At 63.8% G+C, this 57,304-nt stretch carries 48 protein-coding genes (1 of these 48 cut by a window edge); 22 read left to right on the forward strand and 26 right to left on the reverse strand.

Translation table 11 applies throughout. The features are described from left to right. Positions 1 to 172: 172 nt before the first annotated feature. Positions 173 to 976, reverse strand: coding sequence for a helix-turn-helix transcriptional regulator (locus tag N6L27_RS17805; protein ID WP_271908696.1), 804 nt, complete (start codon positions 974 to 976; stop codon positions 173 to 175). 224 nt (positions 977 to 1,200) lie between these two features. On the opposite strand from N6L27_RS17805, the gene N6L27_RS17810 reads away from it, so the two are divergent. The 7 genes from N6L27_RS17810 to N6L27_RS17840 all read left to right on the forward strand — a co-directional run bounded on the left by N6L27_RS17810 (position 1,201) and on the right by N6L27_RS17840 (position 9,741). Continuing rightward, positions 1,201 to 2,763, forward strand: a complete 1,563-nt coding sequence (locus N6L27_RS17810) for an ABC transporter substrate-binding protein (protein ID WP_271908697.1) — start codon at positions 1,201 to 1,203, stop codon at positions 2,761 to 2,763. Positions 2,764 to 2,874: 111 nt separating this feature from the next. Next, entirely contained in the window at positions 2,875 to 3,813 is a 939-nt protein-coding gene (locus N6L27_RS17815) for an ABC transporter permease (RefSeq protein ID WP_271908698.1), read from the forward strand. A gap of 13 nt (positions 3,814 to 3,826) precedes the next feature. Then, positions 3,827 to 4,684, forward strand: a complete 858-nt coding sequence (locus N6L27_RS17820; protein ID WP_271908699.1) for an ABC transporter permease — start codon at positions 3,827 to 3,829, stop codon at positions 4,682 to 4,684. Beyond that, positions 4,681 to 5,661, forward strand: coding sequence for an ABC transporter ATP-binding protein (locus tag N6L27_RS17825; protein WP_271908700.1), 981 nt, complete (start codon positions 4,681 to 4,683; stop codon positions 5,659 to 5,661). Before N6L27_RS17820 ends, N6L27_RS17825 begins: the two co-directional genes overlap by 4 nt. Further along, positions 5,658 to 6,581, forward strand: a complete 924-nt coding sequence (locus N6L27_RS17830; protein ID WP_271908701.1) for an ABC transporter ATP-binding protein — start codon at positions 5,658 to 5,660, stop codon at positions 6,579 to 6,581. Before N6L27_RS17825 ends, N6L27_RS17830 begins: the two co-directional genes overlap by 4 nt. Before the next feature lie 38 nt (positions 6,582 to 6,619). After that, positions 6,620 to 8,245 (forward strand): amidohydrolase, encoded by a 1,626-nt coding sequence (locus tag N6L27_RS17835; protein ID WP_271908702.1) that lies wholly within the window; start codon positions 6,620 to 6,622, stop codon positions 8,243 to 8,245. Beyond that, on the forward strand, positions 8,245 to 9,741 hold the full coding sequence (locus N6L27_RS17840; protein ID WP_271908704.1) for a M81 family metallopeptidase: 1,497 nt from the start codon (positions 8,245 to 8,247) through the stop codon (positions 9,739 to 9,741). The genes N6L27_RS17835 and N6L27_RS17840 overlap by 1 nt, the downstream gene beginning before the upstream one ends. A gap of 56 nt (positions 9,742 to 9,797) precedes the next feature. On the opposite strand, the gene N6L27_RS17845 is transcribed toward N6L27_RS17840, so the two are convergent. The 4 genes from N6L27_RS17845 to N6L27_RS17860 form a co-directional block, all read right to left on the reverse strand. After that, the gene (locus N6L27_RS17845) at positions 9,798 to 10,301 is read right to left on the reverse strand and encodes a universal stress protein (RefSeq protein WP_019294596.1); all 504 of its coding nucleotides are present in this window, start codon (positions 10,299 to 10,301) and stop codon (positions 9,798 to 9,800) included. 17 nt (positions 10,302 to 10,318) lie between these two features. Next, a complete protein-coding gene (locus tag N6L27_RS17850) occupies positions 10,319 to 11,659 on the reverse strand; it encodes a TRAP transporter large permease (protein ID WP_271908708.1) in 1,341 nt (446 codons plus the stop codon). A gap of 17 nt (positions 11,660 to 11,676) precedes the next feature. Beyond that, positions 11,677 to 12,213 carry a TRAP transporter small permease gene (locus tag N6L27_RS17855; RefSeq protein WP_271908710.1) on the reverse strand — a complete coding sequence of 179 codons (537 nt, stop codon included), beginning with the start codon at positions 12,211 to 12,213 and terminating at the stop codon, positions 11,677 to 11,679. A 72-nt stretch (positions 12,214 to 12,285) separates the two neighbouring features. Further along, the gene (locus N6L27_RS17860) at positions 12,286 to 13,299 is read right to left on the reverse strand and encodes a TRAP transporter substrate-binding protein (RefSeq protein WP_271908711.1); all 1,014 of its coding nucleotides are present in this window, start codon (positions 13,297 to 13,299) and stop codon (positions 12,286 to 12,288) included. Positions 13,300 to 13,467: 168 nt separating this feature from the next. On the opposite strand from N6L27_RS17860, the gene N6L27_RS17865 reads away from it, so the two are divergent. After that, positions 13,468 to 14,433 (forward strand): LysR family transcriptional regulator, encoded by a 966-nt coding sequence (locus N6L27_RS17865; protein WP_271908712.1) that lies wholly within the window; start codon positions 13,468 to 13,470, stop codon positions 14,431 to 14,433. Here N6L27_RS17865 and N6L27_RS17870 read toward each other — a convergent pair. Beyond that, a complete protein-coding gene (locus tag N6L27_RS17870) occupies positions 14,426 to 14,875 on the reverse strand; it encodes an Lrp/AsnC family transcriptional regulator (RefSeq protein ID WP_271908714.1) in 450 nt (149 codons plus the stop codon). The genes N6L27_RS17865 and N6L27_RS17870 overlap by 8 nt on opposite strands. 375 nt (positions 14,876 to 15,250) lie before the next feature. On the opposite strand from N6L27_RS17870, the gene N6L27_RS17875 reads away from it, so the two are divergent. After that, positions 15,251 to 17,494, forward strand: coding sequence for a methyl-accepting chemotaxis protein (locus N6L27_RS17875; protein WP_271908715.1), 2,244 nt, complete (start codon positions 15,251 to 15,253; stop codon positions 17,492 to 17,494). Positions 17,495 to 17,591: 97 nt separating this feature from the next. Here the strand turns inward: N6L27_RS17875 and N6L27_RS17880 are convergent, their stop codons facing one another. The 6 genes from N6L27_RS17880 to N6L27_RS17905 form a co-directional block, all read right to left on the reverse strand. Beyond that, the gene (locus N6L27_RS17880; protein ID WP_271908716.1) at positions 17,592 to 18,281 is read right to left on the reverse strand and encodes an ABC transporter ATP-binding protein; all 690 of its coding nucleotides are present in this window, start codon (positions 18,279 to 18,281) and stop codon (positions 17,592 to 17,594) included. Next, positions 18,278 to 19,033, reverse strand: a complete 756-nt coding sequence (locus N6L27_RS17885; protein ID WP_271908717.1) for an ABC transporter ATP-binding protein — start codon at positions 19,031 to 19,033, stop codon at positions 18,278 to 18,280. The genes N6L27_RS17880 and N6L27_RS17885 overlap by 4 nt, the downstream gene beginning before the upstream one ends. Continuing rightward, complete coding sequence (locus N6L27_RS17890; protein ID WP_442915796.1) at positions 19,026 to 20,015, reverse strand: branched-chain amino acid ABC transporter permease; 990 nt, start codon at positions 20,013 to 20,015, stop codon at positions 19,026 to 19,028. Before N6L27_RS17890 ends, N6L27_RS17885 begins: the two co-directional genes overlap by 8 nt. Further along, positions 20,012 to 20,932 carry a branched-chain amino acid ABC transporter permease gene (locus N6L27_RS17895; protein WP_271908718.1) on the reverse strand — a complete coding sequence of 307 codons (921 nt, stop codon included), beginning with the start codon at positions 20,930 to 20,932 and terminating at the stop codon, positions 20,012 to 20,014. Before N6L27_RS17895 ends, N6L27_RS17890 begins: the two co-directional genes overlap by 4 nt. A gap of 68 nt (positions 20,933 to 21,000) precedes the next feature. Beyond that, entirely contained in the window at positions 21,001 to 22,137 is a 1,137-nt protein-coding gene (locus tag N6L27_RS17900; protein ID WP_271908719.1) for an ABC transporter substrate-binding protein, read from the reverse strand. A gap of 327 nt (positions 22,138 to 22,464) precedes the next feature. After that, positions 22,465 to 23,352 carry a LysR family transcriptional regulator gene (locus N6L27_RS17905; RefSeq protein ID WP_271908720.1) on the reverse strand — a complete coding sequence of 296 codons (888 nt, stop codon included), beginning with the start codon at positions 23,350 to 23,352 and terminating at the stop codon, positions 22,465 to 22,467. 141 nt (positions 23,353 to 23,493) lie between these two features. On the opposite strand from N6L27_RS17905, the gene N6L27_RS17910 reads away from it, so the two are divergent. From N6L27_RS17910 to N6L27_RS17930, 5 genes are all read left to right on the forward strand, one after another. Next, positions 23,494 to 24,114: a glutathione S-transferase family protein gene (locus N6L27_RS17910; RefSeq protein ID WP_271908721.1), complete on the forward strand. Its 621-nt coding sequence runs from the start codon at positions 23,494 to 23,496 to the stop codon at positions 24,112 to 24,114. 59 nt (positions 24,115 to 24,173) lie between these two features. Continuing rightward, positions 24,174 to 25,160, forward strand: a complete 987-nt coding sequence (locus tag N6L27_RS17915; RefSeq protein ID WP_271908722.1) for a pyridoxamine 5'-phosphate oxidase family protein — start codon at positions 24,174 to 24,176, stop codon at positions 25,158 to 25,160. A 138-nt stretch (positions 25,161 to 25,298) separates the two neighbouring features. Next, positions 25,299 to 27,704 carry a GcvT family protein gene (locus tag N6L27_RS17920; RefSeq protein ID WP_271908723.1) on the forward strand — a complete coding sequence of 802 codons (2,406 nt, stop codon included), beginning with the start codon at positions 25,299 to 25,301 and terminating at the stop codon, positions 27,702 to 27,704. A gap of 4 nt (positions 27,705 to 27,708) precedes the next feature. Then, on the forward strand, positions 27,709 to 29,265 hold the full coding sequence (locus N6L27_RS17925) for a trimethylamine methyltransferase family protein (RefSeq protein WP_271908724.1): 1,557 nt from the start codon (positions 27,709 to 27,711) through the stop codon (positions 29,263 to 29,265). Between the two features lies 1 nt (position 29,266). Then, complete coding sequence (locus tag N6L27_RS17930; RefSeq protein ID WP_271908725.1) at positions 29,267 to 29,938, forward strand: TetR/AcrR family transcriptional regulator; 672 nt, start codon at positions 29,267 to 29,269, stop codon at positions 29,936 to 29,938. A gap of 48 nt (positions 29,939 to 29,986) precedes the next feature. On the opposite strand, the gene speB is transcribed toward N6L27_RS17930, so the two are convergent. After that, positions 29,987 to 30,952, reverse strand: coding sequence for an agmatinase (gene speB, locus N6L27_RS17935; protein ID WP_271908726.1), 966 nt, complete (start codon positions 30,950 to 30,952; stop codon positions 29,987 to 29,989). Positions 30,953 to 31,044: 92 nt separating this feature from the next. Here speB and N6L27_RS17940 point away from each other — a divergent pair, with 92 nt between their 5' ends. From N6L27_RS17940 to N6L27_RS17955, 4 genes are all read left to right on the forward strand, one after another. Continuing rightward, a complete protein-coding gene (locus N6L27_RS17940; RefSeq protein WP_271908727.1) occupies positions 31,045 to 31,992 on the forward strand; it encodes a LysR family transcriptional regulator in 948 nt (315 codons plus the stop codon). 122 nt (positions 31,993 to 32,114) lie between these two features. Continuing rightward, a complete protein-coding gene (locus tag N6L27_RS17945) occupies positions 32,115 to 33,641 on the forward strand; it encodes a DUF4153 domain-containing protein (RefSeq protein WP_271908728.1) in 1,527 nt (508 codons plus the stop codon). A 13-nt stretch (positions 33,642 to 33,654) separates the two neighbouring features. Beyond that, complete coding sequence (locus N6L27_RS17950; protein WP_271908729.1) at positions 33,655 to 34,350, forward strand: response regulator transcription factor; 696 nt, start codon at positions 33,655 to 33,657, stop codon at positions 34,348 to 34,350. Beyond that, positions 34,335 to 35,882 (forward strand): sensor histidine kinase, encoded by a 1,548-nt coding sequence (locus N6L27_RS17955; RefSeq protein ID WP_271908730.1) that lies wholly within the window; start codon positions 34,335 to 34,337, stop codon positions 35,880 to 35,882. Before N6L27_RS17950 ends, N6L27_RS17955 begins: the two co-directional genes overlap by 16 nt. A 54-nt stretch (positions 35,883 to 35,936) precedes the next feature. On the opposite strand, the gene N6L27_RS17960 is transcribed toward N6L27_RS17955, so the two are convergent. From N6L27_RS17960 to N6L27_RS17980, 5 genes are all read right to left on the reverse strand, one after another. After that, the gene (locus N6L27_RS17960; RefSeq protein WP_271908731.1) at positions 35,937 to 37,337 is read right to left on the reverse strand and encodes a TRAP transporter large permease; all 1,401 of its coding nucleotides are present in this window, start codon (positions 37,335 to 37,337) and stop codon (positions 35,937 to 35,939) included. Positions 37,338 to 37,349: 12 nt separating this feature from the next. Continuing rightward, positions 37,350 to 37,982, reverse strand: a complete 633-nt coding sequence (locus N6L27_RS17965) for a TRAP transporter small permease (protein WP_260018885.1) — start codon at positions 37,980 to 37,982, stop codon at positions 37,350 to 37,352. Positions 37,983 to 38,055: 73 nt separating this feature from the next. After that, positions 38,056 to 39,066 carry a C4-dicarboxylate TRAP transporter substrate-binding protein gene (locus N6L27_RS17970; protein WP_271908732.1) on the reverse strand — a complete coding sequence of 337 codons (1,011 nt, stop codon included), beginning with the start codon at positions 39,064 to 39,066 and terminating at the stop codon, positions 38,056 to 38,058. Between the two features lie 125 nt (positions 39,067 to 39,191). Beyond that, on the reverse strand, positions 39,192 to 40,529 hold the full coding sequence (locus tag N6L27_RS17975) for a sigma-54-dependent transcriptional regulator (protein ID WP_271908733.1): 1,338 nt from the start codon (positions 40,527 to 40,529) through the stop codon (positions 39,192 to 39,194). Further along, positions 40,526 to 42,253 (reverse strand): sensor histidine kinase, encoded by a 1,728-nt coding sequence (locus tag N6L27_RS17980; protein ID WP_271908734.1) that lies wholly within the window; start codon positions 42,251 to 42,253, stop codon positions 40,526 to 40,528. The genes N6L27_RS17975 and N6L27_RS17980 overlap by 4 nt, the downstream gene beginning before the upstream one ends. Positions 42,254 to 42,553: 300 nt before the next feature. Here N6L27_RS17980 and N6L27_RS17985 point away from each other — a divergent pair, with 300 nt between their 5' ends. The 3 genes from N6L27_RS17985 to N6L27_RS17995 all read left to right on the forward strand — a co-directional run bounded on the left by N6L27_RS17985 (position 42,554) and on the right by N6L27_RS17995 (position 46,185). Beyond that, entirely contained in the window at positions 42,554 to 44,062 is a 1,509-nt protein-coding gene (locus N6L27_RS17985) for an FMN-binding glutamate synthase family protein (RefSeq protein ID WP_271908735.1), read from the forward strand. 31 nt (positions 44,063 to 44,093) lie between these two features. Further along, positions 44,094 to 45,755, forward strand: a complete 1,662-nt coding sequence (locus N6L27_RS17990) for an acetolactate synthase large subunit (RefSeq protein WP_271908736.1) — start codon at positions 44,094 to 44,096, stop codon at positions 45,753 to 45,755. 85 nt (positions 45,756 to 45,840) lie between these two features. Continuing rightward, a complete protein-coding gene (locus N6L27_RS17995) occupies positions 45,841 to 46,185 on the forward strand; it encodes a RidA family protein (RefSeq protein WP_019297425.1) in 345 nt (114 codons plus the stop codon). Between the two features lie 71 nt (positions 46,186 to 46,256). On the opposite strand, the gene N6L27_RS18000 is transcribed toward N6L27_RS17995, so the two are convergent. From N6L27_RS18000 to N6L27_RS18015, 4 genes are all read right to left on the reverse strand, one after another. Beyond that, the gene (locus N6L27_RS18000; protein WP_271908737.1) at positions 46,257 to 47,948 is read right to left on the reverse strand and encodes a BCCT family transporter; all 1,692 of its coding nucleotides are present in this window, start codon (positions 47,946 to 47,948) and stop codon (positions 46,257 to 46,259) included. 230 nt (positions 47,949 to 48,178) lie between these two features. Next, entirely contained in the window at positions 48,179 to 49,600 is a 1,422-nt protein-coding gene (locus N6L27_RS18005) for a carnitine 3-dehydrogenase (protein WP_271908738.1), read from the reverse strand. A gap of 88 nt (positions 49,601 to 49,688) precedes the next feature. Then, the gene (locus tag N6L27_RS18010) at positions 49,689 to 50,606 is read right to left on the reverse strand and encodes a 3-keto-5-aminohexanoate cleavage protein (RefSeq protein WP_019294380.1); all 918 of its coding nucleotides are present in this window, start codon (positions 50,604 to 50,606) and stop codon (positions 49,689 to 49,691) included. An 18-nt stretch (positions 50,607 to 50,624) separates the two neighbouring features. Beyond that, on the reverse strand, positions 50,625 to 52,571 hold the full coding sequence (locus N6L27_RS18015) for an acetoacetate--CoA ligase (protein ID WP_271908739.1): 1,947 nt from the start codon (positions 52,569 to 52,571) through the stop codon (positions 50,625 to 50,627). Between the two features lie 117 nt (positions 52,572 to 52,688). Between N6L27_RS18015 and N6L27_RS18020 the strand changes: the two genes are divergently transcribed. Beyond that, the gene (locus N6L27_RS18020) at positions 52,689 to 53,675 is read left to right on the forward strand and encodes a GlxA family transcriptional regulator (protein WP_271908740.1); all 987 of its coding nucleotides are present in this window, start codon (positions 52,689 to 52,691) and stop codon (positions 53,673 to 53,675) included. 25 nt (positions 53,676 to 53,700) lie between these two features. Here N6L27_RS18020 and N6L27_RS18025 read toward each other — a convergent pair whose 3' ends face one another. The 4 genes from N6L27_RS18025 to N6L27_RS18040 form a co-directional block, all read right to left on the reverse strand. Continuing rightward, positions 53,701 to 54,597 carry a complex I NDUFA9 subunit family protein gene (locus N6L27_RS18025; protein ID WP_271908741.1) on the reverse strand — a complete coding sequence of 299 codons (897 nt, stop codon included), beginning with the start codon at positions 54,595 to 54,597 and terminating at the stop codon, positions 53,701 to 53,703. Positions 54,598 to 54,678: 81 nt separating this feature from the next. Beyond that, the gene (locus N6L27_RS18030) at positions 54,679 to 54,885 is read right to left on the reverse strand and encodes a dodecin (RefSeq protein WP_271908742.1); all 207 of its coding nucleotides are present in this window, start codon (positions 54,883 to 54,885) and stop codon (positions 54,679 to 54,681) included. A gap of 181 nt (positions 54,886 to 55,066) precedes the next feature. After that, on the reverse strand, positions 55,067 to 56,530 hold the full coding sequence (locus tag N6L27_RS18035) for an aldehyde dehydrogenase (RefSeq protein WP_271908743.1): 1,464 nt from the start codon (positions 56,528 to 56,530) through the stop codon (positions 55,067 to 55,069). A gap of 11 nt (positions 56,531 to 56,541) precedes the next feature. After that, on the reverse strand, positions 56,542 to 57,304 hold the 3' portion of the coding sequence (locus N6L27_RS18040; protein WP_271908745.1) for an LLM class flavin-dependent oxidoreductase. The gene runs 275 nt beyond the window's last position; only the last 763 of its 1,038 coding nucleotides appear in the window; the start codon falls outside the window, past its right edge — the gene reads right to left on this strand; it ends in the stop codon at positions 56,542 to 56,544.

The following is a 57,304-nucleotide window of genomic DNA, read 5'->3' on the forward strand; positions in this document are numbered from 1 at the left end:
CCTGGAAACCCTGCGCGCCCTGCGCGAGTTCAACAGCCACATCGCCGCCGTCGCCACCCCGGTGCTCTACCGCAGCGGACAGCTCCTGGAGACAAGGCTCATCGAGGAAATGCCCGAAGACGAGGACGGGGCCACGCTGCAGGAGGCCGGCCGCTAGCCGCCCGACCTTCGTTTAAAGAAGAATGCTGCCGGGCATATCCGGAAAATCCTCAGCCGCGGAGGCCTCAAGGTAATTCCGCACTGTTGGGTCGATCCGCGGGCTGCGCACCGGATAGACACCGCAGGCGGCAATTGCCTCGCGTGCTGAGACCCGGTCATCCAGGCGTTTCCAGATCGCCCGGGCTGCATAGGGCCGCGGGAAAGGGCGCCAAGCTAAACCCATTGTCATGCCGCGCAGGTATTTCAGCTGCTGCCGGTGCGCCGAGAACAGGATGGTCTGCGCCACGCTGCCTTCATGGGCGCGCTCGTGCTCAGTGATGAACAGCCGGTTGCCGCGCTGAGTCACCAGCCCGTCGTAGCGGGAGATCTGCCGGATGCTCTGCTCGGGATCAGTCGCTACCTCCAAATTCCTGGTCACGATGAACCCGTCCTTCTCTACCAGGCGGGTCAGAGCACAAAGAATGCCTTCTCCCCAGGAAGGGGTCCTGAAAAATGCATGATAGAAACCCAGATAGCGCTTAAGATTGCGCTGCTGTCCCCGGAAAGGTTCCAGAAAGCTGTCGCTGGCACCGGGCGGCGTCGTTCGGGCAGCATCGCTGAGCTGGGCCTCGAACTCCGGCCGAGGGGCAAACAGCCGCGCTTCGGGAATATCGAAATACCGGGCAATCCGGCGGAGGTTGTGGGCCGCAGGCAGGCTGGTGCCGTTGAGGTAACGGTTGAACTGCTGACGATTGATTCCGACCTCCCGGCAGATTTGCGCAATGCTGCCATGTTCGGCACAGAGCGAGCGCAGGTTTTCGGAAAAATTTTCCGGCATGGCCAATTTCCTTTCGCGAACTGACGCGGAAGAAGTGCATGTCGCGCCAGTTCGCGCATGTTTACACAATTCCGTTAAAGGTGAAACAGGCGTTTTCTGAGGGCAAGCCGTTTGAGCCAGGGGAACCCAAGAGCTGCAGGACGCGCCGCCGGTGTCAGAGCCGGTGCGGCGCCTGCAAACCGGAGGAGTTCAGGCGGAACTGATCTGATCCAAGGGAGGACACCATGAAGATCGAATGGACCAAGACGGCACTGGGACGCCGCGGATTTCTGAAAGGCGCCACCGCGCTGGGAGCAGCAGCAGCCCTGCCCGCAGGCCTTGCCGGCCGCGCCATGGCGGCAGAGGGCAGCACCCTGCGCGTACGCTCCTACGGCGACATGCAAAGCATCGACCCGGCGTTTTCCAAGGGCGTGATCGACGAGGAAATCCATGCCTCGATCTACAACAAGCTGATCCAGTACAAACCGGGCCGCGAATGGGACTGGCAAATGGACGCCGCCGCGATGATCGAGCAAGGCGACGAAACCCACATCAAATTCGCGCTGCGCGACGACATCGGATTCACAAACGGTTTTGGCGCGATGACCGCCGAGGACGTGAAATTCAGCTTTGAGCGGATCGTGGACGAGGCCACCGACAGCCCCAACAAGCCCGACATGGGGCCGCTGAGCCACGTCGAGGTTACTGGTGAACGGGAAGGCACCATCGTGCTGAAGGAACCCTTTGCGCCGCTGTGGTCGATCGCGCTGCCCTATATCACCGGCAACATCGTGTCGAAAAAAGCCTGGGAGGCCGCAGGCGGCAAGGCAACCACCGATCCGCTGGCGGAATCCGGCCCCTACCTGCGCGACAGCTGGTCGCCCAAGGAAAAGACCGTGCTCAAGCGCAACCCGGACTGGAAGGGCGAAGCGCCGGCATGGGATACCATTGAGATCCTGCCGATTGATGATGAAAACACCGCCGAGATCGCCTTTGAAGCCGGTGAACTGGACTTTACCCGTGTCTCGCTTGGCTCGGTTCAGCGCTACCGCGACGGCGTGCCGAACGGCGGCACGCTGCTGGAGTATCCGTCGCTCTATTACACATGGCTCGGCATGAACCTTGACCACCCCAAGCTGCAGAATCCGAAGCTGCGCCAGGCAATCCAGCACGCAATCGACGTGCCTTCGGTTCTGGAAGCCGCCTATTTCGGCGCCGCGGAGCCCTCGACCGGCATCATCGCGCCGGGCCTGGCGGGCCACCGTCCGCAGTCTCTGGTGCCGCCGCAGGCGGATTTTTCCAAGGCCGCGGAACTCTTGGCGGAATCCGGTGAGACCAATGTCACGCTGAAGCTCGACACGCTGAACAAAACCACCTTCACCACCGCGGCGCAGGTGATCCAGGCAACCCTGGCGCAGATCGGCATCACGGTTGAGGTCAACGTGCTGGAATCCGGGGCCTTCTGGGCCAGCGCCGACAACGAGGACCTGCAGCTGGTGCTGAACCGCTACTCGATGACCCCGGACCCGTACTACGCGACCTCATGGTTCACCACCGAACAGGTCGGCCACTGGAACTGGGAGCAGTTCAGCAACGCCGAGTTCGACAAGATTCACGCCGAAGCCTCGCAGCTGACCGATCTGACCAAACGGGCCGAGATGTACCAGCGGGCGCAGGATCTGATGGAGGAAAGCGGCGCCTACCGGTTCCTGACCCATGAGGCAACGCCGGTGATCCACTCTGCGGGCGTGGTGCCGGCACTGCGGCCCGACGGGCTGGCGCTGCTGCGCTACTTCGGCAAGGCCTGACACTCCCCTCAGGCTCGGTCCTCCCCCCGGGCCTGACCTGGCACGGCTGCAAAATGCGGCGCGGCCGTGCCGTTTTCACCCGCACAGCGAAAACAAGGGAGCCATGCGGCCATGTTACTTTATGCAACCCGGCGGTTCGGGCTGGCACTGCTGATCCTGATCGTGGCGGTCACCGTCATGTTCCTGATGATCCGCGCCGTCCCCGGCGATCCGGTCCAGATCATGCTGGGCCCGCGCGCCACGCCAGAGCTGCAGGCGCGGCTGACGGCGGAACTGGCGCTGGATCAGCCGATCTGGAAACAGCTTCTCATCTTCTATGGGAACCTGATGCAGGGAGATCTGGGGATCGACGTGTTCTCGGGCCGGTCTGTGACAGAGATCGTGTTCCAGCAGCTGCCGCATACCCTGTGGCTCATTCTGGGCTCAATCGCCTGGTCTGCAACGCTGGGCATTGCGCTTGGCGCCTATGCCGCAGCACATCCCAATACGCTGATTGACCGGGTCACCGCAGCGATTTCTGTAAGCTTCGTCGCGGCCCCGGCCTTTGTGGTCGCCCTGCTGTCGCTGCTGATCTTTGCGGTGAACCTGCAATGGTTCCCGGCCATCGGCGCGGGCGAGGGCTTCTGGGGCCGTCTCAACCATTTGGTTTTGCCCGCCTTTGCCATCGGCCTCAGCTGGGTCGGCTATATCGCCCGGCTGGTGCGCGCTTCGATGCTCGAAGTCATGGGTGAAAGCCACATCCGCACCGCCCGCGCCTTTGGCCTTCATGAACGCCGGGTGGTGATGGTCTATGCGCTGCGCATCGCCATCCTGCCGGTGGTCACTGTGATCGGCGTCGGCATGGGGTTCCTGTTGTCCTCCGCCGTCTTTGCGGAAATCGTCTTTGCCCGACCCGGTCTGGGCAAGCTGGTGATCGACAGCATCACCACCCGCAACTACCCGATTGTGATGGGATCGGTGCTGATCTCAACCGGTCTCTTTGTGGTGTCCACCGCATTGGCCGACCTGATCAACGCCTGGCTCGACCCCCGCGCCCGGACCGCGAACTGAGGAGGACGCAGATATGGCTAAATCCCGTTCCGAACTGGGCCAGATCATCCACGGCGTCGCCCGCGACCCGCTGGGGCTGATGGGGCTGGTCATCGTCGGCACCATCGTGTTCTGCGCCATCTTCGCCTATTGGATCGTGCCCTTCGATCCGGTTGGCATGAACATCAAGTCGCGCCTGCAGGGGCCGTCATGGACCCATCTTCTGGGCACCGACCAGCTGGGCCGCGATACGTTTTCCCGCGTGATTGCGGGCGGCCAGGTGGCGCTGCAGGTCGCGTTGCCGGCTGTCTTCGGCGCCATGGCCATAGGCCTGACGCTGGGCATGATCGCTGGCTACGGGCCGAAATGGCTCGATAACCTGCTGATGCTGTTCTTTGACACTATCCGCTCGTTCCCCACCGTGATGTTCGCGCTGGCCGTGGTGGCCCTGGTGGGGCCCAGCCTGCAGACCGTGGTGTTTGTGGTGATGGCAACCTCGATCCCGACTTACGGCCGGGTGGCGCGAACCCAGACGCTGACCTTGCGCAATTCCGAATTCATCCTGGCCGAACGCTCCATGGGCGCCAGCATGACCCGCATCCTGGGCGTGCATATGCTGCCCAATATCGTCGGCGTGCTGGCGGTGCTGGCGGCGATGGATATTCCCACCGTGATCGCGCTGGAGGCCGGGCTGTCCTTCCTCGGCCTCGGGGTGAAACCGCCGACACCCAGCTGGGGCGCGCTTTTGAAAGACGGCTACTCGCTGATCCGCCAGACTCCCTGGCTGGTGGTGGGCGGCGGGTTGCCGATCATCCTGGCAACGCTTGGCTTCACCTTCCTGGGCGAATCCCTGCGCGATGTGGTTGACCCGAAACTGAGGAAACAGCGATGACTGATAGGCTTCTGGAAATCGACCGCCTCAGCGTTGACTACGAAACCGCCCGCGGTGATCTGAAGGCCCTGCGCGATATCTCCTTTGACGTCCGCAAGGGAGAGATTGTCGGCATCGTCGGCGAGTCGGGCTGCGGTAAGTCCACTCTGATCTCCTCGATCCTGCGGCTGACAGCGCCGAACACACGTTTCCGCCAGGGCAAGGTGCGGTTCAAGGGCCAGGACCTGCTGCAACTGCCGGAGCGCAAGATGCGTGATCTGCGCGGCGCAGACATCTCCATCGTGTTCCAGGACCCGATGCAGACCCATAACCCGGTCCTGTCTATCGGCCAGCAGATGCTGGATATTCAGCACCGCTCCAAGGCGTCCAAGGCTGACAAACGGGCCCGCGCAGCACAGATGCTGGGTGCGGTCGGCATTCCGGATCCGGAGGCCCGGCTGGACCAGTTCCCGCACGAATTCTCTGGCGGCATGCGCCAGCGCATCGCCATCGCCATGGCGCTGATGTCGGAGCCGGATCTGCTGATCGCGGATGAGCCGACCACAGCGCTGGATGCCACGCTGGAGGTGCAGATAATTGAACGATTGCAGGAGCTTCAGCAGGAGTTTGACTGCGCCATCCTGTTCATCTCGCACCACTTGGGGGTGATTGCAGAGCTCTGCGACCGGGTGGTGGTGATGTATGCCGGCGCCGTTGTCGAAAGCGGCGAGGTGCGCGAGATCTTCCATGATCCGAAACACCCCTACACCCGCCGCCTGATCGACTGCGACCCCGGCCACATCAAGGAGCGCGCCCGGGTGCTTCCGACAATCCCGGGCGAGGTGCCGGACCTGGCCAACCTGCCCGGCGGCTGCATCTTCCGCGACCGCTGCGATCAGGCCACTGCGCGCTGCATGTCACAGGTGCCGCCGCTCGCCAAGCTGAAGGAGGGCCACCACGCCGCCTGCTGGCTGAACCACAAGGAGGCCGCAGAATGAGCCTGCTGGATGTCAAAAACCTGAAAACCAGCTATGGCCCGGTCAATGTGCTGGCCGGTGTCAGCTTCACCGTGGAGCCGGGCGAAACTTATGCGCTGGTGGGCGAGAGCGGCTCTGGCAAGACCACGGTAATCCGCGCGATTGCCGGGCTGGCGCCGGCACAGGACGGTTCGGTTAAGTTTGATGGCCGGGAGATCCGGGGCGCCTCAGAACGGGAACTGCGCCCCTTGCGCAAGGACATTGCGATGATGTTCCAGGACCCGGTCGGCTCGCTGTCGCCACGCCTGACGATCCGCAGCCTGATCACCGAACCCTACCGCATCCAGGGCATGAAGGACCGGGATCTGGACGCCGAGGCCAGGCGCCTTCTGGAAATGGTGAACCTGCCTGCGCATTTCGCCGACCGCTATCCTTACCAGCTGTCAGGCGGGCAGGCGCGGCGGGTGGGCGTCGCCCGGGCGCTGGCACTGGAGCCCAAGCTGATCCTGGCGGATGAACCCACTGCGGGGCTGGACGTCTCGGTGCAGGGGGAGCTTCTGAACCTGATGAACGACCTGCGCGAACGGCTGGGGCTGGCGATGGTGATCATCACCCACAACCTGAACGTCGTGCGCCACGTGGCCGACCGGATGGGAATCATGTACCTGGGCCGGCTGGTCGAGGAAGGCACCACCGAGGCGATTTTCAAGGAGCCGCGCCATCCCTATACCCGCTGCCTGCTTTCGGCGAACCCGGAGCCCGACCCCGATGCCCGGCTGGAGCGCATCGCCCTGAAAGGCGAACCGCCCAGCCTGCTGCGCCGCCCCAAGGGCTGCGAGTTCCGCGAGCGCTGTCCCTTCGCCCAGGAATTCTGCAGTCAAACCCCGCAATGGGAGGTCGAAAACGGCCACGGGTTGCGCTGCCTTGCGCCCTTGAGCTGACGGCCCTTCGCCCGAAACCCCTCAACACCTGAAAGACCATGACCAGCACATTGTATTTCAACGGCGCTGTCCTGACGATGGACGCGGCCAATTCCTGCGCCCAGGCGGTGCTGACCGAAGGCGAGATCATCCGCGCTGTTGGTGCCGAGGCGAACCTGCGCGCGCAGATGCCTGCGGACACTGTTGAGGTGGACTTGCAGGGCCAGACCCTGATCCCCGCCTTTATTGACCCGCACGGGCATTTCCCCGATCCCGGCTTCATCCGGCTGTTCCGGGTCAATCTGGCTTCTGCCCCCAGCGGCGACTGCCCGGATATCCCAACCGCGCTGGACCGGCTGCGGGCCAAGGCGGCTGAAACCCCAGCGGGCGAATGGGTGATGGGGGTGCTGTTCGACAACACCGCCATCGCCGAGGGCCGGATGCCCACACGCATCGAGCTGGACAGCGTTTCCACCGAGCACCCGATCTGGGTGATCCATGCCTCCGGCCACAACGGCGCGGCAAACTCGCTGGCGCTGGCGCGCCACGGTGTGAACCGCGATACGCCGGATCCTCTGGGCGGGCGGTTCGGGCGCGACCCGGAGACTGGCGCGCTGACCGGGCTGATCGAGGGCCTGTCGGCAATGGGAGAGATGGGCGATACCGATTTCCTGATCGACCGCGACCGTTTCTGGGCCGGATTCAACAGCTGCCGCGACGAATACCTGGCGCATGGCGTCACTTTCGCCCAGAACGCCTGGGCCACGCGGCAGATGCTGGAACATTTCGCCTCACTGCCAGCGGATCAAGACCCGGGGTATGACCTGATGCTGCTTCCGATCGGCGAGCTGGAACCGGCGCTATCCAACGGCCCCGGTGCGCTGGACTGGCCCGGTAACCCGCATTTCACCCTTGGCCCGCGCAAGCTGTTCACCGACGGCGCGTTCCAGCTGCAGACCGCCTTCCTCAGCGCGCCTTACCATAAACCTGTGGATCCAGAGCATCCCTGCGGGATGGCCTATGCGGATGCCGCCGAACACCGCCGCGAGGTGAAGAAACTGCATGATCTGGGCTTCCAGATCCACTGCCACTGCAACGGCGACGCCGGTGCGCAGATGTTCATTGATGCAGTGGCCGCCGCAATGGAGGTCAACCCGCGCGCCGATCACCGCCACACCATCATCCACGGGCAAGCCCTGCGCGACGACCAATTGCAGCAGGTGGCAAAGCTTGGCATCACCGTCAGTTTCTTTCCGGCGCATGTGCATTTCTGGGGCGACCGCCATTACGACACCTTCCTGGGGCCGGAGCGGGCGGAACGGGTTTCCCCCTGCGCCTCGGCTGAGCGTTACGGCGTGCGCTACACCATCCACAACGACGCTTCCGTCACGCCGACGCGGCCCATTCACCTGGCCCATTGCGCGGTGAACCGGCTGACTGCCAGCGGTCGGCGCCTGGGTGAGGCGCAGCGGATCAGTGCCTTGTCGGCTCTGCGCGCCCAGACCATCGACGCCGCATGGCAAGTCTTTCAAGAGAACATCCGCGGCTCTATCGAGCCGGGCAAGCTGGCGGATTTCGCAATGCTGAACCGCAATCCGCTGGACGACCCGGACCAGATTGAGACCACCAAAGTCACCCGCACCATCCGCCGCGGGCAAACCGTCTGGGCGCAGGAACGTACCTAATGCAAAACAAACCGCGGATCGCCATTGCGGGCTTTCAGCATGAGACCAACTGTTTTGGCACCACCAAAGCCGGGCTGGCAGAGTTCGAAATGGCGGATTCCTGGCCCGCCATGCTGCACGGGGACGCGGTGGCCGCCGAGACCCGCGGCATGAATCTGCCCATCGCAGGCTTTGCCAGCGCGGCACAGGAGGCGGGGATAGAACTGGTCCCGATCCTGTGGTGCTCAGCGGAACCTTCGGCGCACGTTACCGATGAGGCCTTTGAGGCCGTCTGTACGAAAATTCTGGAAGGTCTGCGCAACGCCGGACCGCTCAGTGGCATATTCCTGGAACTGCACGGCGCCATGGTGACCGAAAGCCACCCGGACGGCGAGGGAGAACTGCTGCGGCGGGTGCGCGCCTGGGCCGGACCGGACCTGCCGATCCTGGTCAGCCTCGACCTGCACGCCAATATCTCAGCAGCCTCGGTGGAACTGGCGGATTTCATCGCGATCTACCGCACCTATCCGCATCTCGACATGGCGGAAACCGGCGCCCGCTGCGTGCCGGTGCTGCAGCACCTGCTGGCGGGCGACAGGCTGCACAAGGCATTCCGGCAAATGGACTGCCTGATTCCGCTGCATGCGCAATACACCAGCTCCACGCCTGCGCGGGAGCTTTATGCAGCGCTGCCGCCTCTGAAGCAGGCAGGGGTGCTGGCGGACATCGCGCTGGGGTTCACCGCAGCGGATTTCCCGGATACGCGGCCCTCTTGCGTGGCCTATGCCCGGACGTCTGGCGCCGCGGCACAAGCCGCAGACCATATCGCCAGGCTGTTTGCCGAACAGGAACCGCACTTCAGCCACCCGATGCTGACGCCACAGCAAGCCGCAGAGATTGCCTGCCAGCCGCGCGCAAGCAAACCGGTTGTGCTGGCGGATGTGCAGGACAATCCGGGCGCAGGCGGCACCTCTGACACAACCGGCCTGCTAGCTGCGCTGGCGCAGTCAGGCGCACAGGGCGTACTGATGGGGCTGCTCCATGACCCCGCAACCGCCGCCGCGGCGCATGAGGCAGGGCAGGGGGGGGTCTTCCGCGCGGCCCTCGGCGGCCGTTCAGGTGCAGCAAGCGACCAGCCTTTTGAAGCGGAGTTTCAGGTTCTGGAACTTGGCGATGGCCGCTGCCGATATAGCGGTGAAATGTATGGCGGCGGAGTAGCGGAGCTGGGTCCCGCAGCGGCGCTGCGGCTGCATGGGACAGGCGCAGAAATCACCCTGGTTGTCACCAGCATCCGCAACCAATGCCTGGATCTGGCGCATTTCACTCATATCGGGCTGGATCCCGCGTCCTTTCAAACAATCTGCGTGAAAAGCACCGCCCATTTCCGCGCCGATTTCGAGCCCATCGCCAGCGCAGTTTATCCGGTTGCGGCCTCCGGCGTGTTTCCCTGCGATCTGGGTGCGTTCCCATACAAGAACCTGCACCCGGACGTCAGAACCATCCCTGCAAAAGGCTGATACCTGCTGCAGGGATGGCCTATGCAGGCGGCCAGGGGAAACCGCCTGCGGGAGGATCAGTCCTCGTCCTCGCCGTTCTGGTAGGGCACCACCAGCGTCGGGATCTGCGAGCGGCGCAGCACCCGTTTGGCCACAGTGCCCAGGAACGTGTGGGAGAACCCGTGGTCATGGGCGCCCAGCACGATCAGATCGCATCCCAATTCGACCGAACGGCGCAGGATTACCTCCGCCGGGTGGCCGTCGGTCACCTCAACTGAGGTGACCTGATCGCGGATCTTGGCCTCGTCGCCTTCAAAAGACGCCCAGAACCGCGCCTGCCGCTCGGCCAGCATCTGCTTGACCATCTCATGCCGCCGTTTGGCTGCTGATTTCCGGGTCTCATCGTTCAGCACGAACATCTCAAACGTGATGCGCGCATCCTCTGAAATCGGTTCATTCACATGCAGCACGTGAATTTCCGCCCCTGTCGCATGGGCCAGACTGGCCGCATGGCGCAAGGCCAAGGTGGAGTTATGCGACAGGTCGGTGGCAAACAGGATGTTTGTGATCATCGGTTTCATGCCGGTCTCCTTTCAGATCAGTAGCCGAACAGCCGCGGCAGCCACAGCGAGATTTCAGGGAAGAAGGCGATGATGAAGATCGCAATCGTGTTCACAGCCGCAAAAGGCAGGGCGCGCAGCGAGATTGTCTCAATCGAGATGTTTGAGATACCCGAGGCGATGAACAGGTTTTCCCCCAGTGGCGGCGTCTGGAAGCCGATGCCCAGGGTACAGACCATCACCACGCCGAAGTGGATCGGGTCGATGCCCACTGAGTAGGCGACCGGCAGCATCACGGGCACCAGGATCAGGATGGTTGCCAGCGTCTCCATGAACATACCGACAAACAGCAGGAAGAAGATGATCAGTGCCCAGATCACATAGAGGTTTTGGGTAAAGCTCAGCATGCTGTCCGCAATCATCGCCGGGATCTGGTTTTCCACCAGCAGGCGGCCAAACACAGTTGCGGTGAACAGGATCAGCAGCACACGCCCCGTCAGCCAGGTGGTGGCCTCCAGCGACTGGAACAGCGACGACCATGTCAGTTCGCGGTAGATAAAGACACCGATCACAAGAGTATAGAAAATCGCCACGATGGCCGCTTCGGTCGGGGTGAAGAAGCCGGTGTAGATGCCGCCCAGGATCACCAGCGGCGCCATCAGCGACCAGAAGCCCCGGTACATCTCGCAGCCGACATTGCGGATCGACCACCCGTCGGCAGAGCCCTTATAGCCGCGCTTCTTCGACATGAAGAAATTCAGGATCAAGAGGCTGGTGGCAATCAGGAAGGCTGGCACGAACCCTGCGATGAACAGCTTGGAAATCGAAACAGACTGGAAGGTTCCGAATTTCTCCACCGCTTCCGGCGGAGGCGCCATGCCAAGCGCGGCAATGCCGAAGATCACCATCGGGATCGACGGCGGGATGATGATGCCAAGACCGCCGGAGGACGCCGTGACGGCAGAGGCATAGCCCTTTTCATAGCCCCGGCTGATCATCGCCGGGATCATCAGCATGCCCACAGCCGCCGTGGTGGCCGGGCCGGAGCCGGAGATCGCGCCAAAGAACAGGCAGGCCATCACGGTGGCCGCTGAAATGCCTCCGGTGAACGGGCCAGCCAGGCTCTCGGCCACATTGATCAGGCGCTTGGAGATCCCCGCGGCCTCCATCAGCGCGCCGGCCAGGATAAAGGCTGGCAGCGCCATCAGCGGGAAAGAGCCGACAGAGGTAAAGGCGATCTGCACGAATTTGATCGGGTTTTCGTCCAGATAGAGGAACGACAGCAGCGACGACACCCCCAGCGCGACGGTGATCGGAGCGCCCAGAAGCAGCAGAAGAAGAAAGGATCCAAACAGGATCGTGACGATTTCGGTTTCCATAGCCCTGTCCCTCCCGGTTACGTGCGCTTGTCCGCGGCAGCAGCGGCCTTGATTTCATCAAGGTCGATCTGGTCGGGATCGTGGATATCTTCGCCGCGGATCAGCTTGCGGTAATTCACCTGCAGAATGCGGATCGTCATCAGGGCAAAGGCGATGGGCAGAACCATGTAGATATACTTCATCTCTATGCCCAAGGTCTGCGACTTCCAGAACTTGTTCATCTTGTTGAAAACGAAATCGGTGGCCAGCCACAGGAAATAGCAGTTGAAGAACAGCCAGAAGAGGTCGGCAAAGGCTTCAATATACTTGATCCAGCCCGCAGGCAGGAACTTGAACTGGAAGGTGACCCGGTTATGCGCCCCCTTCAGCGCGGCATAAGAGGCGCCAAAGTAGACGAACCAGACAAACATATAGACCGATAGCTCTTCGATCCACGAAAACGAATGGCCGAACACCTCGCGCGAGACGATCTGCACAAACAGCAGAATGACAAAGCCGGACAGCAATATTCGGCAGATATAGCTCTCTATGTTGTCCAGGAATTTCCAGAACATGATGGTCTCCTCCCCTGTGCAAAGCAGCGCCGTAGCGCTGCCTTGTTGTTTTTATACCTTCAAGCCAGAGGTTTACTGGACCGGATCACGGCCGATGGTGGTCAGCACGGTGTTCAGCTTCTCGACACCGCCGATGGAGTCATAGAACTGCGGCCAGACCGCTTCGGTCGCCAGCTTGATGAATTCGGATTCATCGTTTGCCGGATCGTCGATCTGCATGCCTTTGGCGACCAGCTCATCCTTGATCTGGGCTTCAATGTCGCGCAGGTACTGGGCCGATTTCAGGGTGGCCTCTTTGCCCGCCTCGATCAGGATCTGCTGGTCTTCTTCGGACAGGTCCTGGAACACCGCCTCAGACACGATCAGCGGCTCGATCGAGAAAATGTAGCGCAGGTTGGTCACATACTCCTGCACTTCGTAGAACTTCATCGAGTTGATGGTGGTGTAGGGGTTGTCCTGACCGTCAACAACCTTGGTCTGCAGGCCGGTGAAGGTCTCGGACCAGGCCATCGGAGTCGGGTTGATGCCCCAGGCCTTGTAGGTTTCGATCATGATTTCGTTCTTGGGCACGCGGATAACCAGGTCCTGCAAATCAGCCACGGTGGTGACCGGCTTCTTGGAGTTGGTCAGGCGGCGGAAGCCGGTATAAGTCCAGGCCAGGATGCGCACGCCGGCGTCGCGGATGGTGTTTTCGGTCAGTTCCTGGCCGATCGGTCCCTGGGTCAGCGTTTCCGCATCTTCCAGCGACAGGATCACATAAGGCAGGGTGAACACGCCGACGGTCGGCGAGAACGGCGTGACGTTGTTGATCGCCAGCAGTGACATATCCAGGGTGCCGATTGCGGCCTCATTGACGGTGTCCTGCTCCGACCCCAGCTGGCCGTTCAGGAACATGGTGCCGGTGTGCTTGCCGCCGGATTTTTCTTCCAGTGCCTCGATGAAGAACTTGCCGGTGCCTTCCTGTGAGCTGCCAGCGCCGTCGCCCACGGCGATCTTGAAATTCTTGGCGGAAACAGCGCCGGTGGTCAGCAGTGCAGCGGCGGAAACGGCTGCTGTCAGGGTGCAGACCTTCTTGAGAAATGACATAACTTCCTCCCGTATTGTCATTCTGGGGCCCAAGGTCCGGGGTGGCGCGCCCTCCACAGCGCATCTGCCAGCCTGTTCCAGCCTTGGTCCACGAGAAGCTACATTGCGTTGCAGGTTTCTTGAATGTAAACTTTTGAACGCAAAGTTTCACAATTATCGAACTTCTTGATGGCCCGGAAATCAAACCTCAAACATGTCGCTGATGCTGACCTGAAATTACTGCGGGTGTTCAAGGCCGTCGCCGAAAGCGGCGGCCTGGCCGCGGCGGAAACCGAGCTGAACATCGGCAAGTCGACCATATCAAAATATCTCGCCGATCTGGAACTGCGGCTGGACCTGAAACTGTGCCACCGCGGCCCGGCCGGGTTTTCGCTGACCGACGACGGCAGCAAGGTGCTGAAATCCGCCGAGGGCTTGCTGCTCTCCGTTTCCGGCTTCCGGGCTGAAGTGAATGAAATCAAGCAGCAGCTGGCCGGCACCCTGCGCATTGCCTTGTTCGATCAATGCGCCTCGAACCCGGAGGCATTTGTTGCCGGTGCGATCCGTGCCTTCAACAAGGCGGCCCCCGCGGTTGAAATCGACCTGTCGCTGGAACCGCCCAACGTGATCGAAACCAACGTGATCGGCGGGAAGACCGACGTGGGTATTCTGGCGCTCCACCGGCCTTCGCCCAGCCTGAACTATGCACCCCTTTATGGCGAAGACATGTTTCTCTACTGCGGTATGGGCCATCCGTTCATGGACTGCGATCACACCCGCCTCCGCCTGGAAGATGTTCGCGCAGCCAACTACGCTGGTATCCGGGTGAACTCCCCCAACCTGCACGTTGGCCAGACACTGGGATTCCGCCGCGCCGCAAAGGTGCAGAACGAGCAGGCACTGGCCATCCTCGTCATGTCAGGCAGCTATCTCGGTTTTCTGCCCGACCACCTGGCCGATAAATTTGTCCGCGACAGGATGATGCGCAAAGTTCTCCCGGAACAAATCTTCTACCGGAGCCAGTTTGCCGCCGTAACCCGCAAGCGTCCGGCAATGAACCGCATCACCAGGCTGTTTCTCGACCAATTGACCGCAGCGCATTCCGCTCAGCACCCCGAAAGTTTGGCACAGACCGGCGCTGACCGCGTCAGATGATATCCAGCGAGACTTTGACCCGGTCCATCACCACGGAGGACGTGAAGCGGCTGACATTGGATTCATCAAAGAAGTATTCCTGGGTGAAGGCTTCGTATTCCTTGATGTCTTTGACGATGACCATCAGGATGAAATCCGCTTCGCCAGTCGTGTAATAGCATTGCTGCACCTGCGGAGCTCTGCGCATCTTGCGCTTGAAGGCATCCAGATGCATCCGGCTTTCACGCTCCAGAACCACTTGCACGATCACTGTCATTTCGCGGCCCATTTTGGCCGGCGAAAGTACCGCGATTTCCCTTTCGACCACTCCGGTATCACGCAGTTTCTTCAGGCGCTTTTGCACCGCAGGCGCTGACAGGCCGACTTCCTGGCTGATCGCCTCCGCGGTCAACTGTGCATTCGCCTGGATCAGCCGCAGTATTTCGTGGTCTTTGTTGTCCATAGCTGATTTTTGGGCTGGCTTGGCTGAAATGACAACTTGAAAACCTGCTGCAGGCCTTGCCGGAGACAACAGCAGCAGAAGGATTGCGAATAAACAACTGCGAAATGTGAATGTGTCCCGGGCTGACAATTTGCGTCACCGCAACAGCGGGCAACTGGCACAAGCAACCATTCCAGCCTTTTCAAACAAGGGTTTCTGGCAATATTTCCGCTGAAATGGTGCAAAGTTCAAATTTGCGGCATCAATTCCGCAAAGATTCCGGAAAACAACATTTACGGTTCTCTTGCGGTACACGTTTTGTCAGGACTTTCCGGATTATGACTCCTCAATGCCCCGGTGCGACCGGGCGCCGCAGACTGCAGGAGACCCTGGCCAATGCCCCGACTAACGAAACTGCCTCTGAAGCTGAAACTGCCGCTGATCATGGTGGCCCTGACGGGTGTGTTCCTCGTTACTGTGTCAGTGCTGGTTTATTCCATGGCTGAACGCAGCATCCGGGAAAACGCCTTTGCCGCCCAGAAGATCGAGGCCAAGTCAGGCGCTCAGGCGCTGGGTTTCCTGATCAAGGCAGCACGGTCTGATGTCTCCAGCCTGGCAGGCCAGCCCGCAGTGTTCCGTGCCATCAGTAATTTTGAGCGGGTGATCGGCATGGTCGAGGAAGACGACCCCATTGCCTATCTCAAGCAGACTTATGCGACCGGGAATCCAAATGCCGCAGACCAGCGCGAAGAGCTGACGGATGCGGGCGACGGCTCCTATTACAACCAGTCGCATGTCACTTATCACCCCACCTTCCTGCAAAGCCTGCGCCTCAACGGCTACCAGGATCTCTATCTGATCACGCCTGCGGGTCAGGTGGTATATTCAGTCAAGAAGCGGGACGATTTCCTGACCGCTGTCCAGGAAGCTCCGGACAGCGGCCTCTCGCAAGTGTTTCAGACCGCGCTCGAGGCTGAAGCAGGCACAGTCGCGGTGGCGGATTTCGCATCCTACGGCCACAGCCCGGATGCCGCAGCCTTCATGGCCGCGCCAGTGTTTGCCAAGAACGGTAAAATCGCCGGGGTGATCGCAATCCAGCTCGGCACCGATGGCGTCGTCAAGGCACTGACCAGCAACCTGTCCGGCGGCACCCATCAGAATATCTACGTGGTCAGCAGCGATGGCGTGGCACGCAGCCCGTCCTCGGTGGCGGGCCTTTTCCCGGTGCTGCAGCAGTTGCCCGCAACGCCGCAGATCCAGGCCGCAAGATCACGCGAGGCAAACCAGTTCGACGGCGTGCCGTCCTCGCTGGGAGAACGCGCCATTGCCCAGGTGATGCCGCTGGACCTGCCCGGCTTCGACTGGTCTCTGGTGCTGGAAACCGATGAGCACACCGCCTTTGCCGTGGTCGAACGCATCCGCCTGATCGCCGCGGGCATGATCGGCGCGGCACTGCTGGCGGCGATCGGCGTGTCCTGGCTGGCGGCGCGCAGCGTCACCCTCCCGATCCATGCCTTGCGCGAAGCCACCAACGCACTGGCCGACGCCGACTACAATTCGGAAATCCAGGGCCTTGCCCGCGGTGACGAGCTTGGCGATCTGGCCCGCAGCCTCGACACCTTCCGCGGCAAGCTGAAGGACGCGGATGAGGCTGCTGCCCGAGAAGTGGAAGCCGCCCGTCACACCGCGGCGGTGGTGGAGAGCATGAGCGCCGCGCTATCAGAATTGCAGCGCGGCAACCTGGCCTGCGACATCCGGGCACCGTTTGACGGCCATTACGAAACCCTGCGGGAAAACTTCAACCGCAGTCTCGAACGGCTGCGCGGGTCCATGGCGGAGGTGGTCGGCGCCGCCGGGAACGTTGGCCGCTTCTCCGAAGAGCAGCGCGGTGCGGCGACCGAAATGGCGCACCGTACCGAAAGCCAGGCCGCAACGCTGGAAGAAACCGCAGGCTCCATCCGTGAGCTGACCGGCGGCATCCGCGACACGGCAGAGCGCGCGGGCCGCATGGACGACACCATGCGCGGCGCCCGCAGCGAGGCAGAACAAAGCACTGATGTGGTGACATCAGCAGTGGCAGCGATGGATCAGATCCAGGAGGCCTCCGCAGAGATTTCCAAGATTATCAACATGATCGACGACATTGCCTTCCAGACCAACCTCCTGGCGCTGAACGCCGGCGTCGAGGCGGCGCGCGCGGGCCCTGCCGGTGCAGGCTTTGCCGTGGTCGCCTCTGAGGTGCGCGCCCTGGCGCAGCGGGCCTCTAACGCCGCCGGGCAGATCAAGGGCCTGACCTCCGCCAGCGAGGAGCATGTCGCCAATGGCGTTGCCATGGTAGGCCGCGCCGGTGACGCGCTGACCCGGATTATCGAACAGGTTTCAGCGGTGTCGGGGCTGGTCACCGAGATCGCCGACGGGGTCCGGGCGCAATCGCGCGGGCTGGAGAAGATTGATGGCGCGATGCATCAGCTGGACAACATGACCCAGCAGAACGCCGCCATGTCCGAAGAGGCTGCCGCCGCCAGCCAGCTGCTGCAGCATGAATCGCAAAGCCTGACAGACATCGTCGGCCGCTTTGACCTGGGTGGAGACAGCGCAGATCAAGGTTTTGCGGCAGACCCGCACCGGTTTAGAGCTTGAACCCGAACCGGCAGGCTGGAGCTAGACTTCAGCCTGCCGGCAACCCCTTTGCTCCCGGCCATTTTAATTTAACATAAGTCTCATTACAGGGTTCTATCTATACACCGAGGAACCGGTCCGCGACATCCGCAGGCAGCTCGGCTATCCGGCCTTCCCAGGCGTTGCCGCCCTTGTTGAGGATCACCGCCCGGTCCGCCACGGCGGACAGCTCCTTCAAGGATTTGTCCACCACCAGTATCGACAGCCCTGCCTCGCGCTTCAGCCGGGCGATCGCAGCCCAGATCTCCTGCCGCACCACCGGCGCCAGCCCCTCCGTCGCCTCGTCCAGGATCAGAAGGCGCGGGTTGGTCATCAGGGCGCGGCCAATGGTCAGCATCTGCTGCTCGCCACCCGAAAGCGAACCGGCGGTCTGTGTGCGGCGCTCCTCCAGCCGCGGAAAAAGTTCTGCAACCCTGGCCATATCCCAGGGGCCAGGGCGGGCCGCGGCGATCAGGTTTTCCTCTACCGTCAGCGGTGCAAAGCAGCGCCGCCCCTCAGGCACCAGACCGACCCCCAGCCGCGCAATCCTGTGCGATGGCAGCTGGCGCAGGTCGTGGCCGTCGAACGTCAGCTCCCCCTTAGCAGCCGCCAGCATCCCGCAGACCGTCTTGATGGTGGTGGATTTGCCCATGCCGTTGCGGCCCATCAGCGCCACCACCTCGCCCTCGCCAATCTCCAGGCTGACGCCGAACAGCGCTTGCGCCGGTCCGTACGACGCTTCAACCCCTTGCAGTGACAACAGGCTCATGCGGCGTCCTCCTCTCCCAGATAGGCGCGTCGCACCTCAGCGTTGGCGCGGATCTCATCCGCGGTGCCGGTGGCAATGATCTGGCCGTAAACCAGCACGCTGATCCGGTCCGCCAGTGCAAAGACCGCGTCCATGTCATGTTCCACCAGCAGGATCGGCGCCTCCTGCCGCAAGCCGTCGAGGAAACCGGTCAGCGCCTTCGATCCGGCGGTGCCAAGCCCCGCCATCGGCTCATCCATCAGGAACAGCCTCGGCTTCAGCGTCAGCGCCACCGCTACCTCCAGCTGGCGGCGCTGGCCGTGCGACAGGTCGGCGGTGCGGCGGTTTGCATCGTCCGTCAGACCCACCCGCTCCAGCGCATCCCGCGCCCGCTCCAGAAGCTCCGGGTCCTTCATCACATTGCGGAAGAAATGGAACACACGGCCCCGCCCGCCGAGCGCCCCCAGCACCGCATTCTGCAGCACAGTGTATTCCATCGCCAGCGCGGAGATCTGGAACGTCCGCCCCAGCCCCATCCGCGCCCGCGCCACCGTGTCCAGCGCGGTCACCTCCCGGCCCAGCAGCTCCACCGTGCCGCTGTCGGGTGTCAGATTGCCCGCGATCTGCTTGATCAGGGTGGATTTCCCTGCTCCGTTCGGCCCGATCAGCGCATGGATTTCACCCGGCCGCAGGTCCAGCGAGACATCACGGCTCGCTTGCAGCGCGCCAAAGCTCTTGTTCAGAGCGTCGGTTTTCAGGACCACATCAGCCATGCGCCTTCTCCCGTCCAGCCAGCGCCCCGATCAGCCCGCCGCGGGCAAACAGCACGATCAGCAGCAGCAGCACGCCCAGGAAGATCTGCCAGTAATCGCTGATGCCGCCCAGAAGATGCTCCAAAAGGATATAGAGCGCGGTACCGGCAACCGGGCCATAGAGCCGCCCCACCCCGCCGAGGATCACAAAGATCATGATCTCGCCGCTGGTGTGCCAGCTGAGCATTGTGGGGCTGACGAAGCGGTTCAAGTCGGCAAACAGCGCCCCCGCCAGCCCGGTGATAGCACCGGATATCACAAAGGCCGTCAGCCGCAGAGTAAAGGGCGTAAGGCCCACCGCCTGCACCCGGTCCTCATTCTGCCGCGCCGCTGCCAGTGCCAGCCCGAAGGGCGAGCGCGCCAGCCGCGCCGCGAAAGCCAGCGCCAGGCAGAGGATCACATAGGCGATGGCAAAGAACTGGATCGGATCCAGAGTGTTCAGGCCGGGGAATTCATTGCGCACCCAGATCGACAGCCCGTCCTCGCCGCCATAAGCGCTCCAGCTGATGGCAAAGTAGTAAAGCATCTGGCCGAAGGCGAGGGTGATCATGATGAAATAGACGCCGGAGGTGCGCAACGACAGCGCCCCGATCACCAGCGCGGCCAGCGCGCTGAAGACCACCGCCACCAGCCAGATCAGCGGCATCTGGTTGCTGCCCTCAAACAGGAACGGCCATTCAAACAGCGGCTCATAGTTCTGGGCATGGGCGGCCAGGATGCCCATGGCATAGCCGCCAATCCCGAAAAACGCCGCATGGCCCAGGCTGATCAGCCCGCCAAGCCCAAGGGCAATGTTCAGCCCCACCCCCGCCAGCGCCAGGATCGCCGCCTTGGTCGCCAAGGTGATGATAAAGGGCTCATCCAGCGACCACGCCGCCACCGGCACGATCAGCAGCGCCGCAATCATCGCCCAATTGAGCAGGCTCTCACGCGTCAGCATCATGCGCTCCCTCCATAAAGGCCAGAGGGGCGCACCAGGAGGATCGCCGCCATCAGAATGTAGATCAGCATCGAGGCCAGCGACGCCCCGGCAGAGGCCGCGCTGGCCGGGTCCATAAAGACTGCAAACAGCTGCGGCAGGAACACGCTGCCCAGCGTATCAGTCATCCCCACCAGCAGCGCGCCGGCCAGCGCCCCCTTGATGGAGCCGATGCCGCCAATAACAATGACCACAAAGGCCAGGATCAGCACCGGCTCGCCCATGCCGACCTGCACCGACTGGATCGCGCCAACCAGCGCGCCCGCCAGCCCGGCAAGCGCCGCGCCCAAAGCGAACACGACTGTGTAGAGCTTGGAAATATCAACGCCAAGCGCGGCAATCATCTCGCGATCGGCCTCGCCTGCGCGGATCTGGATGCCAATGCGGGTGCGCGCAATCAGCAAGAACAGCCCGGCAGCAACTGCCAAACCAATCAGGATGATCGTCAGCCGGTACAGCGGATACTGAATGCCGCCCGGCAGGCTGACCGGCCCCGAAAGGTAGGACGGCACATCCAGAAACAGCGGGAAGGAGCCGAACAGCCAGCGGGTGCCTTCGGAAAAGATCAGGATCAGGGCAAAGGTCGCCAGCACCTGGTCCAGATGGTCGCGCCGGTAGAGGCGCCGGATCACCACCAGCTCCATCAGGGCGCCGGCCGCCGCGGCGGCGGCAAGGCTTGCGGTCAGCGCCAGCAGGAAGGATCCGGTCCAGCCTGCCACTGCGGCGGCGGCAAAGGCGCCCACCATGTAGAGCGAGCCATGGGCCAGGTTGATCAGCCCCATCACCCCGAACACCAGCGTCAGCCCGGCCGCCATCAGGAACAGCATCATCCCGAGCTGGAGCCCATTCAGGATCTGCTCCAGAACTAGAATATAGGTCATTTGATTTTCCGAAGGGGTAGTCTTGCCGTGTGCAGGGGCGCCTCAGGCGCCCCCGTCCGGGTCAGGTCTTACATCTTGCACTCGCCTGCATAGGCGTCGGCATGGTCGCTCAGCCCGGTGGCAATGATCTTGTTGGTGAAGACATCGCCATCCTTGATCACTTCGCGGACATAGATGTCCTGGATCGGGTGGTGGTTGTCGCCGAATTTGAAATCACCGCGGACCGATGCGAATTCCGCCGCTTTCAGTGCCGCGCGGAAGCTGTCCTGGTCAGACACCTCCGCCTTGTCCAGCGCGCTCAGGATCAGATTGGCAGTGTCAAAGCCCTGGCTGGCATAAAGCGACGGCAGACGGCCGTATTTTGCCTGGAAGGAGGCAACAAATTCGGCGTTGGCCTCATTGTCGATATCCTTGTTCCACTGCGAGGTGTTCTTCACACCCAGTGCGGCGTCACCCACCGCCTGCAAAATACCCTGATCGAACGAGAACGCCGGGCCGACCACCGGCAGATCCACACCGCTGCCCGCATATTGCTTGAGGAAGGAAATCCCCATGCCGCCGGGCAGGAAGAAATAGACCGAGTCAGCGCCGGACGCCCGGATCTGCGCGATTTCGGCTGCATAATCGGTCTGGCCCAGTTTGGTGTAGATCTCACCGGCCAGCTCGCCGCCGTACATCCGCTTGTAGCCGGTCAGCGCGTCCTGCCCCGCCGGGTAATTCGGCGCCAGGATGAAGCTGTTCTTCAGCCCCGCCTCATTGGCATAGGCACCCGCTGCTTCGTGCAGGTTGTCGTTCTGCCAGGCGACGTTGAAGTAATTCGGATGGCAGCGCTTGCCAGCCAGCGCCGAAGGCCCGGCGTTCGGCGACAGGTAGAACACGTTTTGCGCGGTTGCCGCAGGCACCACCGCCATTGCGAGGTTCGACCAGATGATGCCGGTCAGGATGTTCACCTTCTCGGATTGAATCATCCGGTCTGCAATCTGCACCGCCACATCAGGCTTGCGCTGATCGTCCTCGATCACCACCTCGACGCCCTCGCGGCCGTCCTGTTCAATCGCCAGCATAAAGCCGTCGCGCACATCCACACCCAGCCCCGCGCCGCCGCCGGACAATGTGGTGATCATGCCAATTTTGGTGTCAGCCTGGGCTGCAACAGCCAGCGCCGGAACCGCAGCCGCCATGGCGAGCATCCGAAGGGTCTTCATTACGTCTTTCCTCCCAGAATATGCCCCGGCCCTTGGGCCAGGATTCTTGATCAAATGCTTGTGACTGTAACGCCGCCCCGGCAGAAGCCAAGACCCGCTGCAGCCGGCATCGTTGCGGCTGATCTTGCGCCAGCCCTCGTGATCAGCCTACGCAGGCTTGAATATATATTTCAAGCATAAAATAACTAGGGCAATATTGTTGCCCCAATTGCTGCAAATGCTTTCCAGACGTCGCGGCGGCACGTGCGAGGGGCCAACCCCTCGCGCTCCCCGGAGTATTTCGGGAAAGATGAAACGGTACTGCAAGCCCTGTGCAGGCGGCACCGGTCAACCGGGCCCGAAACAACCCGCCAGATGATCAATCAGCGCCCGGATCCGCACCGTCAGATGACGGCTGGAAGGATAGACGGCAAACAGCGTTGTTGGGTCTGTTTCCTGTTGTTCGAAAAGCACTTGCAGCCTGCCGTCGCGCAGAAACGGCAGCGCAGTGTAATGCGGGCAGCGGGCAATGCCGAGACCGCTCGCCGCCATATGCGCCACCGCCCGGGGTGAATTGGCCCGGAAGCTGCCGCCAACGGTGACGGTCCTTTGCGCAGCGCCTTTGCCAAAGACCCAGGCGTCCGGTTGCGGAGATGTCATCTGCAGCAGGCAGTTGTGGGTCGCCAGCGCCTCTGGTTCCACCGGTTCGCCTTCTGCCGCCAGATACTCCGGCGACGCCACCACCACCAGCCGCATGCTGCACAGCTTGCGGGCCACCAGCGTCGAATCCTTCAGGGCACCAAAGCGCACCGCCAGATCCACACCCTCCTCCAGCATTGGCAAGTGGCGGTCGGACAGAACCAACTCCACCATAACCTTGGGATGCGCCTGCTGGAACGGCTGCAGCGCCTCCACCAGTTCACGGCTGCCGAACCCAGTGGGCGCGGTGATGCGGATGGGGCCTGCCAATTCCTGCTGGCGCAGCTGCACCAGGTCCTCCAGCTCATCGAACTGATCCAGCAGCGGCAGGCAGCGCTCCAGATAGGCGCGGCCCGTATCTGTCAGCGTCACTTTGCGGGTGGTACGGTTCAAGAGCTGCGCCCCCAGCTGTTCCTCCAGCCGGGCGACATATTTGCTGGCCAGCTTGGTGCTGATCCCCAACTGCCGGGCGCCGGAGGTGAAGGAGCTTTGCGCCGCCACGGCGGCAAAGGCCCGCATGCAGTCCAGCTTGTCCATCCCAGGGCCTCCAGCTTTAGTTGTGAACGTATCGTACATAATTATTCTATGAATTGGAATATTATCGCCATGACTGGCGGGATGTATCTACCGGGTGTCTTCAGAAACCAGCGGCCCCTGCCGCAGCAAAGGACCCCAGACATGGCACATCAGATCCGCATCCACAGCTTCCCCCTCTCCGGCCACGCCCACCGGGTGGAGCTGTTCGCCAGCCTCACCGGCATCGCCCATGAGGTGGTGAACGTCGACCTCGCCGGCGGCGAACACAAACAGCCGCCCTTCCTGGCGCTGAACCCCGCAGGCCAAGTGCCGGTGATTGAGGACGGTGAGGCAGTCATCAGCGATTCCAACGCCATCCTGGTCTACCTCGCCCGTAAATATGCGCCGTCCTGGCTGCCGTCTGATCCGGTGCAAGAGGCCGAGGTGCAGAAATTCCTGACCCTGGCCGCGGGCGAGATCGCCTTTGGCCCGGCTGCGGCGCGGCTGATCACCGTCTTCAACGCGCCGCTGGATGCTGAGTTCTGCGCCACCGTTGCAGCCCGGGTGCTGGGCAAGATCAACGCCCATATGGAGGGCCGCAGCTTCCTGGTCGGGGATACTCCCACCATCGCCGACGTGGCCGCATACTCCTACATCGCCCACGCACCTGAAGGCGGCATCTCACTGGAGCCCTATCCCAACGTCCGCGCCTTGCTGGCGAATATCGAAAGCTTGAAAGGCTTCAAGCCGATGCCCGCAACCAAGGTCGGGCTGGCTGCCTGATCCCGCTGGCGGCGGTCCACCGGGCCGCCGCCGCAACGCTTCAGCTAAAGGAGGTTCCCATGCCCCATGACGCAGACAGCCCCTCGCCCTTTCACGCGGGCGAACAGGAAATGCAGCGCCGCGCAGGTAAGCGCGAGATGGCAGAGAAGCTGGGCCGCCGGATGATCCGCCCCTTCATGCCAGACCAGCACCGGGAGTTCTTTGCCCAGCTGCCGTTCCTCGTTGCCGGTGCCGTGGACGCGGACGGCTGGCCCTGGGCCAGCCTGCTGAGCGGTGCGCCCGGCTTTGCCGTATCGCCGGACCCGGAACACCTGCAGGTCACGCTGAACAGAACCGCTGAAGACCCCGTCCAGGCCGCCATCCGCGAAGGCGCACCGCTGGGGCTGCTGGGGATCGAACTGCACAGCCGCCGCCGCAACCGGCTGAACGGGCGGGTCACTTCAGCAGGCCGCAACGGTTTCAACGTGCGGGTGGACCAGTCCTTTGGCAATTGCCCACAGTATATTCAGGAGCGTGATCTGACCCCGGCCAATGACGTGTCTCCAGCAGCCCCGCAGACCTTTACCAGGCTGCTGCCGGAACACAGCGCGCGGATCGCACAAGCCGACACCTTCTTTGTCGCCAGCCATATTCCCGCTGCCGCAGCCCCTGAACGCGAGGGCGTCGATGTTTCTCACCGCGGCGGGCGGCCCGGTTTTGTCCGGGTCGCGGGCAATACCCTCACCATCCCGGATTTTCGCGGCAACAACCACTTCAATACGCTGGGGAATTTCCTGCTGAACCCGCGCGCAGGCCTGGCCTTCCCGGACTTCGAGACCGGCAGCCTTCTGCTGCTGACAGGCACGGTGGAGTTGCTGGCGGAGGACCACCCGGAGCTGGCAGGCTTTGAAGGTGCGCAGCGCGGCTGGCAGGTCACCCTGCACAAAGGCCTGTGGCTGGAGGCTGCCCTGCCCTGGCGGACCGGACCCGGCGCGTTTGCCCCGCAAACCCTGCGCACGGGCACCTGGGCAGAAGCCGAGGCCCGCACCCCAGCACCCGGCCCGTAACGCTGCCTGCGGTAAGCTCCCGCAAATTTCTCTGGACAAGTCTGTCCAGGATCGCCGATGAATTGGACAGAAATGTCCAAAGGTCAGATTCGGGGAAGCTTCCCGCCTGTCCTGTGGCGGCAGACAGGGAGCAAGGCCATGAAGTCGCATTATCGTGCCGTTGTCATCGGGGGCGGCGTTGTCGGCGCCTCCGTACTTTACCACCTGGCGAAATTCGGCTGGACCGATGTCTGCCTGATCGAACGCTCGGTGCTGACCGCAGGGTCCAGCTGGCACGCGGCAGGCGGCTTTCACGCATTGAATGCGGACCCCAACATTGCCAGCTTGCAGGCCTATACCATCGACCTCCTGTCCGAGATCGAACAGGAATCCGGCCAATCTGTCGGCATGCATATGACCGGCGGCATGACGCTGGCGGGTACCCCGGACCGCTGGGAATGGCTGCAATCGGCCTACCGCACATTTCAGTCGATCGGCATCGACGACTGCCGCCTGATCACCCCGCAGGAAGCAGGCGAGCTGTGTCCGATCATGTCCACAGAGGGCATCCTCGGCGGCATGTGGGCCGACCGCGAGGGTTATGTCGACACCACCGGAACCGTGCACGCCTATGCCGGGGCTGCCAAGAAACGCGGCGCCGAGGTGATTGAGCACAACCGGGTGCTGGAGCTGCACCAGGTGGAGGGCGGCTGGCAGGTGGTGACCGAAAAGGGCACCATCCATGCCGAGCATGTGGTCAACGCCGCGGGCCTCTGGGCCAAGCAGGTGGGCCGCATGGCGGGGATCGACCTTCCGGTTTCGCCGCTTAACCACCACTATCTGATTTCCGACACCATCCCGGAGCTGGAACAGCTCGATTTCGAAGTGCCAATGACGGTCGACCTCGAAGGCTTCACCTATATGCGCCAGGACCAGAAGGGCATTCTTCTGGGCATCTACGAGATCGACCACCAGCACTGGATGATGGACGGCGCGCCCTGGGAATATGGCTTCGAACTGCAGCAGGAAGACCCCGACCGCATCGAGCGCGAATTGACGCTGGGGTTCGAACGCTACCCTGCGCTGCAAACCACCGGCGTCAAGACCTGGGTCAACGGCGCCTTCACCTTTGCTCCGGACGGCAACCCGCTGGTCGGCCCGGTGCGCGGCAAGCCCGGCTACTGGTGCGCCTGCGGTGTGATGGCCGGTTTCCTGCAGGGCGGCGGCGTCGGCAAGTCGCTGGCCGAATGGATGATCCACGGCGAGCCGGAGGCGGATGTCTTCGGCATGGATGTGGCGCGTTTCGGCGACTACGCCCAGAACAAGCGCTTCATCAGGGAAACCACGGGCCAGTTCTACACCCGCCGCTTCGTTATGACCTACCCGAACGAGCAGCTGCCCGCAGGCCGTCCGCTGAAAAAGGCCCCCGCCTATGACGGCATGAGTGCCGCAGGCTGCCGCTGGGGCGCCAGCTACGGGCTGGAAATCCCGCTCTACTTTGCGCCCTCAGAAGACTTCACCGAAACCCCGACCCTGAAGCGGTCCAACGCCTTTGGCATCGTCGCAGAGGAATGCAAGGCAGTGCGCGAGGCCGTGGGCCTCCTGGATATCTCCGCCTTCTCGCGGTTCGAGGTGACGGGCACAGGGGCCGAGGCCTGGCTTGACCGACTGATGGCCTCCAAACTCCCCGCGCCGGGCCGCGCCAAACTGGCGCCGATGCTGTCGCCCGAGGGCCGCCTCAAGGGCGACCTCACCGTCTTTAACTGGGGGAACGGCAGCTGGTGGATCATGGGCAGCTACTACCTGCGCGAATGGCACATGCGCTGGTTCCAGGACCACATGGGCGACGGCGTCGCGGTGCGCGACGTGACCGATGCCGTCACCGGCTTCAGCCTCTCCGGACCGAACAGCCGCGAGGTATTGGAAAAGCTGACGGATGGCCCCATCGCTGACCTGCCCTTCATGGGCTGCGGCACCTTCGACATCGGCATGCTGCGCCTCAAGGCGGGGCGCCTCTCTGTTGCGGGTGAGCTGGGCTTTGAACTCCACTGCTCCGCCGCCGAGCACATCACGCTGCGCGAAACCCTGCTGGAGGCCGGTGCAGACCTCGGCATCCGCGAAATCGGCTTCAACGCGCTCCTCAGCCTGCGGCTGGAAAAAAGCTTCGGCATCTGGAGCGCTGAATTCACCCAAGGCTACACCGCAGCACAAACCGGCATGGACCGCTGGATCGACTGGGACAAGGACTTCATCGGCCGCGGCGCCGCGCTCAAGGAACGCGACGTGCGCGGCCCGGCGCAGGTTGTTGTGACCTTGGAAGTGAAGGCCACGGACGCCGATGCAAGCGGCTACGAACCGGTCTGGCAGGGCGAAACCCGCGTCGGATTTGTCACCTCCGGCGGCTACGGCCACACAACGGGCAAATCGCTCGCCATGGCGATGGTGGACCGCGACGCCGCCGCCGAAGGCACGGAACTGACCGTGCATATCGTCGGCCAGGAACGCCCTGCGCGCGTGATTGCGCCCTCCCCCTACGACCCCTCCGGCAAAGCGATGAGAGGCTGATCCAATGACCTTTGAAAACGAAGGCAATCCACGCGGCCGCCGGCGGCGGGGGCGCGGGGGCGACGCCGCCCCGGCCCCGCAGCGCACCACGAACTACCGCCAGCTGAAAAACCCCTTCCCGGTGATGGAAGTCTTCCCGGCGCATCAGATTGCGGACATACATGAAACCGCGCTGATGATGCTTGAAGAGCTGGGCATGAAGGTGCTGCAGCCGGAGGCGCGCCGGATCTACGCCAAGGGCGGCGCCCGCGTCGATGAAGGTACCGAAATGGTCTACATCGGCCGCGACATGGTGGAGGCGGCACTGGCCACTGCCCCCCGCTCCATCACCTGCCGGGCGGGCAACCGTGAGCGCGACATCACGCTGGAACTGGGCAGTCTGGTGTTCCAGGCGGGTGCAGGTGCACCCAACGCCACCGATCTGGAACGCGGGCGCCGCCCCGGCTCAGCCCGGGATTATCTGGAATACCTGCAGCTCACCCACCATTTTGACGTCTTCCACATGATCTCGCCCCAGGTGGAGCCGCAGGACGTCCCCATCCATCTGCGCCATTACTTCACCACCGAGGCGCAGATGACCCGGACCGACAAGTTCCCTTTCATCTACTCGCGCGGGACGCCTCAGGTGATGGACTGCTTTGAAATGATCCGCGACTTCCGCGGGTTGTCGGATGCGGAATTCCGGGCAGAGCCGCGCTGCTACACAATCATCAACACCAACAGCCCCCGCACGCTGGACATTCCGATGGCGCAGGGCCTCATCGACTTTGCCCGCCACGGCCAGGTCTCAATCATCACGCCGTTCACGCTGATGGGGGCAATGGCGCCGATCACCGTCGCGGGCTCCATCACCCTCAGCCATGCAGAGGTGCTGGCCGCCCTGACCCTGACCCAGCTGGCAAACCCCGGCGCGCCGGTGTGCTATGGCACCTTTACCTCCAACGTGGACATGAAGTCCGGCGCACCAGCCTTCGGCACGCCCGCGCATTTCCAGGCTTCGCTGGCCGCAGGCCAGCTGGCGCGGCACCTCGGCCTGCCGTGGCGCTCTGCCGCGGGGTCCGCGTCAAACTGCAACGATGTGCAGGCGGCCAATGAAAACCAGATGGGGCTCTGGGGCTGCCTGATGGCGGGCGCCACCGTGATCATCCACTCAGCCGGCTGGCTGGAGGGCGGGCTGTCGGTTTCTTACGAGAAACTGATCACCGACGCCGAAGTGCTGAACATGATTGCCGAGCTTTGCGCTGGCGCCCAGGCCGGAACGGACGAAATCGGCTATGCAACCGCGCTGACACAGGTGGAGCCGCAGGGGCATTTCTTTGCCGCGCCTCAGACGATGGACCGCTACAGCACCGAATTTTATGAGCCCGTGGTTCATGACTATGCCAATTTCGGCACCTGGACCGAACGCGGCAGCATGGACGCCAGCCAGCGCGCCACCCGGGTCTGGAAGGACATCCTGGCCCGTGATACCCGGCTCGCAACGGATGAAACCCGCGTTGAAGCGCTTCAAGCCTTCATCGCCAAGCGCACCGCAGAAGGCGGCGCCCCGCCGGAGAACTGACATGGCCAGACGCGCCGCCCCGGTGCTGCACCGGGACAACCCCGACAAGGAACCCCTCAGCGGCCATGTGAAGGTCACCCCGGAGGACTGGCTGAACGTGGCGCGCGACCTTCTGGTCAGCGAAGGGGTGGCCGGGGTCAAGGTGCTGGCAATCGGCGAACGGCTCGGCGTCTCGCGCTCCAGCTTCTACTGGTACTTCAAAAGCCGCAAACACCTGCTGGAGGCGCTGCTGGACGATTGGGAGACGCGCAATACCGCACCCATCCTCGACCACTGCGAATTGCCCGCCGCCAATATCTCCTGGGCGGTCTGCAACTTCTTCCGCTGCTTTGTCGACCCGGACCTGTTTGATGCCAGCCTCGACTTCGCAGTCCGCGAATGGTCCCGCCGCGACGGCAAGGTGCGCAACCGCATCGATGCGGCAGATGCACAGCGCCTGGCCGCGGTAACGGCGATGTTCGAACGCCACGGCTACTCTGCATACGAGGCCGAGGCCCGCGCCCGTATCCTCTATTTCATGCAGTGCGGCTACCACGCGCTGGAAGTGCGCGAGCCGATGCAGGCCCGAACCGCCCGGCTGGAAGGTTATCTGCTGGGCTTCACCGGAGTTACCCCGGACCCGGAGGCCGTGGCCGCCGCCCGGAAATTTGCCGAAGGCAAGATGGTCCCCTGAGGCGCTCCCCGGGGTTTTTCCAATCAGAAAGAAGCAGCGGAGCCTGGTTCAGCCCCGCTTGTGAAAGATGAAGCCAAGGAAATTGAGCAACAGCTGCGCCGCCAAAATCTGGGTGCTTTCGGACGGGTCATAGGCCGGGGCCACCTCCACCAGGTCGATGCCAGCCACATCGCCGCGCTGCGCCAGCCCCTGCAGGATTTCCAGCACGTCGTAATAAAGAAAGCCGCCATGACTCGGCGTGCCTGTGCCCGGCGCGATTGAAGGGCAGAAAGCGTCGATATCAATGGTCACATAATACCGCGCGCCCTTGGGGATACGGTCCAGCACCGCCTCAGTGCCCAGCTTGCGCACCTGCCGCACCGACAGGATGTCGGAGCCGCGCGCGCGGGCGTCCTCGTAGCCTTCCCGCGCCGTGGAGGAGACATTGCGGATACCCAGCTGGGTCATGCCGCTGACATAATCCTTCTCGATCGCGCGGCGCATCGGGTTGCCGTGGCCCTCGGTGACGCCATGGCGCTCATCAACGAAATCCAGATGCGCGTCGATCTGCACCACATGGATCGGGCCGTTCCTGGCGCAGTCCTCCCCAAAGGCGCGTATACAGGGGATGTTGATGGAATGATCGCCGCCGATCACCACCGGCAACGCGCCTGCCTGCAGGATCTTCCGCACCCCGTATTCGATATTGGCGTGGCTTTCCCCGGTCATGGTGTGGACGATGTCGGCATCCCCCAGATCGACGATCCGCACATCCTCCCCCAGATAGGTGGCATCATCCTCGTGGTCATAGGCGCCGGCATGGCCAAAGCTGAACAGGGTGGACGCCTCGCGCACCGCGCGCGGGCCGAACCGAGCGCCGGACCGGTACTGGCAGCCGAAATCATAGGGCGCGCCAAGGACCGCAACATCCGCGTCGATGCTGTCCCAATCCGCAACATAGGGTTTCTTGCCAAAGGTCGCGATGCCAGTGAACGGCAGGTTCAGGCGGCCAGTTTCATATCCATGTCCGGACATTTGCGTCTCCTGCTGCAAGGTTTCAACGCAGTTGATCACAGCTGTTCTCATGAAAAAATATCTTGCTGCTTATCCATACATAAAGTGATTTCATGTATCTCGATCACCTGCAAAAGACAGAGCACCCGATGAAACTGCTGCGCAACGCATTGCTGGAAACCTTTGTCACCGTTGCCGACTGCGGCGGCTTCTCCGAGGCGCAATACGCGCTTGGCATCACCCAATCCGCGATCAGCATCCGCATCCGCGATCTGGAGGCCTCATTGGGCTACCGCCTGTGCGACCGCGGGCGCGGCGGTTTCCGCCTGACAGAACGGGGCGAGACCGTCTACCGCAGGGCCCGCAGCATGCTGCGCAGCGCCCGCGATTTCGACGCCGGGCTGATGGAGCTGCGCGGCACCGTGACCGGCGATTTGCGCATTGGTGTGGCGGACGCCGTAAGCAGCCTGCCCGGCCTCAACCTGACACAGGCGCTGCAGCGTTTCGGGGCGCGGCCGAACGACGTACAGCTCGATATTACCGTGGCCTCCCCGGCTGAACTGACGCAGCAGCTGATCACCGGCGCGCTGCATGTCGCCATCGCCCCCTTCCGCAACCAGATCGCCGATCTGGAATATGAGGACCTGTGCCAGGAGGAGCACCGGCTGTATTGCGGTGCCGGGCATCCGTTGTTCACCCTTCAGGGTCAGGAGTCCGCCCCGCAGGATATTGCGCAGTACCCGCTCTGCCAGCGGTCCTATGACCGGCTGCCGCTTGCGGGTCTTGCCGCCGGTGAACCCGCAGCCTCCGCCGCCAACATGGAAGCCCTGGCGATGCTGATCGCAACCGGCCAATACCTTGGCCCGCTGCCTGCGCATTTTGCGGACGCATGGGTCCGCGGCGGCAGGCTCCGGGAGGTGAACGGCCCGGAATTGCGCTGGGTCACAACATTTCACCTCGCCACCCGCCGCGGCCAAATGCACCGGCGGGCGATCTCCCTTTTCGCCGAAGATGTGCGCCGCAGCTGCCAAACCCCGCCTGCAGCACCCGGCCCGGGCTGACCCGGCAGCCCTGCACGAAATCTGCACGAAAGCCCCCTGAAACCTGCGGAGACTACCCGCCAAAGATGCAAGCGCAGGCCGCATCACTGCAGGCAATGAACATTGCAAGCAGGAGACAGGACATGAGGCAGGAACTGGTCATACACGGCGTGCCCGACAGCATCAGGCTGGATGCATGGTGGCTGGAGGCCGCAGGCGGGCCGCCGCAGGCGCAGCCCCGCCGCCGCAAGGATAGGGGCCCGCTCTACGCCTCTTTGCGGATGCGCCATGCAATTCCGCTTCTGGCATCGCTGGTTGCCGTTGCGGACTGGCTGTTCTGGGACCAGCCGGCAGGCATTTCGGTTGCTGTCTTTGCGCTGATCCTCTCTGCCGCAGTCATGGCGATGAAGCCCCGTCGGCCAACAGCCCGGGAATGGGCAGGCGCCGCTGTATTTGCCCTGCTCAGCAACCTGCCTGCGGCAATTGAGCTGCAGTTCCTGTCCGTCCTGTTCAGCTTTGGCGGCCTGATCTGCCTGACGGCCTGGGCGGTCTACGGTCCGGCCGCCAGCGAACGTCTGGCACTGCGCACCGCCCTGCGCCTGCCAACATTTGGCGCCGTGCTGCTGCTGCGCGATGCATTCCGCGCCATGCCTGCCTCGGACCTCAGCGCAGGCGCCCGCCGCCAGGCGGCCGCGCTGGCGCTGCCGCTGCTCATGGGCGCCGTTTTCCTGATGCTGCTGGCCTCGGCCAACCCGGTGCTGGAGGAGTTTCTGGCAGAGCTGGACCCGGGCCGCCTGTTCGAGCTGGAGTTCTGGCTGCGGCTCCTGTTCTGGACCGTGATGGCAGCGCTGCTGTGGCCCTGCCTCAACCTCAGCGAGACTTGGCTGGGCAGCACCGCGCCTGCCGCCACCATGCAAAAGGCCGGCCCCAGCAGGGCCGCCTTTTTGATCAACCCGGTATCAGTGCGCAATTCGCTGGTGCTGTTCAATATGCTGTTTCTGGTTCAAACAGTGATGGACCTCGGCATTCTGACCGGCGGCGTCTCCCTGCCTGAGGGGATGAGCTATGCCGCTTACGCCCACCGCGGTTCCTATCCGCTGGTGGTGACGGCGCTGCTGGCCGGTGTGTTCACACTGGTGACGCGCAGCATGACCGGCGCCGACAAAACCCTGCGTGCCCTGGTCTACCTGTGGCTGGCACAGAACATGTTCCTAGTGCTGACGGCGGCCATCCGGCTGCACCACTACGTTGAAGCCTACGCGCTGACCTACCTGCGGGTGGCCGCCTTCATCTGGATGGGGCTGGTGCTGGCGGGGCTGGTGCTGACAGTTGTCCAGATTCACCGCGGCCACGGCAATGCCTGGCTGCTGCGCCGCTGCTTTGCCGCCCTTCTGGGCACTCTCTACATCTGCGGTTTCGTGAACTTCGCAGGGGTCATCGCCCGCTACAACCTGACTCATGGCAGCACGCTGGTGAAACAGGACACTTACTACATCTGCAGCCTCGGCGCTGGTGCCTACCCCGTTGTCCATGCCTTTGAAACCGAAACCGGACAGCAGGTCTGCGGCAGCGCGATGCATTATGACGTCTATAAAAACACCATCACCAACTGGCGCGAATGGGGCTATCGGAGGTGGCGGATCCAAGCCTATTATCAGCAGCAGAATTGAAGGACCCCATTTGATGCCAGCCCGCATTCTTGTTGTCGATGACGATCCCGATATCCTTGAGGTGACCGGCTTCGCGGTGGAAAAGGCAGGCTTTGAGACCGTCTTTGCCAGCGACGGCCTCGCCGCGCTGAATGCCAGCAGGGAGGAAACCCCCGACCTGATCGTGCTGGACATCGGCCTGCCGGAAAAGGACGGGCTGGAGGTCTGCCGCGAGATCCGCAAATCCTCCGACGTGCCGATCCTGTTCCTCACCGCCCGCGATGACGAGATCGACCGCATCGTCGGGCTGGAGCTGGGCGCCGACGACTACCTGACCAAACCCTTCTCGCCGCGCGAACTGGTGGCCCGGATCAAGGCGATCCTGAAACGCAGCGCCCCTGCTGCCCCGGCTGCGCCCGAACCGGTGCTGGCGCAGGGCAGCCTGCAGCTGGACCCGGACCGCCACCTCTGCCGCTTCGCCGCCGCGCCGGTGGCCCTGACAGGGTCGGAATTCCGGCTGCTGGCCACGCTGATGGCCCGCCCGGACCGGGTGCTGTCGCGGGCACAGCTGGTGGATGCGCTTTACGGCTACAACATCCATGTCTCCGACCGCACCATCGACAGCCATATCCGCAACATCCGCGCCAAGCTGGCCCAAGCGGGCTGCGCCGAGGGGATCGTGACCGTGCACGGCGTCGGCCTCAGGATGGGCGCATGCACGCCAGGCTGAACCGCAACAGGCTGTCCCGCAAATGGCGGCCCCGGCTCTGGGCGGTGGTGCTTCTGGTGCTGGCACTGGTCCTGTGCCTGCCGTTCGCCGGGCTGATCCTGTTCCGCTTTTATGACAGCCAGCTGGTGCAGCAGACCGAGGAAAGCCTGCTGACTCAGGCCGCAGTGATGTCGGCGGCCTACGCAGAACTTTACGCAGGCGCGGCCGGCACCAAGCCCCCCCGCGAGCGCCCGGTCTCCGGCGAACACGCGGTGTTTCCGTCGCTGTCCGTCAACCGCGAAACCGTGCTGCCACCGCGCCCCGACGCCAAACCGCTCTCCGGTCCTGCGGGCACTCCCTACCGCAAAATCGCAACCCGGCTGACCCGCATCGCCAATGCCGCGCAGGCGCAGACGCTGGCCGGCTACCGCTTCCTGGACGCCCGCGGCAACGTCTTTGCAGGCACCGCCGAAACCGGCACCTTCCTGGGCCATGTGGAGGAGGTGCAGGGCGCGCTGAAAGGCGAAACCGTCTCAGTTGCGCGCACCCGCGTGCGCGCGGATGCGCCGCCCGCGCTTTATACTCTCAGCCGCGGCGCACGCGTGCGCGTCTTTGTGGCGATGCCGGTCTTTGCTGACCAGACCCTGATCGGCGCGGTCTACCTCAGCCGCACCCCGAACCACATCTTCCGGTTTCTCTATGGCGAGCGCTTCAATCTGGCCAAGGCCGCGGGATTTGTTGTCCTGTCCACCATGCTCATCGGCTATGTGTTCTGGCGCTTCATTACCCGCCCGATCCAACTGCTGATCCAGCGCAGCCATCTGGCGGGCCACGGCAGCCAGACATGGGAGCCGCCGGACCAGCTTGGCACCCGCGAGATCGAGGAGCTGAGCCGCAGCTTCCAGTCGCTGACCGGCCGCCTGCAAAGCAAGCAGGACGCGCTGAAGACCTACACCGCCCATGTGACGCATGAGCTGAAGTCGCCGCTCACCGCCTTGAAGGGCGCCGCAGAACTACTGCGCGACGACGATCTGCCACCGGCACAGAAACACCGGCTGCTGGACACCGTGGACAAGGGCGGCAAGCGGATGGAGGACCTGCTGGCCAACATGCGCGCCTTCAGCCTGGCGGATCAGAGCGCGATGGCAGGAAGCTGCTGCCTGAACGAAATCCATGCGCAAGTCTCACAGGCCTTCCCGGCCCTTGCCGTCACAGCGGAGAACGGCACCCTGCCGCTGCCAGTTGCGGCACCCACCCTTCAGATCATCCTGACCCATCTGCTGGAAAACGCGCAACAGCACGGCGCCAAGCAGGCCGTGCTGTCCGCCTGCCAGGACGGCGCGGCCACCTGTCTTCAAATCACGGACGACGGCCCCGGCATCAGCGAAGGCAACGCGGACAAGATCCTGCAGCCCTTCTTCACCACCCGGCGGGACAGCGGCGGCACCGGCATGGGGCTCAACATCGTCAAGGCAACGGCAGAGGCCATCGGCGGCACCCTGAGTGTCATCCCCTCCAGCAGCGGCGCCTGTTTCCGGCTGACCTTCCGCTGAAATCAGCCGGGCCGCCCTGCATCAGGCGGCCCGGTTCAGCGCATCAAAGGCGTGTCAGACCTGCCCCGGCAGCCACAGCACAATCGCCGGGAAGGCCACCAGCAGAGCGATGGTCACCGCATCGGCAATGAAGAACGGGGTCACCCCTTTGAACACATCCTGCACGCTCAGGTCATCGCGCACACCGGCCACCACAAAGCAGTTGAGGCCGATCGGCGGGGTGATCAGGCAGAACTCGGCCATCTTGACCACCAGGATGCCGAACCAGATCGCGCACATCGGGCCGGACATGCCAAAGGTGCTGTCCGCGGCCAAGACCGCCTCGCCGCCATTCAGTGCCATCACCGCCGGGTAGACCACCGGCAGCGTCAGCAGCAGCATACCGATTGCGTCCATGAACATCCCCAGCACTGCATAGGCCAGCAGAATGCAGATCAGGATCAGCATGGGCGGCATCTCCAGCGAGGTGATCCAATCGGCAAAGGCGCCGGGCAGGTCGGCAAAGCCGAGAAAGCGCACATAGATCAGCACCCCCCAGATGATGGTGAAGATCATCACGCTCAGCTTGGCGGTTTCCAGCAGCGCATCCTTCAGTTCCCTCCAGCGCATGCCGTGGCGCAGGGCCATCAGGAACACCACAAACGCCCCGATGGCCCCGCCCTCAGTCGGAGTGCCCCATGCATCGCCGCCGAAGGGGTTATAGACAAAGAAGATGATGGTCACGACCACAAACACAATCGGCAGCGCAGGCGGCAGGGCCGCAAACCGCTGGCGCCAGGTGAAACCGGTGACGCGCGGCCCGAAGTCCTTGATCACCATCGCCATGCCAACAATCAGCAGGCCATAGATCACTGCCGAGAACACCCCGGGAATGAAGCCTGCCAGCAGCAGCTTTCCCACGTCCTGCTCGACGATGATGGCGTAGATCACCAGGATCGCCGAGGGCGGGATCAGCGACGCCAGCGTGCCGCCAGCAGCAACAACACCGGCGGCAAAGCGCTTGTCATAGCCGATTTTGAGCATCTCCGGGATGGCGATACGGGCAAAGACGGCTGAGGTCGCCACGCTGGCGCCGGATACTGCAGCAAACCCCGCGGTGGCAAAGACAGTGGAGACCGCCAGACCGCCCGGCACCCAGGCCATCCAGCGCTTGGCGGCCTCGAACAATGCCTTGGTCAGGCCCGCGTAATACGCAAGGTAGCCGATCAGGATAAAAGTCGGAATAAGGCTCAGCGCCTGGCTGGAAACTTTGGAGTGCGGCACCTGCCCTGCGGTCTTCACGGCGATGGTCAGCGCCTTGCCGAAACGCGCCGGGTCATAGCCGAACTTGGCCCAGAAGATCCAGATCAGGCCGATCATCCCCGCAGCAGCCGCGGCAAAGGCCACCCGCATGCCCAGGATCACCATCACCAGCAGTCCGGCTGAGACGATCAGCCCAATTTCAATCGGTTCCATGTCAGAAATTCCTCAGCTGTCGTGGCCGGAGACGTGATCCGCCTCCATCGCTGCCTGGGTGGCGGCATCGGCAATCATCGGGACGGCAACGGGGTGGTCTGTGCCGCTGCGAAAGGCCCGCCCATAGGCCCAGAGCTGCAGCGACAGGCGCAGGCACAGCACGCTGAACGCCACCGGCGCCAGCAGTTTCGCAGGCCAGAGCGGCAGCGAGATATCCATCGAGCTGTCGGCGCTCCACCACGGCGCGGCAAAGTCGAAACTGCGCTGAAAATGCGCCCAGCTGCCCCAGACCATCAGCAGCATCAGGATAAGCACAGCGGCGGTGGTCAGAAACTCGGCCAGATACAGCGCCCGGCCCTTCAGGGCACCCACCAGCATATCCATGCGGATATGGCCGCCATCGCGCTGGGTGAACGAAATGCCCATGAAGGCAATCAGCGGCATCGCCTGCTCGATCCAGTCCACGTACCCCGGCAGCGGGCTGTTGAACAAATTGCGCCCGCCGACAGAGCCAACGGCCAGCAGCATCAGGGAAAACACCGCCAGGCCGCTGAGCAGGGCAAGGGGTTTTTCCAAGCGGTAGAGGTTCTGGTCAAGCGCGCTGAGACGGCTGCCGTCTGTCAGCACGAGGGATGAGCCGGCCATGGCGGGACTCCATCAGTTTTTCGGGGAAACGGAAAAGCCCCCGCAGCCAGCGGCTGCGGGGTGCGCGGCAGGGTCAGCTGCCCTCGGCGATCAGGCCTGTCACCAGGTCGTAAAGTTCCTGCGCAGGCAGGCCGCGGGCCGTGTTTTCCTCGATCCAGGCCTGGGCCGCCGGTGCCGCGGCGGCCTCCTTGAAGGCAGCGATTTCCGCATCCGGGAAGGTCACCAGTTCAATGCGGGCGGCATCCAGCGCGGGCTCCCAGGTGTCCAGCGAGTTGAACTTGTAGAAATCAACGTAATGGGCCAGCGCCTCATCCACCGAACCCAGAAGCGCTTCGCGGTGTTCATCGGACAGGTTGTCCAGCGCATCGGTGTTCACCACCACCGGGCAGTTCACCGTGCCGGGGTTCAGGTTGGTGGTCCACCAGGTGCCGTTTTCGATGGTGCCAAAGGACATATGCGCGTGCGGTGCAAAGGCGACCGCCTTGACGATGCCGCTGTCCATCGCCTGGCGCACCTCAGTTGCCGACATTGAGGTGGGCACTGCGCCCACCGCTTCCATCGCCTTGCCGATACCGCCGGTTGCGCGCACACTCAGCCCTTCAAAGTCCTTCAGCGTGCCGGGCACATCCCCGGTGCCGACCAGATTGTACTGCGGCAGCGGCGAGGGCATCAGCAGGGTCGCGTTCCAGCGCGCCAGATCCTTTTGCACTGCAGGGTGCTGGTAGACCGCCTGCGAAACGGCGATTTCCTGCTCCAGCGAGGTCACGCCCAGGAACGGCAGCTCCAGCACGGTGATCGTCGGGTTCTTGTCGCGGTGGTAGCCGGCGCAGAACTGCGCCATTTCAAAGGCCCCGATGGAGATACCGTCGAGGTTCTCCTTGTTCTTGCTGAGCCCGCCATAGCTGATGTTCAGGGTGAATTCGCCGCCGGTTTTCTCAGAGACCAGATCGGCCAGTTTCTCGACGTGTTCGGTAAAGGCCCGGCGTTTGCCCCACAGCGAGACGTTCCATTCCGTGGCCAGGGCTTCGGTGCCAAAGGCAGCGGTGAGGGCGGCCAGCGCGGCCCCCTTGAGATATGTGCGCATCAGTGCTCCTCCCAGAAACATGCGGATATGATTGGGGGAGTATCCGGGACGGCAGGCGCCCTGCCTATGAAGGAAACCGCGCGGCATCTGCGGGCGGCCCTGCGGATTTCCGCAGGGTGCACGCGCTACAAAAGGGCGTCCTTGTCGAGGCCCAGCTTGACGATCTTTTCGTTCAGCGTGCGGCGGCCGATCCCCAGCGCCTCGGCGGCGGCATCCATGCGGCCCTCATGGGCTTTCACCGCCTTGCCGATCAGTTCGCGCTCAAACGCGGCCACCGCCTCGCGCAGGGTATCCGGCACATCATCCAGGGGCTGATCCATGCGGATAGCGTCCGCCATGGTGCCGCCGCCGCGGCGCGCGGCCAGCACCCGGCGCTCACAGACGCTGCGCAGCTCCCGCACATTCCCCGGCCAATCATGCGCCAGCAGCGCGGTCAGATCATCCTGAGAGATGTCCGGCACAGCGGTTTCGTAAAGCTGCGCAAAATGCGCCAGGAAATGCGCTGCCAGCAGCATCAGGTCATCACGGCGCTGGCGCAGCGGCGGCAGGGTCAGCACCATGGTATTCAGGCGGAACAACAGATCCTTGCGCAGCCGGTTCTCCTGCACCGCCAATCCAACGTCCTCATTGGTGGCTGAGACCACGCGGAAGCTGACCGGCACCGGCCACTGGCCGCCTGCGGGCAGGATCTGCTTGTCTTCGATCACCCGCAGCAGCTTGGCCTGGACTTCCATGGGGCAAGAACAGACCTCATCCAGAAACAGCGTGCCCCCCGAGGCCGCCAGCAGCCGCCCGCCGGACCCGCCTTCGGTGCCGAACATTTCCGCTTCAAAGGTGGCGGGCGACAGCGCGGCGCAGTTCAGCGCCAGAAACGGCGCATCGGCATTTGGACCCAGATCATGCAGCGCACGCGCGACCAGCTCCTTGCCGGTGCCGGTCTCGCCCTCGATCAGAACCGTGGTTCCGGTCTCCGCAAGGTCCAGAATGCCCTGGCGCAGCTGAACCACCGGCGCCGACTGTCCCAGCAGCAGCCGGTCCAGCCCCGACAGCGCAAACAGCCGCGCCTTCAGCCGCGCGTTGCTTTGCTGCATCCGGTGCTGTTCGGCGGCGTGGCGCAGGATCGCCAGCAGGCGGCGCGGCTCATAGGGCTTTTCGACGAAACTGTAGGCCCCGTCCTGCATAGCCTTCACCGCCATCGGAATGTCACCATGGGCGGAAATCAGCACCAGCGGCGGCGCGGCAGGTTGCAGCGCGGCCAGCAGGTCCAGCCCGGACATGCCGGGCATCCGCACATCGGACAGGATGACATCCGGCTGCAGCTCCGCCAGCCGCTCCAGCCCCGCCGCCGCCCGGGCCGCCGCGGTGACCTGCCAGCCCGCGGCCTCCAGCAGTTCCGCCACCGACTGGCGCATCGCCTTGTCGTCATCAATGACCAGAATGCTGAAGGGCCTCGCGCTGCTCATGGCTGATCTTCCTCTGCTGGCCGGACCGGAAACACGACCCGGAACACCGCACCGCCCGCCTCCCTGTTGCGAGCCGTCATCGCGCCGCCGTGATCCTGCACGATACCGGCAGAGATCGCCAAGCCCAAGCCCATGCCCCGCCCGCTTTCGCGGGTGGTGACAAAGGGCTCCTGCAAGTCAGCCAGCGTCGCGGCCCCCAGGCCATGGCCGTTGTCCTTGATATCAAACCAGGCCTCGCCCTCCGCAGCGCCGGTGCGCGCCACGATCAGCGGCGCCGCGCTGTCCTCGCTGGCGTCAACGGCATTGCGCAGCAGGTTGGTCATCACCTGCTCAATCCGCAGCCGGCTGCCCTGCACGCTGACCGGTCCGGGGCACAGATCCAGCCGCAGTTCGGCCCCCGCCTCCTCCAGATTGGGGGCCACAAGCGCGGCAGAGGCGCGCATCGCGGCGTTCAGGTCAACCGCGGCCTGAACCTCTGCGTCCGGGGTTGCAAAGAACTTGAGCTGCCGGGTGATCCCCTCCATCCGGTCCACCAGTGCGCCGATCCTGGAAGGCAGCGCAGCAGAATTGTCCGGGGCGATTTCCGCGGCAACCAGATGGTTCCGCATGGCCGCAATCGGCTGGCCCAGCTCATGCGTCACCGAGGCGGCCAGCCTGCCTAGGGCGGCCAGACGGCTGGTGCGCTCCAGCTCATCCTGGGTGCGCTTCAGCCGCCGTTCCGCCACGCGGCGGTCCTCGATCTCGCCCGCAAGCAATTCATTGGCCCGGCGCAGCTGCGCCTCCTCCCGCTCAGCCCGCGCCAGCGCGGCGCCGATCCGGCGCGCCCGCTGCACCTGGAACAGGATCAGCGCCAGTCCGGCAGCAAATCCAACCAGCGAGGTGACCAGCCAGCTGCGCGCCACCGCCCGGTCGCCGCTGGCAAAGTAATGCAGGGTCCATCCGTGCGGCGGAATATCTGCTGTCAGGTGGATCTGCTCCCGCCCGGATATTACCGCACGCGGCCCCTCGCCCGCCTGCCAGTCCAGCGGTTCCAGCGCCTGGCCCGGAAACTGCCGGGCCGCCTGGATCCGCTGCCGCTGCCCTGCGGTCAACGGCGCCATCACCCGGTACCGCCAAGCGGGGTCAGAGGCCAGCAGCACAACCCCGTCTTCATTGGCCATCAAGACCTGCTCCCCCGATCCGCTCCAGCTCTGCTCCAGCGGCTGAAAGCCGATCTTGATCGCGATGACGCCCGCCAGCGTTCCCTCCGGGCCGCGCACCGCATCCGCGATGAAATACCCCGGCAGGCCAGTGGTGGTGCCGATGGCATAAAACCGCCCCTGCCCGCCTTGCAGGGCCTGCTGGAAATAAGGCCGGAACGCATAGCTCTGCCCGACGAAACTGCCCGGCTGCCGGAAATTGGAGGCCGCGATGGCAACCCCGGACGTATCCATCAGGTAAATTGCATCCAGCCCCGCCTTGGCGGCAAAGTCCTCCAGCCGCAGGTTCAGCGCGCCTGTGTCTGCACCGGCGGCCGTTCCGATGACCGCGGCATCCCGCGCCAGCACATGCGTCAGATGGGAAAACCGCTCCAGTTCCGCAACGACAGAACTTTGATAAAGCGACAGCGGCCCTTCGGCCTTGGACACCTCCTCCGAGCGGAAATAGGCGCTGGACACCCGGAATACTCCGGCCGCGACAGCAATCGTCACCACAAGGGATATCAGGAACGGGATCAGGCGCATTCCCGTCGATAGGCCGCAAAAACACGCCATGGCAAGACATTAGTGGCCCACAGGCACCCGCCGCTCTCAAGGCTGGACAACTTCCGCGCGCCTGCCGCACACTCCGGAAACAATCCCTGCGCCGGACGGAACCTTTCCGGGCGGCGGCACGTTACATCCTGGGACAGCGCTCTGCACGCCGCCGCTGCGGCTCCCGAGGATGTGACCGCCCCGCGGCTGCAATTTCAGCCGCTTTGGCGCAGTCTTGAACAAAATAATGCCAGGGCCGGGCCGCCCGGCCGCAAAGGAGCGAAGGAAACCATGTCCCAGATATCCAGCACCGTCCTGGCGCTGCTCGAAATCCTGTCCTATGCCTTCATCTTCGCCATCGGCGCCGGCATCCTGTGGGTGATCGTGATCTACATCCGCGACAAGACCCAGACCGCCAGCTCCCTGCGCCGCAACTACCCGGTGATCGCCCGCTTCCGCTACCTGTTCGAGCATCTGGGCGAGTTCTTCCGCCAGTATTTCTTTGCGCTGGACCGCGAGGAGATGCCGTTCAACCGGGCTGAGCGCTCCTGGGTCTACCGCGCCGCCAAGAACGTGGACTCCACCGTCGCCTTCGGCTCCACCCGCGATCTCAGACCTGCCGGAACCGTCTATTTCGCCAACGCCCCCTTCCCGAACCTGGAACACGGCACAACCCCGCCTGCCGAAGTCACCATCGGCCCCTACGCCCGCACGCCCTACACCACCTCGTCGATCTTCAACATCTCCGGCATGAGCTTCGGTGCCATTTCGGTGCCTGCCGTCCGCGCCCTGTCACGCGGCGCCAAAAAGGCCGGCATCTGGCTCAACACCGGCGAAGGCGGGCTGTCGCCCTACCATCTGGAGGGCGGCTGCGACATCGTCTTCCAGATCGGCACCGGCAAGTTCGGCGTGCGCAAGCCCGAGGGCGGCTTTGACGAAGACAAGCTGCGCGCCGTCGCCGCCCATGAAACCGTCCGCATGTTCGAACTGAAGCTCAGCCAGGGCGCCAAGCCCGGCAAGGGCGGCATCCTGCCCGGCGCCAAGGTGACTGAGGAAATCGCGGCCATCCGCGGGCTGACACCGGGCGAGGACGCCATCAGCCCCAACCGCCACCCCGAAGCCTCCAATGTGGGCGAGCTTCTGGACATGATCGCCTATGTGCGCGAGGTGACGGGCAAGCCGGTTGGCTTCAAGGCCGTGCTCGGCGCCCATGGTTTCCTTGATGGTCTCTGCCAGGAAATCCTGTCCCGCGGCGCGGCCAGCGCGCCGGATTTCATCACCATCGACAGCGCCGACGGCGGCACCGGCGCCGCCCCGATGAGCCTGATCGACAACATGGGCATGCCCCTGCGCGAAAGCCTGCCCAAGGCGGTGGATGTGCTGACCCGTTATGGCTTGCGCCAGCGCATCAAGGTCTGCGCCAGCGGCAAGCTCGTCAACCCGTCAGAGGTCGCCTGGGCCTTCTGCGCCGGCGCCGATTTCGTCAACTCGGCGCGCGGCTTCATGTTTGCGCTCGGCTGCATCCAGGCGCTGCAGTGCAACAAGAATACCTGCCCCACCGGCATCACCACCCATAACCCCAAGCTGCAGTTCGGCCTCGACCCCGCCGACAAGGCGGAACGGGTCGCCTCTTACGCCAAGAACATGCTCAAGGAGGTGACCGTCCTCGCCCACAGCTGCGGCGCCGCCGAACCGCGGCTTTTGCGCCGCTGCCACGCGCGGATTGTGCAGGACAGCGGGCGGTCCGTGTCCATGGCTGAGCTTTACCCGGAACAGGCCCAGCAGCACGCCGCGCAATAACCCGCCCGCCTGAAAAACCAAAGGAGACTCCATGCCAGATTCTGACCGCCCCGCCAAAGCTTCCGACCTTCTTGTGGCCGCGCTGGAGGCTGAAGGCGTCGAATACGTCTTTGGCGTCCCGGGGGAGGAAAACCTTGATCTGCTGGAGTCCCTGCGCACCTCCAAGATCAAACTGGTGCTGACCCGGCATGAACAGGGCGCCGGTTTCATGGCAGCAACCTATGGCCGCCTCACCGGCAAGCCGGGCGTCTGCATGGCCACCCTTGGCCCCGGCGCCACCAACCTGGCCACGCCTGCGGCCTATGCCCATCTGGGGGCGATGCCGCTGATCATGATCACGGGGCAGAAACCGATCAAGAAGTCGAAACAGGGCCGGTTCCAGATCATCGACGTGGTGGGCCTGTTTGATCCGGTCTGCAAGATGTCGCACCAGATCGTGCACGGCAACACCATCCCCGCCCTGATCCGCGAAGCCTTCCGGGTCGCGGAAGAGGAACGCCCCGGCGCGGTGCTGCTGGAACTGCCCGAGGACATCGCGGCAGAGGAGACCGATGCCTCTGTCATTCCCCCCCACCAGCGCCACTATGCTGTGCCGGACGAGGCCGTTCTGGCCGAAGCGGCTGACATGATCCGCGCCGCAAAGATGCCGCTGGTGCTGGTCGGCGCCGGCGCCAACCGCCGCAAGGCGCGCGCGGCACTCTGTGACTTCATCGAGAAGGTGCAGATCCCCTTCTTCAACACCCAGATGGGCAAGGGGGTGGTCGACGAAAGCTCGGACCTCTTCCTCGGCACCGCTGCGCTGTCGGACGGCGACTACCTCCACTGCGCCATCGAACGCGCCGATCTGATCATCAACGTGGGCCACGACGTGGTCGAAAAACCGCCCTTCTTCATGACCGAGGGCGGCACCAGGGTGATCCATGTGAACTACAAGGCGGCGCAGGTCGATCAGGTCTATTTCCCGCAAGCCGAGGTGGTGGGCGACCTGGAAGGATCGATCACCCGGCTGGGAGATATTCTCGGCGGACCGCTGGACTTTGACCGCAGCTTTTTCCAGCGCATGAAGGCGGAAACCGACAGCCACATCGCCGAGGGCGCCGATGATCCGCGCTTCCCGGTGATCCCGCAGCGGCTGGTTTCGGACACCCGCAAAGTAATGGGCGAAAACGATATCATCGCGCTCGACAATGGCATCTACAAGATCTGGTATGCCCGCAACTACAAGGCCTATCACCCCAACACCGTTCTGCTGGACAACGCGCTGGCAACCATGGGCGCGGGCCTGCCCTCGGCTATGATGGCCGCACTTCTGAACCCTGACCGCCGGGTGATGGCGATCTGCGGCGACGGCGGCTTCATGATGAACAGCCAGGAGCTGGAAACCGCGGTGCGGCTGGGCCTCAACCTCGTGGTCACAGTGCTGAACGACAGTTCCTATGGCATGATCCGCTGGAAACAGGCGCATGTCGGCTTTGCCGACTGGGGGCTGGAATTCAACAACCCCGATTTCGTGCAATACGCCGCCAGCTACGGCGCCACCGGCCACCGGATCGAACGGACCGAAGATCTGGTCACAACGTTCGAGGCCGCCTTTGCCGCAGGCGGCGTGCATCTGATCGACGTGCCGGTCGATTACAGCGAAAACCAGCGGGTGCTGATTGATGAGCTGTCTGCAAAGACCTGCCTCATATAAGTGGCCTGATCTAACGGCCTGCCCTTTCCCCCGGCTGCCGCGGCCGCTATGACCGCGGCAGCTTACGCAAGGAAAGGCAAAACCCATGACCATCACCCGCATCGGCACCACCGCCCGCTCCAGCAAGATCGTCAAGCACAACGGCGTCGTCTACCTCAGCGGCCAGGTGTCCGAGGCCGAAACCGCCGCCGAGCAGACCCGCGAGATCCTCGCCAAGGTCGACGCCCTGCTGGCCGAGGCCGGCAGCGACAAGACCCGCCTGCTGCAGACCGTGATCTGGCTCTCCGACATGTCCTATTTCGCAGAGCTGAACGAGGTCTGGAACGCCTGGGTCCCCGAAGGCCACGCCCCCGCCCGCGCCTGCGGCGAGGCCAAACTGGCCCGCGAGATCCTGAAGGTCGAGATCATCGTCACCGCCGCCTGCGACTGATCCGCAATCAAAATAAACAGCGCCGGGCCTCTCCAGCCCGGCGCTTTCCTTTTACGGAAACCTTGCGTGCCTCAGGCGTGCAGGTCCTGCTTTATCCGGGTTCCGTCCGGTGCCATCGTCTCAACTGAGATCGGTGACGCCGAAGGATCGTCGTGCAGCGATTTCAGCAAGCCCCAGATCATCGCGATCAGCACAAAGGAAATCGGGAAAGCCGCCGCAATGGACGCCGTCTGCAGGGCGCCAAGCCCCCCGGCCAGCAAGAGCGCCGCCGCCACCACGCCTTCGCCCAGCCCCCAGATGATGCGGAACTTCTTGGGCGGGTTGTCGTCGCCCATCGACAGCATGGTGGTGATCACCAGTGTGCCGGAGTCGGACGAGGTGATGAACCACGAGAACAACAGGAACGTCGCCAGCAGCGACATCGGCCAGCTGACCCAGCTCATGTCACCCATCCAGCTGGTGGCGCCGATGTTGTCGATGGTCCCGAACAGCGCATTCGGCAGGTTCCAGTCGCGCACGGTCTGGATGATGCCCGCCCCATCAGCCGAGGCCACACCGGACCCCATGTGCAGCTCCTGCCAGATCGCGTTGCCGCCGAACATACACAGCCAGAAGAACGCGATGGTGGTGGGAACAAACATCACGCCGACCATGAATTCGCGAATGGTCCGGCCGCGCGAAATGCGGGCAATGAACACGCCGACAAACGGTGACCAGGAAATCCACCAGCCCCAGTAAAAGATCGTCCAGCCGCCCTGCCAGGCCACATCCGGGCCTTCGGTCGCAGTCCAGAACCCCATCGGAACGAAGCTGGCAACATAGCTCCCGACCGTGGTCACGAACAGGCCCATCAGCCACTGGAACGGGCCGAAGAGGACAAAGGCCGCCAGCAGAACGATCGACAGCCAGATGTTCCATTCCGACAGGATGCGGATACCCTTGCCAACACCGGACACCGCGGAAATCGTTGCGATCACAGAAACAACCGCGATCAGAACCAGCTTGGTCCCGATGCCGGGATCAATACCGAACAGATGGTTCAGGCCCGCAGCCATCTGGCTGACGCCCAGCCCCAGCGAGGTGGCGACGCCAAACACCGTGCCGAACACCGCCAGAAGGTCCACCGCGTGCCCCCAGGGGCCATAGATCCGCTCGCCGATCAGCGGATACAGCGCCGACCGCAGCGTCAGCGGCAGCTTCTTGCGGAACCCGAAATACGCCAGGCTCAGACCAACCAGCACGTAGAACGCCCAGCCGTGGAACCCCCAGTGAAAGAAGGTCACGCGCATCGCGTCCACCGCCCGCTGCATGTCCATCGCCGAATGGCCTGCCAGTTCGGCATGGGGATTGTTGGGATAGCCCCAGACTTCGGAGTTGTCGAAGTAGAAAATCGGTTCGGCCACGCCAAAGAACAGGATGCCGATGCCGATGCCTGCGGAAAACAGCATCGAGAACCAGCTGAAGTTGCTGAACTCGGGACGCGAGTCGTCGTCCCCTAGGCGGATCTTGCCGAAACGCGAGAACATCAGCCAGAAGCAGACAAAAAGCCCGATGGAAAACAGGGTGATGTAATAGAAGCTGAGCCCGTTTTCGATCCAGCTGCGGATCGACTTGTAAAGGCCTCCGGCAAACTCAACGTTCATGACCGTAAAGATCACAAAGGCGGCGATCATGCCCTTGGCGGCAATGCTCATCCCCGGGTGAAGGCCGGTAAAGAATCCGGATTTCGCCACCAGGTGGCTGTTGGAACTGTCTTCAGACATTTGGTCCTCCCAATTGTTTCTGATGCCTCAGCGCCGGGGCCCTCCAGCCGCGGAAAGCTGAGCGGAGCACGCGGCGGGATGAAGCCCTCCCGATGGCCCGGCGCTCCGGCTTGGCCCTCCCCGCTGCCGTGGTGACGGGCAGCACACCTTCAAAAAAGCGGACCGGATCGGGGAGGAGACCCGGCCCGCAAAGAGAAACCCGGCGGCGCGCGAGCCGCCGGGTTTCCAAGTTATCCGCGCTGGCCCACGTGGCGCCCGGCGCCTTCGGGCAGCGGCAGGCCTGCGTGCGCCGCGGCAAAGGACGCCAGCTTGTCCGCCACCTCCGGCGACGGCAGCGAAGTGCCGCGCGCGGTCAGATCCATGTGCAACAGCAGCGTTTCCACCGTCGCCGCCAGCTTGCCCTCGGGGCCATGCAAGCGGTGGAACAGATGCATCTTCTTGCCTTCGCCTTGCAGCACCTGGGTGGTCACGGTCAGCGCATCACCCTCGTGCAGCTCATCCAGGAAGCGCACGTGGTTCTCGACCGTGAAATAGCTGCCGCCCGCGGCGATGTACGCGGCGTCGCATCCGATCATCTCCATGAACCGGTCGGTCGCCTGGGCCGAGGCCTCGGTGTAATGCGCCTCGTTCATGTGGCCGTTGTAGTCGGTCCAGCTCTGCGGCACCGGGCGGCTGACGGTGACCGGCAGCTCCACCGCGTCCGGCACGGGCAGCATTGCCTCATGGGTGTTGATGACACCGCCGGCACCGCTGCCGGATTTCTTCAGCGCCCGCATCATGCCGACCAGGTTGTCATCGCGCAGCCGCTCCAGTTCGCGGATCGGCATATGGCCCGATTGCGCGTCCGACTGGCCCGCGATCAGGTCGACCAGTTCCTCGGTGAACTCGGGCACATCCATCAGCTTGGTCCAGGGCCATTCCAGCGCCGGGCCGAACTGCGCCATGAAATGCTTCATGCCCGCTTCGCCGCCGGCAATCCGGTAGGTCTCAAACAGGCCCATCTGCGCCCACCTGAGGCCAAAACCCATGCGGATCGACTCGTCCAGCTCCTCGGTGGTGCAGATGCCGTCCTTGATCAGCCACAGCCCCTCGCGCCAGACCGCTTCCAGCAGACGGTCGGCGATATGCGCGTCGATCTCCTTGCGCACGGTCAGCGGGTACATCCCCACCTCGCGCAGCAAATCTGCGGCTTGCGCACAGGTCTCAGCATCGCCCACCAGCTCGACCAGCGGCAGCAGGTAAACCGGGTTGAACGGATGCGCCACCACGGCGCGAGCGCCTTCGGCATTCAGTTCCGAGGGCTTGAAGCCGCTGGTAGAAGAGCCGATCACCGCGGCCGCCGGCGCATGCGCCTGGATCTGCGCGTGGATCTTGTGTTTCAGCTCCAGACGCTCCGGCACGCTTTCCTGGATCCAGGCAGCATCTGCCACCGCCTCGGCCATGTCCGCGTGGAAGGTCAGTTCACCCTCGGCCGGCAGCGCCTTGTCATAAAGCGACGGCAAGGAGCGGCGGGCGTTGGCCAGCACTTCGCCGATCTTGCGCTCCGCTTCCGGGTCCGGGTCGAACACCCGCACATTCCAGCCGTTCAAAAGGAACCGCGCGGCCCAGCCGCCGCCGATAACCCCGCCGCCGATGATTGCTGCTGTTTTCATGATCTATCCTCTGATCGCCCTCCCGGTGCGCCCGCCGGTGCACAGGGGGTGTACAGGGGGTGCACGCATGGCACCCCCGCATTTCGGCTTACTTCGCCACCGGCGCGCGCTTGGTCAGGCCCAGCTTCTCGCGGACCGCCTCCGGGCCGATGATCCGGGCGCCCATGCCCTCGATCACGCCGACCGCGCGCTCCACCAGCTGCGCGTTGGTGGCCAGCACGCCCTTGTCCAGGAACAGGTTGTCCTCAAGGCCGACCCGCACGTTGCCGCCCGCCAGCACCGACTGCGCCGCATAGGGCATCTGATCGCGGCCAAGGGAGAACGCCGACCAGGTCCAATCCGACGGCACATTGTTGACCATCGCCATGAAGGTGTTGAGGTCGTTCGGCGCGCCCCACGGCACGCCCATGCACAGCTGCACCAAGGCGTTCGGCTCCAGAATTCCCTCTTTCACCAACTGCTTGGCAAACCACAGGTGGCCGGTGTCAAAGGCTTCGATCTCCGGCTTCACACCCAGATCGGTCATCATCTGACCCATGGCCCGCAGCATGCCGGGCGTGTTGGTCATCACGTAATCGGCTTCGGCAAAGTTCATTGTGCCGCAGTCGAGGGTGCAGATTTCCGGCAGGCATTCAGCGATATGGGCCATCCGCTCAGTGGCGCCGATCATGTCGGTGGCCGCCTCATTGACCGGCAGCGGAGCTTCGGTCGAGCCGAACACGATGTCGCCGCCCATGCCGGCGGTCAGGTTCAGCACCACGTCCACCTCGGAATCGCGGATGCGGTCGGTAAGTTCCCGGTAATACTCAAGTTTCCGGGACGGTGCACCGGTCTCCGGGTCGCGCACATGGCAATGCACAACAGCTGCGCCTGCCTTGGCGGCAGCAATCGCGGACTCGGCAATCTGCTTGGGCGAGCGCGGCACATGGGGGGATTTGTCCTGGGTGCCGCCAGAGCCGGTCACGGCGGCAGTGATGAAGACGTCTCGGTTCATGGTCAGGGGCATGGTCTCGCTCCTTTGGGGTTAAGCTTGCAGTTCAGGGTGATCCGCAAACAGCGCCAGCGCCTGCGGATTGGCGAGGCCGGAGAGGTTGCGGACAGGGTGTTTGTTCACCACGTCCCGCACCGCCAGCTCAGCGGTCTTGCCGGATTTGGTGCGCGGGATGTCAGTGACGGCGATGATCTTGGCGGGCACATGGCGCGGCGAGGCGTTACTGCGGATTTCCGTTTTGATCCTTGTGCTTAGCCCGTCGTCCAGTGCTGCACCTTCGGCGGGAACAACAAACAGCACCACCCGCACGTCGTTGTCGATGCTCTGGCCCACCACCACCGCATCCGCGACCTCGCCGATCTTGTCGAGCTGCCGGTAGATCTCCGCCGTGCCGATCCGCACACCACCGGGGTTCAGCGTCGCGTCCGACCGGCCCAGCACCACATAGCCGCCGTGCTCCGTGCGGATGGTGAAGTCGCCCTGCCGCCAGATATCCGGATAGGTCTCGAAATAGCTGGCGCGATAGCGGGCATTGCCGGGGTCGTTCAGGAAGCGCGTCGGCATCGACGGATGCGCATTGCGGCAGACCAGCTCGCCCGCCACACCTTCAACCGGTTCACCCTGATCGTTCAGGGTTGCCACATCCAGCCCCAGCACCGGCGCCTGAATCTCACCCTGATGCACCGGCAGCAGCGGGCAGCCGCCAATGAAACAGCCCAGAATATCGGTGCCGCCGCAGATCGAGGCCAGCTGCACATCTGCCTTCCAGTCGGCATAGACATGGGCAAAGCCCTCGGGCGACAGCGGCGAGCCGGTGGACAGAACCACCCGCAGCGCAGCCAGGTCATGACTGTCCGCAGGCCGGTTGCGGCGCTTCAGCGAGGCATCGATGTATTTGGCGGAAATACCGAAATGCGTGACCTTCTCCGCCTCGGCCAGGTCAAACAGCCGGCGCATGCCCGGATACATCGGATTGCCGTCAAACAGCACGATCACGGCCTCGGAGGCCAGCGCCGCCACCTGCCAGTTCCACATCATCCAGTTGCAGGTGGTGTAATAGAACATCCGATCGCCCGGGCGCAGGTCGCAGTGCAGCTGCTGCTCCACCAGCATCCGCAAGAGGGTGCCGCCACCGGAATGCTCAATGCACTTGGGCTTGCCGGTGGTGCCGGAGGAGAACATCACGTAGAGCGGGTCGCGAAAGCCCATCGGACGGCAGTCCAGTGCCGGGGCGTCCGCCTGTTTGAAAGCTTCATAGGCGGTCGTGCCCTCCGGCAAATCCGCGGCATCGCTTGCATAAGGCCAGACCACGATCTGCTGAATCGAAGGCACCCGGGCGGCAACCTCTGTAATGGCGGCGCGGGTCTCAAACACCTTGCCGTTGTAGAAATAGCCGTCGGCGGCAAACATCAGCTTGGGTTCGATCTGGCCGAAACGGTCAACCACCACGTCCGGCCCGCTTTCCGGCGCGCAGGATGACCAAACCGCCCCCAGCGAGGCCGCGGCCAGCATCGCCGCAACGGTCTGCGGCATGTTCGGGACATAGCCCGCGACGTGATCACCCGCCCCGATCCCGGCCTCCCGCAGGGCGGCAGCGAGCATTTCCACCTCGCGCTTCAGTTCGGCGCGGGTCCAGGCCATGCGGCGGCCGTCCTCCCCAATAAAAACAATCGCCTCGCGCCCGTCAGCGTTCTTCAGGAATGTCTCCACGACGTTCATCTCCGCCCCGGGGAAGAAACGCACCTGCATCGGGTCCTGATCGGACAGCAGCGGCACTATGCCCTGATCCCCCATCAGACCGCAGAACTCCCAGGCCAGCGGCCAGAAGTCCTGCGGCTGCGCAACCGACCAGGCGTGCAGAGCGGCAAAACTGTCCAGCGGTGTTCCGGCAATCGCAGAAGCCTGTGCCATGAAGCCGGACAGCAAGGGTTTGCGGCGCGCCGAAAGATCCGGCTGCCAGAGAAGAGGCGCAGTGGTCATGGGGATATCAGTGGTTAGAGAGCGGGCGTCGGCGGATCGTCAAGGTTCTTGACTTCCTGCGTGATTAGCGCAGGAGTTGACGCTGCGCTTATACAGTTTCGGTCAAAAAACAGACAAATGCCGCCAAATCAGCCGCCCCTATTCGAATTCCTGCTGTTCGACGGGTTTTCCAACATGGTGCTGGCCAGCGCCATGGAGCCGCTGCGCGATGTGCGGATGAACTCCGGCCAGGAGGTCGCCGGCTGGCGGGTCAGCACCCTGGATGGCGCGCCCGTCACCAGCTCCAGCGGCTTACAGATTACCCCCGACGGGGCGTTCAGCGAGGATCAGGGCAACCGCACCCTGGTGCTGGTTGCGGGCTACCACGTGCGCGAACAGGTGACGCCTGCGCTGCTGACCCGGCTGCGCAACGCGGTGCGGCGGGCAGAGCGGGTGCTGGCGCTGGATACCGCCGCCTGGCTGCTGGCCGCCGCTGGCGTGCTGGACGGGCATAGCGCGACGATCCACTGGCAGGAGCTGGACGCCTTTGCCGAGACCTTCCCCAAGGTCGATGTTTCCACCGCGCGGTTTGTCCGGTCCGGCCCGTTCCTGACCTGCGGCGGCGCCAGCACCGCGCTCGACATGATGCTGAGCCTCATTCAGGATCTCTACGGCTCCGCCGCCGCCTTTGGCGCCTCCACCATGTTTGTCTACGACCCGTCGCGCCAGTCGGAGCTGAACCGCGGCGCCGCGCGGCTGGAGCAGAAAGGCTCGCCCAAGATCCTGAAGGCGGCGAACCTGATGGCAGAGACCATCGAAACCCCGCTAAGCACGGCGGCGCTGGCCAGTCGGGTGTCGCTGTCCGAACGCACGCTGGCGCGGGCTTTCCAGCGGGAACTCGGCATGACGCCAGGCAAATACTACAAGATGCTGCGGCTCCAGCACGCCCGTTACCTGTCGGAGGAAACCCATCTGAGCCTGGAGCAGATTGCCCTGCGCTGCGGGTTTTCCTCTGCCTCCTCTCTGGGGCGGTCGTTCAGCGGGCATTTCGGCCGGACCATCCGCGAGGCGCGGGGACAGGAGAAACCCTGGGTGCAGAAGACCGGCCGCAGTGGGCGCGGCTGAAAACGGCATCCGGCCGGCAGCGGCCTTAGACGAGGCCCATGGCCACCGGTGAATGCGGCTCAATTCCAAGGTCGCTAAAACTTGCGACCCCTTCGCCCACGGTATTGTCGCGCCGCATCAGCGCGATCTGTGCCGGGGTAACCGGAGGCCTGGGCAGCAGCGACAGCAGCGCCGCTGCTATCCGCCACAGAACAAACGGCACCGGCAGCAGCAGGCGGCGGCGGCCGGTCCGGGCGGCCAGCCGCTGCAGGATGTCACGGTAGGCCAGCACATCCGGCCCGCCCAGCTCAAACACCTTGCGCTGCGCCCGCGGGCCTTCCAGAACACGGGCCACCGCTTCCGCCACGTCCTCCACCCAGACCGGCTGCAGCCGGGTCTGGCCGCGGCCGAACAGCGGGATCACCGGCAGCTGCGCGGCAAGCCGCTGCAGATCCCCGAAGAACACGCCGCCCTCACAGAACATCACGCTGGGCCGCAGGATCACCGCATCCGGGCAGGCACTGCGCACCGCGGCCTCCCCCTCGGCCCTGGCCCGCACATAGGCCGAGGACGAATGCAGGCTGGCGCCGATGCCGGAGATTTGGATCAGCCGCTGGCCCGGGGTCTGCCGCACCAGCCGGGCAACCCTGCGGGCGCCCTCCACATGCACGCTGTGAAAATCCTGCTGCCGGGTTTCCGTGTAAAAGCCGATGCAATTGACCACCCACCCGGCACCGCTGAGAGCACGGGCCATGACGCTCTGCTGTGCCAGATCGGTCTGCACCTGCGCCACCCCCGGTTCCCACTCCTGCGGCGGCAGCGCCCCGGGCGCACGGGTGCCCGCGCTGACGCTGCAGCCCTGCTGCTGCAGACGCCGCACCACCCGGCGGCCGAGGAACCCCGTGCCGCCCAGCACGATCACTCTGCGCGGGCTGATCTGCATCCGGAAACGCTCCCAATTTGGATCTGCGCCTCCAGATAGCGCATCCGCACCGCCGCGCCACCCGCCTGCGGCTCTTCCGGCTCAATCCAGCCGGAACCCGATCTTCAGGCCGACCTGGTAGTGGGCAACCTTGCCATCCTCGACATGGCCGCGGATTTCTCCAACCTCGAACCAGCCGATGTGGTCAATGGTCCTGGACGCCCGGGCAATCGCCCCGCTGATTGCGTCCTCAATGCTGGACTGCGAACTGCCCACCACATCCACTGTCTTGTAAACCGCGTCACTCATCACACACCTCCACACACTCTGCGGCCAGATCAGCCGCAGTACAGGCTCCAGTGTGACCGGATCCGCGCCCGCGTCCAGAGTTTCCGCCGCTGCAACGCGTGGATCCCCTCTTCATCTGGCCGGAAATATCCCCGGGGGAGCGCGAGGGGGCAGGCAGCCCCCTCGTTCCCGCCTGCGCAAATCAGCGCATCACAAAGGGGTCGGGGATCGGATCATCGCTGGTGCGCAGCCAGACGGTCTTGACCTTTGTGTAATCGAGCGCCGCCTGCAGCCCGCCCTCGCGCCCGTGTCCTGACAGCCCGTGGCCGCCAAAGGGGGCAATCGGGCTGACCGCGCGGTAGGTGTTGACCCAGACAATGCCCGCCCGGATGCCCCGGATCATCCGGTGCGCGCGATTGAGGTTCCGGGTGAACACCCCCGAAGCGAGGCCAAAAGCCGTGTTGTTGGCGATTTCCATCGCCTCAGCCTCGGTCTCGAACTCCACCACCGACAGCACCGGGCCGAAGAATTCGTTCGACAGGCAAGGCGCCTCCGGCGCGGCGGAACAATCGAGCACCGTTGGCGGGAAGAAGAACCCCTGCCCCTTCGGCACGGCGCCGCCAGTAACCAGCTTGGCACCTGCGGCAACCGAAGCTTCGATCAGCCGCAGCGCATGGTCGCGCTGTTTCAGGGTGCAAAGCGGTCCGACCTCGGTTGCCATGTCATCCGGCGCGCCGATCACCACCGCTTCGGCCTTCTCCTTCAGCCGCTGAAGGAAGGCATCCTTGATCCCCTTCTGGATCACCAGCCGCGATCCCGCGACGCAGCTTTGCCCTGTGGCAGCGAATATGCCGGAGACCTGCGCATTCACCGCACTTTCCAGATCGGCGTCGTCAAACACGATGAAAGGCGACTTGCCGCCCAACTCCAGCGAGGTGGAGGCGAGGTTCTCCGCCGAATTGCGCACGATATGGCGCGCGGTTTCCGGCCCGCCGGTAAAGGCCACATGGGCGACGCTCGCGTGGCTGGTCAGCGCGGCACCGGCCTCCGGCCCGCCGGTGATCACGTTCAGCACGCCGGGCGGAAAGCCCGCCTGATCAAAGATCCGGGCAAACTCCAGCATCGGCGCCGGACCTTCTTCCGAGGCTTTCAGCACCACCGTGCAGCCCGCCGCCAGCGCCGGGCCGATTTTCACCGCCGACAGAAACAGCTGCGAATTCCACGGCACGATGGCGGCCACCACCCCCACCGGCTCGCGCCGCAGCCAGACCTCCATGTCCGGCTTGTCGATCGGCAGATGCGCGCCCTCGATCTTGTCCGCCAGGCCCGCGTAATAGCGGTAATATTCGGACACATAGGCAATCTGGGCTGAGGTCTCGCGGATGATCTTGCCGGTGTCGCGGGTTTCCAGCTCTGCCAGCCGCGGGGCATTTTCTGCCACCAGATCAGCCAGCCGCATCAGCAGCTTGCCGCGCTGGGTGGCCGTCATCCCCGCCCATTCGGGGGAGAAGAACGCAGCCTCCGCAGCCCGCACCGCCCTGTCCACATCAGACGCGGAAGCGGCCGGCATCTGCGCCCAGGCCGTACCGGTTGCGGGATCCAGGCTTTCGAACGAGGCGACTGCGTCCTCAAACGCGCCGCCGATATACTGCTGGAAAGACTGCATCTGCCGCTCCTTTACTGAAACGCGGGCATCACATCCGTGATGAACCGCTCAAGCGAGGCTTTCTTGCGCTCGAAACTCATGCTGCTGTCGATCCAGAACGCGTATTCATCATACCCCAGTGCCTCGTAGTTTTTCAGCCGTTCAATCACCGCCGCCGGTTCACCGATCACCAGATCGCGCTCCATCGCCTCGGGCGAGTAGAACGGATGCGCGGCAATCTCCTCGTCACTCAGCGGATCAATCAGGCCCTGGCTGACGTCCCGCTTGTTCATGAACCAGGCCCCGAAGTAGCAGTAGAAGCGATTGAGCTCCTCCGCCCCGCGTTTCACGTCGGCGGGGCTGTCGGCCACATAGGTGTGCTGCAGCAGCATGATCTTGGGCCGCGGCACATCGCTGTGTTTGGCGCAGGCATCGTTGAATTTGCCCATCAGATCGGCGATTTCCCCGTCGCCTTTCCACAGCGGCGTCACCTGCACGTTGCACCCCTGTGCAACCGCGAATTCATGGCTGTTCGGATCGCGCGCAGCCACCCAGATCGGCGGGCCGTCCTGCTGCAGCGGTTTCGGCGAGGACGTGGTTTTCGGGAAGGAATGGAACTCGCCTTCCTGCGCGTAATCGCCCTGCCACAACCCCTGTACTGCCGGGATCAGCTCGCGCATCCGCTGACCCGCCTCCCAGGCGTCCATACCCGGCATCATGCGCTCGTATTCATAAGAGTACGCGCCGCGCGCGATGCCCAGATCCAGGCGGCCCTCAGTGATGATATCGGTCATC

The organism is Leisingera sp. SS27, assembly GCF_028368855.1.
Lineage (GTDB): Bacteria > Pseudomonadota > Alphaproteobacteria > Rhodobacterales > Rhodobacteraceae > Leisingera.

Bases quoted from the DNA above. Each gene is read 5' to 3' on its own strand.
- N6L27_RS17945 (WP_271908728.1), top strand. From the start codon at position 32,115: ATGAGGCAGGAACTGGTCATACACGGCGTGCCCGACAGCATCAGGCTG.
- N6L27_RS17990 (WP_271908736.1), top strand. From the start codon at position 44,094: ATGCCAGATTCTGACCGCCCCGCCAAAGCTTCCGACCTTCTTGTGGCC.
- N6L27_RS18005 (WP_271908738.1), bottom strand. From the start codon at position 49,600: ATGAAAACAGCAGCAATCATCGGCGGCGGGGTTATCGGCGGCGGCTGG.
- N6L27_RS17985 (WP_271908735.1), top strand. From the start codon at position 42,554: ATGTCCCAGATATCCAGCACCGTCCTGGCGCTGCTCGAAATCCTGTCC.
- N6L27_RS18015 (WP_271908739.1), bottom strand. From the start codon at position 52,571: ATGACCACTGCGCCTCTTCTCTGGCAGCCGGATCTTTCGGCGCGCCGC.
- N6L27_RS17865 (WP_271908712.1), top strand. From the start codon at position 13,468: ATGGCCCGGAAATCAAACCTCAAACATGTCGCTGATGCTGACCTGAAA.
- N6L27_RS17860 (WP_271908711.1), bottom strand. From the start codon at position 13,299: ATGTCATTTCTCAAGAAGGTCTGCACCCTGACAGCAGCCGTTTCCGCC.
- speB (WP_271908726.1), bottom strand. From the start codon at position 30,952: ATGTCCGGACATGGATATGAAACTGGCCGCCTGAACCTGCCGTTCACT.
- N6L27_RS17880 (WP_271908716.1), bottom strand. From the start codon at position 18,281: ATGAGCCTGTTGTCACTGCAAGGGGTTGAAGCGTCGTACGGACCGGCG.
- N6L27_RS17890 (WP_442915796.1), bottom strand. From the start codon at position 20,015: ATGATGCTGACGCGTGAGAGCCTGCTCAATTGGGCGATGATTGCGGCG.
- N6L27_RS17910 (WP_271908721.1), top strand. From the start codon at position 23,494: ATGGCACATCAGATCCGCATCCACAGCTTCCCCCTCTCCGGCCACGCC.
- N6L27_RS17915 (WP_271908722.1), top strand. From the start codon at position 24,174: ATGCCCCATGACGCAGACAGCCCCTCGCCCTTTCACGCGGGCGAACAG.
- N6L27_RS17970 (WP_271908732.1), bottom strand. From the start codon at position 39,066: ATGCGCACATATCTCAAGGGGGCCGCGCTGGCCGCCCTCACCGCTGCC.
- N6L27_RS17900 (WP_271908719.1), bottom strand. From the start codon at position 22,137: ATGAAGACCCTTCGGATGCTCGCCATGGCGGCTGCGGTTCCGGCGCTG.
- N6L27_RS17875 (WP_271908715.1), top strand. From the start codon at position 15,251: ATGCCCCGACTAACGAAACTGCCTCTGAAGCTGAAACTGCCGCTGATC.
- N6L27_RS18025 (WP_271908741.1), bottom strand. From the start codon at position 54,597: ATGCAGATCAGCCCGCGCAGAGTGATCGTGCTGGGCGGCACGGGGTTC.
- N6L27_RS17955 (WP_271908730.1), top strand. From the start codon at position 34,335: ATGCACGCCAGGCTGAACCGCAACAGGCTGTCCCGCAAATGGCGGCCC.
- N6L27_RS17930 (WP_271908725.1), top strand. From the start codon at position 29,267: ATGGCCAGACGCGCCGCCCCGGTGCTGCACCGGGACAACCCCGACAAG.
- N6L27_RS17850 (WP_271908708.1), bottom strand. From the start codon at position 11,659: ATGGAAACCGAAATCGTCACGATCCTGTTTGGATCCTTTCTTCTTCTG.
- N6L27_RS17920 (WP_271908723.1), top strand. From the start codon at position 25,299: ATGAAGTCGCATTATCGTGCCGTTGTCATCGGGGGCGGCGTTGTCGGC.
- N6L27_RS17895 (WP_271908718.1), bottom strand. From the start codon at position 20,932: ATGACCTATATTCTAGTTCTGGAGCAGATCCTGAATGGGCTCCAGCTC.
- N6L27_RS17820 (WP_271908699.1), top strand. From the start codon at position 3,827: ATGGCTAAATCCCGTTCCGAACTGGGCCAGATCATCCACGGCGTCGCC.
- N6L27_RS18010 (WP_019294380.1), bottom strand. From the start codon at position 50,606: ATGCCCCTGACCATGAACCGAGACGTCTTCATCACTGCCGCCGTGACC.
- N6L27_RS17810 (WP_271908697.1), top strand. From the start codon at position 1,201: ATGAAGATCGAATGGACCAAGACGGCACTGGGACGCCGCGGATTTCTG.
- N6L27_RS17960 (WP_271908731.1), bottom strand. From the start codon at position 37,337: ATGGAACCGATTGAAATTGGGCTGATCGTCTCAGCCGGACTGCTGGTG.
- N6L27_RS17925 (WP_271908724.1), top strand. From the start codon at position 27,709: ATGACCTTTGAAAACGAAGGCAATCCACGCGGCCGCCGGCGGCGGGGG.
- N6L27_RS17940 (WP_271908727.1), top strand. From the start codon at position 31,045: ATGTATCTCGATCACCTGCAAAAGACAGAGCACCCGATGAAACTGCTG.
- N6L27_RS18035 (WP_271908743.1), bottom strand. From the start codon at position 56,530: ATGCAGTCTTTCCAGCAGTATATCGGCGGCGCGTTTGAGGACGCAGTC.
- N6L27_RS17965 (WP_260018885.1), bottom strand. From the start codon at position 37,982: ATGGCCGGCTCATCCCTCGTGCTGACAGACGGCAGCCGTCTCAGCGCG.
- N6L27_RS17805 (WP_271908696.1), bottom strand. From the start codon at position 976: ATGCCGGAAAATTTTTCCGAAAACCTGCGCTCGCTCTGTGCCGAACAT.
- N6L27_RS17840 (WP_271908704.1), top strand. From the start codon at position 8,245: ATGCAAAACAAACCGCGGATCGCCATTGCGGGCTTTCAGCATGAGACC.
- N6L27_RS17825 (WP_271908700.1), top strand. From the start codon at position 4,681: ATGACTGATAGGCTTCTGGAAATCGACCGCCTCAGCGTTGACTACGAA.
- N6L27_RS18020 (WP_271908740.1), top strand. From the start codon at position 52,689: ATGCCGCCAAATCAGCCGCCCCTATTCGAATTCCTGCTGTTCGACGGG.
- N6L27_RS17835 (WP_271908702.1), top strand. From the start codon at position 6,620: ATGACCAGCACATTGTATTTCAACGGCGCTGTCCTGACGATGGACGCG.
- N6L27_RS18030 (WP_271908742.1), bottom strand. From the start codon at position 54,885: ATGAGTGACGCGGTTTACAAGACAGTGGATGTGGTGGGCAGTTCGCAG.
- N6L27_RS17975 (WP_271908733.1), bottom strand. From the start codon at position 40,529: ATGAGCAGCGCGAGGCCCTTCAGCATTCTGGTCATTGATGACGACAAG.
- N6L27_RS17950 (WP_271908729.1), top strand. From the start codon at position 33,655: ATGCCAGCCCGCATTCTTGTTGTCGATGACGATCCCGATATCCTTGAG.
- N6L27_RS17885 (WP_271908717.1), bottom strand. From the start codon at position 19,033: ATGGCTGATGTGGTCCTGAAAACCGACGCTCTGAACAAGAGCTTTGGC.
- N6L27_RS17830 (WP_271908701.1), top strand. From the start codon at position 5,658: ATGAGCCTGCTGGATGTCAAAAACCTGAAAACCAGCTATGGCCCGGTC.
- N6L27_RS17845 (WP_019294596.1), bottom strand. From the start codon at position 10,301: ATGAAACCGATGATCACAAACATCCTGTTTGCCACCGACCTGTCGCAT.
- N6L27_RS17995 (WP_019297425.1), top strand. From the start codon at position 45,841: ATGACCATCACCCGCATCGGCACCACCGCCCGCTCCAGCAAGATCGTC.
- N6L27_RS18000 (WP_271908737.1), bottom strand. From the start codon at position 47,948: ATGTCTGAAGACAGTTCCAACAGCCACCTGGTGGCGAAATCCGGATTC.
- N6L27_RS17855 (WP_271908710.1), bottom strand. From the start codon at position 12,213: ATGTTCTGGAAATTCCTGGACAACATAGAGAGCTATATCTGCCGAATA.
- N6L27_RS17815 (WP_271908698.1), top strand. From the start codon at position 2,875: ATGTTACTTTATGCAACCCGGCGGTTCGGGCTGGCACTGCTGATCCTG.
- N6L27_RS17905 (WP_271908720.1), bottom strand. From the start codon at position 23,352: ATGGACAAGCTGGACTGCATGCGGGCCTTTGCCGCCGTGGCGGCGCAA.
- N6L27_RS17870 (WP_271908714.1), bottom strand. From the start codon at position 14,875: ATGGACAACAAAGACCACGAAATACTGCGGCTGATCCAGGCGAATGCA.
- N6L27_RS17980 (WP_271908734.1), bottom strand. From the start codon at position 42,253: ATGCGCCTGATCCCGTTCCTGATATCCCTTGTGGTGACGATTGCTGTC.